44 protein-coding genes and 3 pseudogenes (1 of these 47 only partly in view) are annotated in these 57,671 nt (G+C 65.2%); 24 read left to right on the top strand and 23 right to left on the bottom strand.

Going from position 1 to position 57,671, the window contains the following annotated elements:
* Positions 1–557 precede the first annotated feature (557 nt).
* The 5 genes from ACZ6DT_RS33815 to ACZ6DT_RS33795 all read right to left on the bottom strand — a co-directional run bounded on the left by ACZ6DT_RS33815 (position 558) and on the right by ACZ6DT_RS33795 (position 6,480).
* Positions 558–1,973, bottom strand: a complete 1,416-nt coding sequence (locus ACZ6DT_RS33815; protein WP_465602929.1) for a DUF6297 family protein — start codon at positions 1,971–1,973, stop codon at positions 558–560.
* The gene (locus ACZ6DT_RS33810; RefSeq protein WP_465602927.1) at positions 1,974–2,606 is read right to left on the bottom strand and encodes an ABC transporter ATP-binding protein; all 633 of its coding nucleotides are present in this window, start codon (positions 2,604–2,606) and stop codon (positions 1,974–1,976) included. It lies immediately after the preceding gene.
* A gap of 600 nt (positions 2,607–3,206) precedes the next feature.
* Positions 3,207–4,382, bottom strand: a complete 1,176-nt coding sequence (locus ACZ6DT_RS33805) for an MFS transporter (protein WP_465602925.1) — start codon at positions 4,380–4,382, stop codon at positions 3,207–3,209.
* 887 nt (positions 4,383–5,269) lie between these two features.
* Positions 5,270–5,692, bottom strand: a complete 423-nt coding sequence (locus tag ACZ6DT_RS33800; protein ID WP_465602923.1) for a hypothetical protein — start codon at positions 5,690–5,692, stop codon at positions 5,270–5,272.
* A gap of 143 nt (positions 5,693–5,835) precedes the next feature.
* Positions 5,836–6,480 carry a LysE family translocator gene (locus ACZ6DT_RS33795; protein ID WP_465602921.1) on the bottom strand — a complete coding sequence of 215 codons (645 nt, stop codon included), beginning with the start codon at positions 6,478–6,480 and terminating at the stop codon, positions 5,836–5,838.
* A 568-nt stretch (positions 6,481–7,048) separates the two neighbouring features.
* Between ACZ6DT_RS33795 and ACZ6DT_RS33790 the strand changes: the two genes are divergently transcribed.
* The 5 genes from ACZ6DT_RS33790 (at position 7,049) to ACZ6DT_RS33770 (ending at position 15,804) form a co-directional block, all read left to right on the top strand.
* The gene (locus ACZ6DT_RS33790) at positions 7,049–7,639 is read left to right on the top strand and encodes a hypothetical protein (protein WP_465602919.1); all 591 of its coding nucleotides are present in this window, start codon (positions 7,049–7,051) and stop codon (positions 7,637–7,639) included.
* Positions 7,640–8,099: 460 nt separating this feature from the next.
* A complete protein-coding gene (locus ACZ6DT_RS33785) occupies positions 8,100–8,267 on the top strand; it encodes a hypothetical protein (protein WP_465602917.1) in 168 nt (55 codons plus the stop codon).
* Between the two features lie 104 nt (positions 8,268–8,371).
* Positions 8,372–11,302, top strand: a complete 2,931-nt coding sequence (locus ACZ6DT_RS33780) for a BTAD domain-containing putative transcriptional regulator (RefSeq protein ID WP_465602915.1) — start codon at positions 8,372–8,374, stop codon at positions 11,300–11,302.
* A 668-nt stretch (positions 11,303–11,970) separates the two neighbouring features.
* Positions 11,971–12,729, top strand: coding sequence for a hypothetical protein (locus ACZ6DT_RS33775; protein WP_465602913.1), 759 nt, complete (start codon positions 11,971–11,973; stop codon positions 12,727–12,729).
* A 1,704-nt stretch (positions 12,730–14,433) separates the two neighbouring features.
* Positions 14,434–15,804 carry a S8 family peptidase gene (locus ACZ6DT_RS33770; protein ID WP_465602911.1) on the top strand — a complete coding sequence of 457 codons (1,371 nt, stop codon included), beginning with the start codon at positions 14,434–14,436 and terminating at the stop codon, positions 15,802–15,804.
* A 236-nt stretch (positions 15,805–16,040) separates the two neighbouring features.
* Here the strand turns inward: ACZ6DT_RS33770 and ACZ6DT_RS33765 are convergent, their stop codons facing one another.
* Both ACZ6DT_RS33765 and ACZ6DT_RS33760 read right to left on the bottom strand, forming a co-directional pair.
* A complete protein-coding gene (locus ACZ6DT_RS33765) occupies positions 16,041–16,874 on the bottom strand; it encodes an MBL fold metallo-hydrolase (RefSeq protein WP_465602909.1) in 834 nt (277 codons plus the stop codon).
* Between the two features lie 116 nt (positions 16,875–16,990).
* Entirely contained in the window at positions 16,991–17,665 is a 675-nt protein-coding gene (locus ACZ6DT_RS33760) for a TetR/AcrR family transcriptional regulator (RefSeq protein ID WP_465602907.1), read from the bottom strand.
* 657 nt (positions 17,666–18,322) lie between these two features.
* On the opposite strand from ACZ6DT_RS33760, the gene ACZ6DT_RS33755 reads away from it, so the two are divergent.
* Positions 18,323–18,937: a GNAT family N-acetyltransferase gene (locus ACZ6DT_RS33755; RefSeq protein WP_465602905.1), complete on the top strand. Its 615-nt coding sequence runs from the start codon at positions 18,323–18,325 to the stop codon at positions 18,935–18,937.
* Positions 18,938–20,418: 1,481 nt separating this feature from the next.
* On the opposite strand, the gene ACZ6DT_RS33750 is transcribed toward ACZ6DT_RS33755, so the two are convergent.
* The 3 genes from ACZ6DT_RS33750 to ACZ6DT_RS33740 form a co-directional block, all read right to left on the bottom strand.
* Positions 20,419–21,303, bottom strand: coding sequence for a LysR family transcriptional regulator (locus ACZ6DT_RS33750; RefSeq protein ID WP_465602903.1), 885 nt, complete (start codon positions 21,301–21,303; stop codon positions 20,419–20,421).
* Between the two features lie 195 nt (positions 21,304–21,498).
* On the bottom strand, positions 21,499–22,167 hold the full coding sequence (locus ACZ6DT_RS33745) for a hypothetical protein (RefSeq protein WP_465602901.1): 669 nt from the start codon (positions 22,165–22,167) through the stop codon (positions 21,499–21,501).
* Between the two features lie 88 nt (positions 22,168–22,255).
* Positions 22,256–23,188 (bottom strand): AfsR/SARP family transcriptional regulator, encoded by a 933-nt coding sequence (locus ACZ6DT_RS33740; protein WP_465602900.1) that lies wholly within the window; start codon positions 23,186–23,188, stop codon positions 22,256–22,258.
* Positions 23,189–23,792: 604 nt separating this feature from the next.
* On the opposite strand from ACZ6DT_RS33740, the gene ACZ6DT_RS33735 reads away from it, so the two are divergent.
* The 10 genes and pseudogenes from ACZ6DT_RS33735 (at position 23,793) to ACZ6DT_RS33690 (ending at position 34,502) form a co-directional block, all read left to right on the top strand.
* The gene (locus ACZ6DT_RS33735; protein ID WP_465602898.1) at positions 23,793–24,302 is read left to right on the top strand and encodes a nuclear transport factor 2 family protein; all 510 of its coding nucleotides are present in this window, start codon (positions 23,793–23,795) and stop codon (positions 24,300–24,302) included.
* A gap of 251 nt (positions 24,303–24,553) precedes the next feature.
* Positions 24,554–24,733 (top strand): annotated as a pseudogene (locus ACZ6DT_RS33730) (SDR family oxidoreductase); the annotation flags it as partial.
* 878 nt (positions 24,734–25,611) lie between these two features.
* Positions 25,612–25,917, top strand: a complete 306-nt coding sequence (locus ACZ6DT_RS33725) for a hypothetical protein (RefSeq protein WP_465602896.1) — start codon at positions 25,612–25,614, stop codon at positions 25,915–25,917.
* Positions 25,918–26,782: 865 nt separating this feature from the next.
* On the top strand, positions 26,783–27,172 hold the full coding sequence (locus tag ACZ6DT_RS33720) for a DUF3224 domain-containing protein (protein ID WP_465602894.1): 390 nt from the start codon (positions 26,783–26,785) through the stop codon (positions 27,170–27,172).
* 122 nt (positions 27,173–27,294) lie between these two features.
* The gene (locus ACZ6DT_RS33715) at positions 27,295–28,524 is read left to right on the top strand and encodes an MFS transporter (protein WP_465602892.1); all 1,230 of its coding nucleotides are present in this window, start codon (positions 27,295–27,297) and stop codon (positions 28,522–28,524) included.
* 116 nt (positions 28,525–28,640) lie between these two features.
* Entirely contained in the window at positions 28,641–29,564 is a 924-nt protein-coding gene (locus ACZ6DT_RS33710; protein ID WP_465602890.1) for a LysR family transcriptional regulator, read from the top strand.
* Between the two features lie 1,297 nt (positions 29,565–30,861).
* The gene (locus ACZ6DT_RS33705) at positions 30,862–31,773 is read left to right on the top strand and encodes a LysR family transcriptional regulator (RefSeq protein WP_465602888.1); all 912 of its coding nucleotides are present in this window, start codon (positions 30,862–30,864) and stop codon (positions 31,771–31,773) included.
* A 69-nt stretch (positions 31,774–31,842) separates the two neighbouring features.
* Entirely contained in the window at positions 31,843–32,820 is a 978-nt protein-coding gene (locus ACZ6DT_RS33700; RefSeq protein WP_465602887.1) for a quinone oxidoreductase family protein, read from the top strand.
* Positions 32,821–33,290: 470 nt separating this feature from the next.
* Positions 33,291–33,419, top strand: coding sequence for a hypothetical protein (locus ACZ6DT_RS33695; protein WP_465602885.1), 129 nt, complete (start codon positions 33,291–33,293; stop codon positions 33,417–33,419).
* 153 nt (positions 33,420–33,572) lie between these two features.
* The gene (locus tag ACZ6DT_RS33690; protein ID WP_465602884.1) at positions 33,573–34,502 is read left to right on the top strand and encodes a LysR family transcriptional regulator; all 930 of its coding nucleotides are present in this window, start codon (positions 33,573–33,575) and stop codon (positions 34,500–34,502) included.
* On the opposite strand, the gene ACZ6DT_RS33685 is transcribed toward ACZ6DT_RS33690, so the two are convergent.
* From ACZ6DT_RS33685 to ACZ6DT_RS33650, 8 genes and pseudogenes are all read right to left on the bottom strand, one after another.
* On the bottom strand, positions 34,495–35,313 hold the full coding sequence (locus tag ACZ6DT_RS33685) for a carbohydrate ABC transporter permease (protein WP_465602882.1): 819 nt from the start codon (positions 35,311–35,313) through the stop codon (positions 34,495–34,497). The genes ACZ6DT_RS33690 and ACZ6DT_RS33685 overlap by 8 nt on opposite strands.
* A 9-nt stretch (positions 35,314–35,322) precedes the next feature.
* A complete protein-coding gene (locus ACZ6DT_RS33680; RefSeq protein ID WP_465602880.1) occupies positions 35,323–36,273 on the bottom strand; it encodes a carbohydrate ABC transporter permease in 951 nt (316 codons plus the stop codon).
* Entirely contained in the window at positions 36,270–37,109 is an 840-nt protein-coding gene (locus ACZ6DT_RS33675; RefSeq protein WP_465602879.1) for a metallophosphoesterase family protein, read from the bottom strand. The genes ACZ6DT_RS33680 and ACZ6DT_RS33675 overlap by 4 nt, the downstream gene beginning before the upstream one ends.
* Entirely contained in the window at positions 37,106–38,488 is a 1,383-nt protein-coding gene (locus tag ACZ6DT_RS33670) for an ABC transporter substrate-binding protein (protein ID WP_465602877.1), read from the bottom strand. Before ACZ6DT_RS33670 ends, ACZ6DT_RS33675 begins: the two co-directional genes overlap by 4 nt.
* Positions 38,489–38,515: 27 nt before the next feature.
* Entirely contained in the window at positions 38,516–39,622 is a 1,107-nt protein-coding gene (locus ACZ6DT_RS33665) for an ABC transporter ATP-binding protein (protein WP_465602875.1), read from the bottom strand.
* A gap of 107 nt (positions 39,623–39,729) precedes the next feature.
* Positions 39,730–40,385, bottom strand: a pseudogene (locus ACZ6DT_RS33660) (nSTAND1 domain-containing NTPase).
* A 91-nt stretch (positions 40,386–40,476) separates the two neighbouring features.
* Positions 40,477–40,677 carry a hypothetical protein gene (locus ACZ6DT_RS33655; protein ID WP_465602873.1) on the bottom strand — a complete coding sequence of 67 codons (201 nt, stop codon included), beginning with the start codon at positions 40,675–40,677 and terminating at the stop codon, positions 40,477–40,479.
* 139 nt (positions 40,678–40,816) lie between these two features.
* Positions 40,817–41,371, bottom strand: coding sequence for a TetR/AcrR family transcriptional regulator (locus tag ACZ6DT_RS33650; RefSeq protein ID WP_465602871.1), 555 nt, complete (start codon positions 41,369–41,371; stop codon positions 40,817–40,819).
* A gap of 98 nt (positions 41,372–41,469) precedes the next feature.
* Here ACZ6DT_RS33650 and ACZ6DT_RS33645 point away from each other — a divergent pair, with 98 nt between their 5' ends.
* Positions 41,470–42,372, top strand: a complete 903-nt coding sequence (locus tag ACZ6DT_RS33645) for an NmrA/HSCARG family protein (RefSeq protein WP_465602870.1) — start codon at positions 41,470–41,472, stop codon at positions 42,370–42,372.
* Positions 42,373–42,591: 219 nt separating this feature from the next.
* On the opposite strand, the gene ACZ6DT_RS33640 is transcribed toward ACZ6DT_RS33645, so the two are convergent.
* Together ACZ6DT_RS33640 and ACZ6DT_RS33635 are read right to left on the bottom strand one after the other, a co-directional pair.
* A complete protein-coding gene (locus ACZ6DT_RS33640; RefSeq protein ID WP_465602868.1) occupies positions 42,592–43,779 on the bottom strand; it encodes an MFS transporter in 1,188 nt (395 codons plus the stop codon).
* A 54-nt stretch (positions 43,780–43,833) separates the two neighbouring features.
* The gene (locus ACZ6DT_RS33635; protein ID WP_465602866.1) at positions 43,834–44,292 is read right to left on the bottom strand and encodes an RrF2 family transcriptional regulator; all 459 of its coding nucleotides are present in this window, start codon (positions 44,290–44,292) and stop codon (positions 43,834–43,836) included.
* Positions 44,293–44,561: 269 nt separating this feature from the next.
* On the opposite strand from ACZ6DT_RS33635, the gene ACZ6DT_RS33630 reads away from it, so the two are divergent.
* Entirely contained in the window at positions 44,562–44,945 is a 384-nt protein-coding gene (locus ACZ6DT_RS33630) for a hypothetical protein (protein WP_465602865.1), read from the top strand.
* An 89-nt stretch (positions 44,946–45,034) separates the two neighbouring features.
* Here the strand turns inward: ACZ6DT_RS33630 and ACZ6DT_RS33625 are convergent, their stop codons facing one another.
* Positions 45,035–45,307 carry a hypothetical protein gene (locus ACZ6DT_RS33625; RefSeq protein WP_465602863.1) on the bottom strand — a complete coding sequence of 91 codons (273 nt, stop codon included), beginning with the start codon at positions 45,305–45,307 and terminating at the stop codon, positions 45,035–45,037.
* A gap of 938 nt (positions 45,308–46,245) precedes the next feature.
* Here ACZ6DT_RS33625 and ACZ6DT_RS33620 point away from each other — a divergent pair.
* The 3 genes and pseudogenes from ACZ6DT_RS33620 to ACZ6DT_RS33610 form a co-directional block, all read left to right on the top strand.
* Positions 46,246–46,494, top strand: a pseudogene (locus ACZ6DT_RS33620) (integrase core domain-containing protein); the annotation flags it as partial.
* A gap of 94 nt (positions 46,495–46,588) precedes the next feature.
* A complete protein-coding gene (locus tag ACZ6DT_RS33615; protein WP_465602861.1) occupies positions 46,589–47,107 on the top strand; it encodes a hypothetical protein in 519 nt (172 codons plus the stop codon).
* A gap of 430 nt (positions 47,108–47,537) precedes the next feature.
* A complete protein-coding gene (locus tag ACZ6DT_RS33610) occupies positions 47,538–47,819 on the top strand; it encodes a hypothetical protein (protein ID WP_465602859.1) in 282 nt (93 codons plus the stop codon).
* A 290-nt stretch (positions 47,820–48,109) separates the two neighbouring features.
* Here the strand turns inward: ACZ6DT_RS33610 and ACZ6DT_RS33605 are convergent, their stop codons facing one another.
* Complete coding sequence (locus ACZ6DT_RS33605) at positions 48,110–48,361, bottom strand: DUF4345 family protein (RefSeq protein WP_465602858.1); 252 nt, start codon at positions 48,359–48,361, stop codon at positions 48,110–48,112.
* Between the two features lie 9 nt (positions 48,362–48,370).
* On the opposite strand from ACZ6DT_RS33605, the gene ACZ6DT_RS33600 reads away from it, so the two are divergent.
* From ACZ6DT_RS33600 to ACZ6DT_RS33590, 3 genes are read left to right on the top strand one after another with little or no spacing between them, the layout of a single operon-like run.
* A complete protein-coding gene (locus tag ACZ6DT_RS33600; protein WP_465602856.1) occupies positions 48,371–49,786 on the top strand; it encodes an alpha/beta hydrolase in 1,416 nt (471 codons plus the stop codon).
* 11 nt (positions 49,787–49,797) lie between these two features.
* Positions 49,798–50,886: a sensor histidine kinase gene (locus ACZ6DT_RS33595; protein WP_465461979.1), complete on the top strand. Its 1,089-nt coding sequence runs from the start codon at positions 49,798–49,800 to the stop codon at positions 50,884–50,886.
* The gene (locus ACZ6DT_RS33590; RefSeq protein ID WP_465602854.1) at positions 50,883–51,590 is read left to right on the top strand and encodes a response regulator transcription factor; all 708 of its coding nucleotides are present in this window, start codon (positions 50,883–50,885) and stop codon (positions 51,588–51,590) included. Before ACZ6DT_RS33595 ends, ACZ6DT_RS33590 begins: the two co-directional genes overlap by 4 nt.
* Before the next feature lie 623 nt (positions 51,591–52,213).
* Here ACZ6DT_RS33590 and ACZ6DT_RS33585 read toward each other — a convergent pair.
* A protein-coding gene (locus tag ACZ6DT_RS33585) for a LamG domain-containing protein (RefSeq protein ID WP_465602852.1) crosses the window boundary here: on the bottom strand, positions 52,214–57,671 show its 3' portion. It continues 1,151 nt past the right edge of the window; only the last 5,458 of its 6,609 coding nucleotides appear in the window; its start codon lies off the right edge, out of view — the gene reads right to left on this strand; the stop codon is at positions 52,214–52,216.

Raw genomic sequence — 57,671 nt, 5'->3', positions numbered from 1 at the left:
CACTGCATGGCCAGCCATGTGGCGTTGCAGCCGGAACCGCAGGCTGTCGCTTACGGCGGCCATTTGCTCGCCCCGCCGTCATTCAAGCGGGCTTGAACCGTCCTGAGTAGACACACCGGAGAGGACCATCGATGACCCAGTCCGAACCGACGCCCGTGTACACGCCGGTGGACGCCGAGATCTACGCGCGGGTGCAGCAGTTCTACGCCTTCCAGATGGGGTCTCATGGGCGACCGCGAGGCCGAGCGGTGGGCGGACACCTTCACCGAGGACGCGCTGTTCCAGGAGAGCCCAGCAAGCTGGAACCGCTGAACGGCAGGGCCGTGATCAAGGCGGCCGCCACGGTGAGCGCGGACAAGCACACGGCGAACGGCCTGCGGCTGCGGCATTGGCTCGGCATGCTGTCGGCGCCGTCGAGCCCGATGGGTCGGCTGCGCACCCGTTGCTATGCGCAGGCGATCTGGATTCCGGCGGGTGGCGCGCCAGATCTCTTCGCCACCGTGGTGTGCCGTGACGTATGGCGCGTTGATGTTCCGCACTCGTCGGCCGGTCAGGTTTCAACCGGCGAGGGCGGTTTGCGCCCACGCGAGGATCAGCAGCAGGGCGGGTCCTCGGCTGAGCTGGAGCGACAGCCAGATGGGCACGCCACCGGTGCCGAAGCCGACTTCCAGCATGGGGGTTGAGTACTCGATCGGGGGCCGTGTCGCCATCCGGTAAATGACGAGGACTGATCCGATCGCGGACAACGCGCAGACGAGAAAGGCCGTGCTCGGAAGGGCAGGCGCCGTCGCCGCGCACCACACGATGGCGCCGGTGGCGGGGAGCACCAGGTGCGCGAGGACCAACTGCCGGTCACTGCCCCCGAGCATCCGCCTGAGCGCAGGTGCCCTGGAGATGATCCGTAACCCGCCGGCGAGCCGGTCAGCGGCGAGGAAGGCCGTGATCACGTGCACCGCGGGGAGTGCGATCGGAGCCACGATCGCTTCCGCCAGGTACGGCACGGGCAGCAGCCCGGCCCACACCACTGGTCCAGACCATGTTCTCCTGACGCGCACGAAGTCGGCCATCACCAGCGCCGTCATACGCGTGCCGCGCAACTGCGCGGAACGCACGCGGGCCATCCGTCGAGCGCGCTCGATCAGGAGGACACCCCAAAGGACGGTCGGTTCCAGGAAGGTCGCCGCCATCGAAGTCGCCTGCGCGATATCCGCGCCGACGGAGAGCTGCGCCCTGCCGAGCTTCGCGAGGAACGCCTGGGCGGACCAGGTGATCACGCCCGCGACGACGACAGCCGCCACCGCCGCGATCACGCCCCCGTCTGCCATCAGGCCTGCCACCGCCGGGGACCCGGCCGGGCGAATGGCCAGCACCGCCACCAGTGCGGTGACGCAAAGGCCGAGCGCGAGGTTCAGTCCGGCCTGCACCCGTTGGATGCGGTCGGCGTTCGCTTGGACCACCACGGTCGCCGACGCGAGCGCGCTGCCCAGCGCACCGCCGGTCGCGAGCACGCCAGGCAGTATGTCTGCGGCTCCGCCACCTGCGATCATCGCGACCAGGGCAAGGAGGGCGCCGGCGGCCACGCCGAAAGCCACGATGAGCGCGAACCTGCCGACGAGAAGCATCCGTCGATCAATCGGGCTGCTCAGTAGCCACGACTGCGCAGGCCCCCGTACCAGCACCGGCCCGAAGCCCAGTGCCACCTTCGCGCACGCGATGGCGACCAGTAACACGCCGATCGACACCACCCAATGCCGCATCACCGTCGATGTCGCGCTGTCGTCCATCGCTGCGGCGCGGTCGAAGCCGAGTTGGGCCGCTCCCGCGACGAGCCCGATGATCATCGCCGCGTACATGGCGACGAGCATGAGATCGGCGACCCGTTCGCGGGTGGAGGCGCGCCTCAATCGGTAGGAGCGGATCAGCTGTCGGGCCTCGCGCGCCGACGGTGCGGTTGCCGCGTCTTGCTGGAGCACCTAAGTACCGACTTCCACGACGGTGTCCACCACGGCGTTGAGCAATGTCGCGTTGTGCGAGGCGATGAGAAGTCCCCGGCCACGCCGCTTCTCCTCGATGAGTTTCTCCGTCAGCCACTTGATGCCCTCGGCGTCGAGCCGTTGCTCCGGCTCGTCCAGGATCACCACCCGGCGTGGGCGGACGAAGCACGACGCGAGGCCGAGCCGATGCCGCTGCCCGGTGGACAGTGTCACGGGTAGCTGATCCTTCGCCGCCGCGAGCCCGACTTCGTCCACGACGGTCAACGCGGATTCTTCAGGCGATTCCGCCCCGTGCGCCCAGGCGCATAGCCGCAGGTGTTCAACCACGGACATGTCTGGAAAGAAATCGATGTCGTCGAGCAGGCACGCGATGTCCCGGCGCGTGGATGGGCTGGTTTCCTTCAAGGGGGAGCCGTCCAGCATCACTTCACCGGAATCGAGCTCCTCCACCCCCATGACGCACTTGAGCAGCGTCGACTTGCCGGAACCGTTGACCCCGACGACGCCGACCGCTTCTCCCGGCCCAACCCCGAAACTGACGTCGTCCAGGATGACGAGATCGCCGAACGCCTTGCGGGCGTTCGACACCACGATCACGTTCCTGTCGTTCACAGGAGTCCTGTCGTCCACCTCGATCAAACCTGTCTCGTAGAGGGTGTCCACCACAACGGTGACGGCACATCCGGTTCAGCGATCCTTGAACGCCGCAAAGGCCACACCGGCCGCACCCAGCATCAAGCCGCACCCACCCAGCCAGGCCCGTCGTCATCGTAGGTCTCTACAGCCGATGCGACGAGGTCGCGTCGCAACCGGTCATCCCCAGGGACCGCTCTGGCCGAGGCTACCAAACGACATGATCTCCGACAGCCCAGCCGCTCCGTTTGCTTGCGGCCGACCCGATCTGGAGACACGCCGAGTCGCGAGTGCTTAAGCATGGTCTCGCTTTCGATGGGGCTGTGGTGACGGAGGAACTCGCCACCTATGTCACCGAGAGGGGCGACGGATTCCGGGAGATGCTTGCTATGGCCACTGGTCCGATCGGGATCGCCTCGAACGCTGATGAGGGCATCACCGCCGGTATGGGAAGTACGGCGCCATCTTCATCGGCGACATCGACGGCCTGTCGTCATCTGCACACAAAGAACAACCGGATATGCTCCAGCGCAGATGTTTGAACATATCGACCGATATCCTGTCGCGGGCTTGACCGAGTCAACGGGGCAGCGGGCCGAAGGGCGACCCTCGGTCCTCGTACAGCTGGGCCGCCGAGTGGGGAGTGGCAGCTTTTCGGCGGGTGAGAAGATTGAGGAGGAAACCCAGACCAGTTACTGCCGCCGCTGCAAGGCCTAAGAGATCGGGCGTCAGCTGGTATTGGCTCAAGCCGCCCAGCGCACCGCCGAGAGCGACACCGACATAGATCGCCGAGTTGTTCAAGCCGAGCAGGATGGCCGACGAACTCGGCGCCTGGGCGACGAGCCGGCTCTGCTGCGGCACGACGGGCAGGGATACGAAAACTCCCCACACCAAGGCCCAGCCGAGCGCCAGCGGTAGATTGCTTGTCAGCAGCGGGCTCACGCCGAGCAAGACTGCGGCCGCGCCTAATCCAGCGGAGACGACCTGCTGGGGTGGATACCGGTCCGCGAGGCGTCCGGCCAGCAGGTTCCCCACCATGTTGCCCACTCCCCACGACAGCAGGAGTGCCGTGAGCGCACCGGCCGAACCATCGGTGGCCGCCGTCATGGCCGGGCCGATATAGGTGTAGAGCACATGCGTACCCGACAGAGTAAGGATGGTGACGGCAAGTGTGCCGAGGATCCGAGGTTTCGCGAGAGGTGCCAACCGCGCGCGGAGCGGGTCAGAGGGCAGATTGATGGGCGGCAGTGCGACGATGACGCCGACTCCGGCGATAAGGCCGAGGCCGGCTACCGCCCACAAGGTGATGCGCCATTCGGTCGCGCCGATGAGGGTGCCTGCTGGTAGGCCGAAAGCGATGGCCAGGGTGAGGCCGCCCATGACGGTGGCGAGTGCTTTTCCGCGATGCTGTTCGGGCGCGATGGACGCTGCGGCGCTGAAGGCGGCGGCACCGATGAGACCCGCGCCCATCGCGGTCAGAACCCGGGCACTCAGCACAATCGTATAGTCGGGGCCGACTGCGGTGAGCACGTTGCCCAGGATGAAGATCGTCAGCGCCAGCACCAGCACTCGGCGGCGATCCATTCCGCTGGTGACCGCCCCGAGAACTGGCGCGGATATGGCGAGCGCCAGAGCGAACACGGTGACTAGTTGGCCCGCCGCTGTGACGCTGACTTCGAGATCCGCGGCGATCTGGGGTAGTAGCCCGGCAATGACAAAGCCATCGGTGCCGACGGCGAACATGGCTATCGCCAACGGCAAGAGCCTTACGAACAGTCCGTTCCTGGGGGCCATATCCGTGGGTCTTCTTTCGTTCGGCGGTCGATGAGATCAAGGCTGCCCCGGGCCGCTGTCCGGACGCTTTCGTCGCGCTTTCCAGCGAGGTGACCCTCTCACCAGGGAGGATGAGTGCGATTGAGTGCGCTCGGGCCACCAGCGGCATGACAGGCGGGCGATCCATCTGCCAGATTGCCCGGCGCCGCCTACGGTCTCTCTTTGCGGGGCTGCTGGTGCCTGCCGCGACGTCTCTCGGGCGCTCCACGGTTGAGTGCCCAGCTAGGGTTGTCGCCTGGCTGTCCTGGCCGACGCTGTCGCCGCCTTCAGGTTCCAACTATTCCGGGCCCACGTAGCCGAAGGCTTACTTGTGTACAGGCCTTCGCCAGTTGCGCCCTAGCCAACCGATAACGCTACGTCTCAACCAACAACGCTGGATACCGTCGAGTACCTCGCCGCTCGACAATGCGGGTTTACCCAAGGTCACCAGCCCCGATACACCTCACTTGTAAACGCTCACGCTCCGCTGACACCGCGGAGGGGGTCTGGCGAATCTGGTGGATCACGGGTTCACTGCGAAACGTGCCGTCAGGCCGATCAGGAGGCATGCCGATCGAAGACCTGGCGTGCACCGCGGGCACGTCGAGACGCTCGAGGACCGGGCGTTTCAAACAGAACTGCTATGCCGACGATCAAGTACGAGCTTGGACCAGCGACGATACCTCATGCTGCATCGGTCTCCCGTCAAAATGCATTGCCCGACCCATTGTGCTTTTCAAGCGACGAAGGCAACGTGCCCTCGCGCAGTGTCGGTTCTGCCACCCGGCTTCGTCTGGTGCAGGCTCGGGGGCAACGTGGGTAAGACCGCATCACTTTTTCGTCTCGCGTACGACCGCGGCAGTGGCCACCGAAAGGCCAGCCCGAAAGGACCTGTCATGAATAGCGAACACCTCGATCCAGCTGTCGTCAGAGCAACCGGTGGCCGACTCGCCGACCAGTGGGCCGCTCTCTGGAGCGGTGAATATGGCCTCGCTCAGGAAATTCTCGCACCTGGCTTTCGGGTGCACTTCGCCGCTGAGATTCCCGGAGCGGACGCGCTGCGCGGACCCGATGACGTACTCACCTTCGTTCGATCCTGGCGCAGAGCACGTCCTGGGCTTGTCTTCACAGTGGAGGACACGCCAATCGTTGACCTCGCTACCGGGCAGGTGAGCGCTCGGTGGCGTGCCGTACATGACGCTGATCGTGTCGGTAAGAGCGGAATCGACCAGCTGGACATCGATGGTGACCAAATCACAAGGATTTGGTCGGCGGCGGGGACACGTCTGTTCGAGAGTGTCGATGCTCCGTCTCGTCTCGTCTGAGGCAGGAAAACGACGGCGGCATTCGGGCCTCCCAATTGGGAACTGGCTGCATGCTCCCCCGGGGACGCAGTTCAACCTTGACGGTCGCTCAAGGCAAGAGAAGCGCCAAGGCCGATCATCGTCAGACCGCTCGTGCCGCCGAGCAGTTCCAGGCGCCTGGGCGAGCGGACGAACCAGGTCCGGGCTTGGCCGGCGATGAACGCCCAGGTGCTGTCGCAGATGAGTGCGATGATCGGCAGGCAGATACCAAGCAACAGCATCTGCGCGGATGTGGCCCCGGCCTGAGTGTCGACGAACTGCGGCAGAATCGCGGCCAGGAACACAATCGACTTCGGATTGGCAAATCCGAGCACAAAGCCGTCGCGCAGCACGGAGAGGGTATGTCCCGGGGTGGCACGAATTCCCGACGCGAAAACCTCGGTCAGCTTGCGGCGCTTCCGCAGCGCCTGAACGCCCAGGTAAATCAGATAGAGCGCGCCGGCTAGCTTGATAACAGTAAAAGCCACGGCCGAACTACTCACGATCGCTCCGAGACCGAAGGCTACTGCCACCACCTGGGTATAAACCCCCGCTGCGTTACCGGCGACGGTGAGGAGCGCGTCACGCCGGCCGACGGTGAGAGCTCGGCTGATTGTAAACAATACGCTCGGTCCGGGTATGATGACCATAAGAAAGGTCAGTGCGGCGAAAGTTGCAAGTTGTCCAGCGGATATCATTTGTCGATACTACTGTAATTTTGCTGTAGGCGTATCGATTTCGTGTAAATATGACTTCACTGAATCTTGACTCGGTGGCGCGCGCGACGTGTGGTGACGAAAAAGTACTGGGCGCTATCAACCAGAGAGTTCGATAACTGGTCGGACATCAGTTGGCAACTTTTTGCATCGCTGCGCTCTTGATTGTCGACTCCGTCTTGGGCAGGGTGTGCGGGTGACTGCCTGAAGTGAGGCCGCAGTGGCCTGGATAGACATTGTTCATTCAGGATGCTGTGGTTGATCGAGTCGCCGGTATGGGGAACATCGAAGGTGAACTGCGTTTGCGGTGCACCTGGCCGAAGTGTCCCGTGGGGGAGGTGCGATGCGGAACAGGGATTGGTAGTCGCTAATCGACGAGTATGGTCCCCTCAAGGAACGGATCCGGTTGGTCCGCGGCATTGTGGGAGCGTCCTGCAATAGTGGCTGCATGCCATCCGCATGGCGAGGGAACATGGGTATGCCGCCCGGTGTTGGGAGCGATTTCTGTCAGATCTCGGACGTTTGGAGAGGTGTCGTGTACCATCGCCAAATGGCGAGACGTCGTGTCGGGTTCGTCTTCGCCGTTATTGCTTCCGTAATCGCGCTGCTTATCTTCGTCGTTTTCGCGGTGTTCCGTATTGTCGACGTTTCTGTACCGGTTGGGAGTGCGCCCGCGAATATCTCGGTCATTCCCGAGTGTCGACTTTCAGTCGAACAGGTCGATCGTCTCGGTGTCACGAATCCGACCACGTCCTATACGCTGCGCGGCGAAGATGTCCGCCTAACTGCTTGTGACTACGATACACTCAAAGGGGCGAATGGGGTGAGTTACCGCGCTCTGTCCATAAGAGTGCGAGAATATGTCCATATGGCGGCTGCGGACCAAAATTACACAGTAGAGACCGGAATACTCGCTGGGTCTCAGCCCTTTGCGCTAGCGGGGGCGTCAGGGGTGCAGGGCTTATGGCAGCGCTCTGACCTCGCGACCGCCATCGTTGTCGTCCGGGCCGGAAGCAGGGTGATTCGCGTTCAATATGACGGTTATAACAAGGGGTTTTTCGGTCGTGTTCCCGCTGACCATCAGGAAATGGCGTCAGCTGCTCGGGATGTGACTCATAGTATGGTGACCATGCCTCTGTAGTGCGTGCTGATTACTGGAATTGCCCTTCAAGGTGCGAGGGCTGAGCATAAACCGCCGAAAGTGGATCCTTTTCTTATTCTCCGGTGATTGGCATAACTAAAATGCCCACCACGCCGACGAGGAGCTTACCCTACCCCTTCTGTCGAGGTGGATCACCAATTCATTTCAAGCCCAGCAGGGCCTCCGTCGAGCTGGGAGCTTGGGCGATCCGCTGGATCTGCGGGAGCGCCATTGGCAAGGACATAATCACGGCTCCACGTAGGTGTCCTGACGAAAATAAGGCGAGCTGCTCGAAAAACAGGAGGCTCGTACTCCGCATTGCTGCGGCTACGGCCAGCTCGGCGTGCACGACTCGTTTAGGCAAAAACCGGCTCGCAAGTTCTCCGATGACGGTGAGTCCACTGCCGCCGACGGAGGTCGCCGGCTCTTGTATGAGTGCGCGTCCCGGGTCGACCCCGCTGTGATCGCGCCCACTACCGGCGCTGGCCAGCGCGAACAGGACGATCAGCTGACCGACAGCTGTGATCCCGACATCGAGGTCAGCCGCGATCTGCGGCAGGAGTCCGGCGATGACGTGCCGTCGGTGCCCGCGGCGAAGATGTCAGTGCCGCTGGGAACCGCTGCTTGAGCCCATACTGTGGGCGATCGCGTCGAGAAGGCACCTCACCTGCTGTCTGGAGGCTTCCAACGAACTCTCCAGCGCGCGCCACCGTCGCTCAGTACTGTGGGCGAGTGCGATTCAGTGTGCTGGGACCGTTGACGGTGTGGCAGGAGGACGGGGTCCCCGTCACGCCCCAGGGTGCTGACCTACGGTCGCTACTGGCCGTACTGTTGGCAAACGAGGGCGTCGCGGTTCCCGTCGAGCGCTTGTTCGCCGACCTCTGGCCGGATTCGCTGCCCGCGCATCCGACGAATGCCCTACAAGTCAGGGTTTCCCGACTTCGTCGCCTTCTGGGGTCCTCAATGATCGAGCTGACCAGCGCTGGGTACCGCCTGGACACGCCTGCCGACACGATCGACGCCATTCGCTTCCAACAGCTGCTCAGCGAGGCTCGAAGTACCCATGACCCGCTCCCGCGGAGGCAGCTGCTTTCTGAAGGGCTCGCTCTCTGGCGAGGTGATGCCCTGATGGAATTCGCCGATGAGGCGTTCGCGCAGCCGACAGCGGAGCGCTTGGCACAGCTAAGGCTGTTTGCCGTCGAGGAACTCGTCGAGACTAGGCTCGTTCTCGGTGAGCACAGCGGGCTGGTTGCCGAGTTGACAGGTTGGGTACACCGGTATCCCCATCGTGAACGACTCCGGTCGGCGCATGTCCGTGCCCTATACCGCGACGGACGTCCAGGAGATGCACTGGCGAGCTACGATGCCTTTCGCCGTGGTTTGGCCGAGGAGCACGGTCTTGATCCCAGTCCGGAGTTGATCGCCCTCCAGCACGCGATCTTGACCAGGGACCCCACCCTGGACACGCCGCCCTCTCTCCGTCGGACGAATTTGCCAGCGCAGCTCACCGCGTTGATCGGCCGAGACCAGATGGTCACTGACGTCGCCGATGTGGTCTGCAACGCGCGACTGGTAACCCTCACCGGGCCCGGAGGCGTGGGAAAGACACGCTTGGGTTTCGCTGTCGCGGACCTCCTGGCTGACGCGTTTTCGGATGGAACGTGGCTGGTAGAGCTGGCCGGAACTCGGTCCGGCGACGAAATCGCCGAAGCGGTGATGAGGGTGTTCGGACTCCGTGAGAACACCATGCTCGGGGGACTGCCTCCGGCGGCGCCAACTGTGCACCTCGAACGGCTTTCCGCGTTCTTGCGGGACCGGTCGGTGCTGCTGCTACTCGACAATTGCGAGCATGCGACCGAACCTGTCGCGGGGCTGGTGCGGACCCTTCTTGCCGCGGCGCCCGGTCTGAAGGTGCTGGCGACAGGCCGGGAACCCCTGGGCATACCCGGCGAGATCCTTCAGCCGGTGACTTCACTGGATCTGCCAGAAGTCGGCGCCGAAGCCGACAAAGTGCGGCAGTCCAGCGCGGTCCGCCTATTCTCGACCCGTGCTGTCGAAGCTCGCTCCACCTTCACGGTGGACTCCTCGAACGCCGGCGAGGTAGCCGATCTCGTCCGGTCACTGGACGGTCTTCCGCTTGCCTTGGAGCTGGCCGCGGCCAAGATGAGGGCGTTAGGGCTACCTGAGCTCGTAGCGCGGCTGGACGACCGGTTCCATTTGCTGTCCGGCGGCAATCACGGCGCTCCCGCCCGGCAGCGCACGCTGCCCGCCTTGCTCGACTGGAGCTGGGAGCTGCTGACTGAGCCGGAGCGAATCGTCCTGCGGCGACTCGCCGTCCTGGACGGCGGAAGCCTGGAAGCGGTGGAGGAGATTTGCTCTGATGAGACCATTGATCGTCGTGATGTGGCGGCGATCTTGGCGAGGTTGGTCGACCGCTCGATGGTCGTCGTCAGCGAAAGCCGCCGATACGGATTGCTGGTGACGGTCGCCGCCTATGCACGTACGCGCCTGGCGGAAGCCAAGGAGACGGACACGTTCCGTGGCAAGCATGCTCGGTACTATGTGGGCTTGGCCGAAGAGCTCGCACCTGGGTTGTTCGGCCCGCGGCAGCGCTCGAACCTCGAACGCCTTGATGTCGAGGCCGGCAACTTCCATTCGGCTTTGGAGACCACTGCCGACGACAGCGCGGCGGACATCGCGCTGCGACTGGTGGACGCTCTTACGTGGTACCTGCTGCTACGTGGCCGGGTTCAGCAGGCTGCTCGCTGGGCCAGGCGGGCACTAGCCGCTCCCAGCGCCGCATCGCGGATGGGGTACGCGCGGGTGAAGTGCTGGGAGGCAGGCCTCACGGTTCTACTCGACACTGAACCTGACCGGGCAAGTCACACCGCAGCTGCCCTAGCGGCATTCGACGACGCTGGTGATTTGCGCGGACTGTCGATGGCGCAATGGTTCCTTGGCTACGTCCTGCTGCATGCGGGCGACGTTGAAGTCAGCGAGGACCTGACGAAGAAGTCATCCGCCGGGTTTCGATCACTCGGAGATGTTTGGGGCATGGCCGTGTGTGCGAGCCTGCGCGCTCACCACGCCATCCTCCGAGGTGACAGGGCCTCAGCGGCCGTCGCCGCTGAGGAGGCACTCGCAGGATTTCGCGGTCTGGGCGACCGTGGTGGTGAGCTCCTCACCATCTACCCTCGCGCTGTACTAGCTGAGTACGGTGGCGACCATGTCGCTGCAGAACGGTTACACCGCGACGGCCTCGCGTTGGCCGACCAGCTCGGTATGTGGGCCGAAGCCGCGGACCGGCATTCTGGCCTCGGCAAGCTAGCGCTGACCCGGCGGGACTATGACGCCGCCCGAAAGCATTTTGAGGCGGCGAGGAAACTCGCCGCGGACCACAGTTTCAAGCCCGCGGAAGCTATCGCGATGACCGGACTGGGGCAAGTCTGTCTCCGCACGGGGGACCTAGCCGTAGCTGAGAAGCTTCTTCTTGAGGTCGAAGTGTGGTTTCGGCGAGGCGGCCATGCACAACAGCACTACACTGTTCTCGCGGAGTTGGACCTGATCGCTCGGCTACGGGACGAACGACAAGGGGTGGCTCCCCGGCCGGATATCCATGACACGTCGGTCGGGGTTGTACACGAGCGCTTATGCGGAGAATAGGGAACCGGGATCGTTGGCCTGGCGCCCGGCGACCAGACCGGCTCACTGGCAGGTCGAGATATGGCGAGAGTCGGTTTCCACTGCCTTCGTTCATCTGGAGAGCTTGCAGACTCGTGGGCCTGAAGCGGACTCAAGCGATACTTAGTTGGTGAATAGCAGTCGATACTCGCAAAAGCTCCGTGCTGACATCAGTTGAATCGTCTCTACGACGGTGACGCAGACCGTCGGCACGACCGGTCTCGGTTGGCCAAGTGTCTGTAGATCCGCAGGAAGCGGTCCGCCACCTCCTGATCTTCGGGGCGGAACCTAGTGGTCATGCGGTGAACGCGGTATTCGATAGCCTGTTGTATATCGTATTAGGTCAGCAGGAACTCCGTGAATGTTCTGTCGAAAATTCGTATCTAGACTGATCCGTGTTCGTGCAACCAACGAGCATATACGGAAGCCGTGCTCAAGGTTTTAGCGGCACGCGTGCAAAACTTGTCATGTGCATGTCGGGTCTCATAGTAAATCATCGTTCATCGATGGTAATTGTGACGGCGAGTCGGAACGGCTGGTCTCAAGATCGCCGCGATGCTTGCATCGCAGAAGTTCTGCCGAGTAACTTCCTGTTGCGGAGCGCACTGGTTCGTTCTCTCATCTTGTCAAGCCAATCAAGGATGGTGGCCATGTCTCTGGCGACTCGACGCGGCTCGCGCTGGCTGGCTGTCGTTGTGATGCTTGCCCTTGGCGTTGTATCGTTGAGTTCTGCATCTGCCGCACCTACCGGACCCAGTGCTGATGCGTCGGCGCCGAACCCTGTGGACGTCGCTTCCGCTGGCCTGATTGCGTCACACTATGTTCGCAACACGGTTTCGCGCATCGCGAAGCTCCGCTCGAACCTGGCTACCGGCGAAGGGCGATACGACAGCACGATTGACGCGGGGAACAAAACCCTGACGGCCTCGATTACACTGCCAAAGACCGCGAACGCATATTTCGTGACATTTGGGTTCCTGCCAGTGACCAGCACTGTGGAGCTGCTCCCGCAAGGGGATCAGGGTGGTGCACTGTTGAAAGACCCGGGGGATGCCGGCGAGGTAGCTTCGCGTCCATTTCCAGACGGCAAGAAGTACTTCTCGGTGATCGTAGACCTGACGCTGCGGCTCACAATCCGACTTAGCGAGACCAAGGTTGACGGCAAAGTCCTCGATGTCGGACCGAACTGCAAGACGCAAAGCCCGATGATCATCAAGATCAAAGGCCTGGTCGGATTGCAGGACACGGCGCCACCTACCACTCTTAAAAGTGGTTTCGACATTCCGCCGTTCTCCGATTGCGGAGTGCGGGAAGATCTGGACAAACTCATCACCGGCATGATCTCCGGACCGGGGAACGAGATGAGTACCGCCATTGCTGTCCGCTGCATCTCGACCTGTACCGGATAAGAGGGTCCCCCTTGATAGTCGCGTCTTCAGGTATCGGCGGGGATCAAACCCGGTTCGACGACTGACTCTCGCCTTGATGCAGGTCGTGTCTGCATCAGCGGAGGTAGCGGCCTGGGATTGGCGTAGCGTACGCGGCGAGTCCAGGGTCACGGCGCGAAGTCGCCGTTCACACCTCACCGCAGAGCGGCGCTCATTCAATGCGGGGCAGACTTGGGCAAGCTGCTGGCACAATCCCTCAGTGGATCGCAGTTGCGATGACTCGCCGAGGGTAGCATGTCATCGCGTTCACTGAACCCTGAATATTTTCTTCACTTAGGCTCCGTAAATATACAAAACTGCATTGATCGCCCGAAAGATTGCATGGATTCCTGTTCCTTCATCTCCTTTCAAGGCGCAGGGTCCGCGGCCGCTGCGCTGAAAATTTCATCGAATGTGCAGAAGTAAAAGTCGACCCAAGGGCCTCTTCCGGCACGGTCGGACCCTGGGAATCTGCTTGACGTTCATGGTGTCGATCACCCCCGGCGCCTTCAGGGGTACGCCCTTCGTGGCTCTTCTCGCGGACCGAGGTGGCCGACGCCTGGTCGTTCGGGAGCGTTCGTGCGCCGATACCGAGACGGAAGAAGTCCACGGCATCGACGAAAGACGGATCCGGTCACTTTGACGTGTTACACGATCGATAAACGGAGCGTTATCGTTCTAAAGCTTTAAGCATCATCGCGCGCTTGATCGAGCTCCGAATTTGGAGAAAGATGAAAGAGTGGTCAACTCGGTGGGCCGCGCAGGCCCGTCTGAACAGGATGGTTCGGACGGAATTCCGCGATCTTCGAGGTTGCCGAGCAGTAAAGGTCCATTCGGTAAAAGAATATGAATGTAGCGGAGTTCCGGTGAAGCCATCGTCGGGGAGGTGTCATGCGTAGCAGGGACTGGTGATCACAAGATATGATAGAAGCTAATATCACCCGGCACAGAGACGCGGCGTCAAAGCGACGCCGCGTCTCTGTGCCCCGGTGATTACTCGGCTGACGTTCCGGCGATAGCGTTGTTTCCCGCCTGGCACGAATTCATGGCAGACTACGCTAGGGAAAGATCGACTCCGGCCGTGTGCCGATTGGGAATGTTCCTCTTGCTTGCCGAAGAGTTGGATTTGGCGAGTCGGCTGCGCGACTCTTTTCGAGCCAGCCTGTGCTGAGGTGGCATCCAAATGCTCGAGTGGCGACTGGGGTGGATTTGATCGCTCGCACCAGTCGATCGACAATGGTCGGCCCGGCAGGTCATGCTGCCCGATGCCCGTGTGATGCAGGGGATGTGCAGCCTTCAGCGTTGGTCGGAGAGTCCACGCGAGGCATGACCGATCAGGTGGTGGCCGGAACGGTCGGCCCCGAAGTGGCCCATGGTGCATAGCCACAGCGGTGCCGAGCGAGGTGTAGAAGCAGTCGCGGCAGGCGTCAAGAAGCTCCATCTTCTGTCTTGTTTCGATGCCGCCGCCTTGGGTTGGTTCGCAATGGGTGGCGCGTCCAATGTTTTTCATTGAGCTCTTCTAAAAATATAGTGGAGGTTTGTATTTGTATGCCCAGCTCACGTTCACGCAGGAAGGTTCGATTCACGGCCGCTGTCGGAACGATTATCGCCGGTCTGGCCTTGACCGCGGTACCTTCCGTCGATGCATCGGAGGCCGCCCCTGTCGCGGGGGAAGGTGCGCACTTCGTGGTAGTGGCGCCCAAACCCTATGTCGCGCTTCATCTCGCCGAAGAGGCCGTGCTGGCCAACCAAGGCACGGTCGTGCGAATGTTGCCGGAGATCGGGGTGATCTTCGCCCGATCCCAGAACAAGGACTTCGCCGCCGACGTGCGGAAGCGAACTGGTGTCGCAGGTGTGGGCGCGACCAGGAACCTCGTTGGGCTGGGTGCGACCGGGCGGGTCGCAACACCGATGGCGGCGCCTATAGTCCGTCCGGAGAGTGCGTCTTCTCCACGGGTGACCGGGAGCACCACTGCCGACCCCTTGGCTGCAAATCAGTGGAACATGAAGCTGATCGGTGCAGAGAAGGCCAATGAGATCAACACGGGCAGCAGAAATGTGCTCGTTGGAATCTTGGACAGTGGTATTGACTCCACTCACCCGGACCTGGCCGCCAATGTGGACAAGGGTGCATCGGTGAGCTGTATGGAGGGGATTCCGGACACAGCTGAGGCTTCTTGGCAGGATGAGATCGGCCATGGCACTCATGTGGCCGGGATCGTGGCGGCGGCAAAGAACGGTATCGGTGTCACCGGCGTCGCCCCGAATGTCCGTGTCGCTGCCATCAAGGTAGGGGGAGCGGAAGGATACATCTATCCCGAGGCGGCCATCTGCGGCTATATCTGGGCCGCTAAGCATGGCGTGCAGGTCGCGAACACCTCGTTGTCGATCGACCCGTGGTACTTCTGGTGTTCCGGCAACCCTGACCAGAAGGCGGTTGCCGAAGCCATTCGCCGGGCGATCTCGTTCAGCACGGGGGCCGGGAACATGGTCGCGGTGAGCGCTTTGGGCAACGAAAACTGGGATCTCGGCCACGATGTGGTCGACAAGTTGAGTCCGAACAACGGTGGACCGACTCAGACTCGTACTGCGGACTCGTCCTGCAAGCTCCTTCCGGCCGAAGACACTGAAGTAGTAGGGGTCTCGTCGGTCGGCGCTTTCAAGAGCCGCTATCACCGGTCGAATCACGGCCTCGGGGTCGCGGACTTCGCGGCTCCTGGAGGAGACGCTCAATTCCAGACCCCGGCGACTCCGGACGCGAACGGACGGGTCTTATCGACTCTTCCCGGTGGCCGGTACGGCTACTTCCAGGGAACATCGATGGCCTCGCCCCACGTGGCGGGGGTCCTGGCTCTGCTGAAGAGCCGCAATCCCGGCATGAGAGCAAATGAGCTGGTGGCGGCCCTGGCCGCAGGCTCCCAGGTGTTGCCCTGTCCTGCTGGCGGAGTACATGACCCTGACGGGAAGGGCACGCACCGTGCGGTCTGCGAGGGCGGCAGTACCGGTGCGGGTTTCTTCGGCAGAGGCCTTATCAACGCGCGCAAGGCCGTTAGCTGACGGAAGGGTTGACCGGCTAGCTGACAGGGTCAACAAGGATGGGGTGCTGGGTGGCTTACCCAGCACCCCATCTCCGTGAACATCAGGTGGATCGAGGACGGGCTGCTCGCCGGGGAACCAGATTTCGGCAACAGTTGTAAGTGCCCGCCTTGGTCGGCTTCTGTGGCGAGCAACTCGACGGTTTCGTTGACATACATGACTTTGTGGGAAGACTCACTCGATCACGCGCATCGGCGTCAGGCGGCTCGCAGATGCTGGCCGTCCATCCAACGGTAGGTGGTGAGGATGTTGAGCCGGTGCAGTGAGCGCAGTACGGCGATGATCTGCTCGGGGGCGCCTGCAGGAGTGGTGATGCCCCACATCGGGAGTTCCTCGTACAAAGCCTCGACAGGACGGCCTGCCTCCCGGCCGCGGTGCACGGCGGTGGTCAGGTTCTCCAGATAGCCGAGGAGGATGGAGATACTCGGCTCTGCCTCGCCGATGAAGGCGTGCCCGGGCACCAGGGTTTCGGTGCTGAGGGTGGCTCGCATGGCGCGCACGGTGCGCAGGTAGGCGACGGGATCGCCGATCAGCATCATTGGCGGCATGCCCGGCGAAATGAAGTTCCCGGTCCAGGTGACTTTCGCGTCCGGGACGTGCACGAGGGTGTCCCCGGGGCCGTTCGCGGAGCCGAAGTGCCACAACTGCACTATCCGACCGCCGAGGTCGATCTCGCAGTACCGGTCGAACGTCACGTCCGGTAGCCGCCAGGAGACCACGTCGTCGAGGCTCTTTTCGGCGCCGTACATGCTTTCGGAGCGGATGTTCTTCTCCGCCGCGAGATCGGACATCGCGGCCTTGTTCATCCGTGACGAGATGACTCGGACGTCAGCGCCGAAGGCGGTGTTCCCGAAGGTGTGATCTCCGTGGTAGGTGGTGTTGACCAGGTAGCGAATCGGTGTGTCGGTGAGGTCGGCGGCGATGTCCTGGATGTGCCGTCCGATGCGGGGAGTAACTCCGGAATCGATGATCAACGCGGCTTTTTTGCCGATGATGAGACCGTTGTTGTCCTTGGGAGCTTCGTTGGCCATTAGAGCGTGTACACCCTCACCCAGTTCCACTGGGCGCAGTTCTAGACCGACCGGGCTCAGGTTCGGCGCGACGAAGTCTGCCGGGCGTTCGGTCATTTCGGATGCGACGGGAGTCATCAGGAAGTCCTTTCGGTAGACATGATGGAGGTCAGGAAGAAGTCCAGGTGGTCCTCGACCGCTTGGCGCGCAGTGGCGAGATCGGCGTCGGTCACGTCGCCGCGGAGGTACAGGATGCGCGGCACCTGCAGCGGCGCGAACAGTTCCCACACCAGCTGACGGGGTGGCAGATCGGTACGTACCAGGCCGCGTTCCTGCCACCGCCGGAACGGCACCTGCAACTGATCGCGGGTCAGCTCGATCGCGGCGCTCAGGTCGGCCGGGCCGCCGGTGGTCTCGGCTCCGTCGCGCAGCATCACGTCGAGGAACTGCCGTGCTCGCGGGCTGGACCACTCCGCCCACACCTGCTCGACCAGACCGCGAATCGCCACCTGTGGCTCAGCCGCAGCTACCTCGTCGAGATCGAGTACTGGAGTCCCGGCACTGGCCGGCCCGGCCTGGTTGAACAACGCCTCATACAGTGCCTGCTTTCCAGCGAAATGGCCGTAGAGGGCGGTATCGCTGATGCCAGCCGCCGCACTGATCTGGCGGACCGTAGTGGCCGCGAAGCCCTGTCGCGCGAACAAACCCAGTGCGACGTCCAGTAAGCGGTCCCGTGTCAAAGCACCGTCACTCTTCGGCGGTCGGCCGGGTCGGCGGGCGGCGGGGGGTGCCGGGTTGCGATCGTTCGCCATATGCTTAATTAAACGAGCGCTCATTTAATTTGTCAACCTTTCTCGGCCACGTCATCCCGTCATCGCCAACGTTCCCCGGTATTTCGCCGATGCTTCGTGCTGGCTGTGCGGCGCGAGCCCCGAGCCTCGGGAAAGCGCCGTACGCGCGGGTGGCAGCTGAGGCGTCGCCGCACAGTGGAGGAGCGGCCTGGTGGGTGGCCTTGACAAGACAGCCAAGCTGGTGATGGGGGAGTCGGACGACCACAAGCGACTGACTCAGAATGAGGTGTCGATCGGCGCGGACGAATCCCAACCGCCGAGACCTGGCGCTCCCTCGGCGACCACCTCCAGCGATCAGCAGAACCGGCCACAAATGTAGGGTCTCGGCGCACGTAACACGTCGATGTTGGATCACCTGGGGTTTCCTGGTTGTCTCACCTCGATGCCACCCAAGATCAGTCTCGAACTCGTGCCGTTGCCGTTGGCTTGTTCCTCAGCCCTGTTGGTGGTGAGCCGCCGACTTGGTGGCCTCTAATCGGGCAAAGCCGTGAGATGACTTCCGATCGTCCGTGCGACTGGTCGTGATCGAACGTTCCAGGGCCTTCCACAGCCGAGCGCACCCTCGGAGCAAACGTCGCGCAGACTAAATCGGGTTGCCCTCGCTGCGAAGATCAGCGCATGGCTCAACCCATGTTGCGAACCCGGCGGCTCACGCTTGTGCCCCTGGCCGACGAACACTTCGAGCTGGAAATCGAGCTGGATTCCGATCCTGAGGTGATGCGCTATCTCACCGGCCGAGCCGCCTCGCGCGCCGAGGTCGAGCGCTCGCATCGCCGTCGGCAAGCAGCTTCGCGCGAAGTGCCTGGCCTCGGGTTCTGGGTCGGCTTTGCCGAGGACGGGTTCGTCGGCTTGTGGTTGCTGCAACCGCCCCATGGGCCGGATCAGCCCAAAGTCACCGGCGAGGCGGATCTCGGCTACCGGCTTTTGCGCCACCGGTGGCGCCACGGATATGCCACCGAGGGCGCCCGTGAGCTCATCCGCTATGGCTTTACCGACCTCGGGCTCAAGCGGATCTTCGCGCAAACCCTGGCCGTCAACACCGCGTCGCGAGCCACCATGACCGCCGCCGGACTCGCGTTCGTCCGAACATTCATTTCCGCCGGACACAACGATGACCCAGTCCTGGGCGCCGAGCAAGGTGAGGTCGAATACGAGATCACCCGGACCACCTGGACTCAGCACCGAGATGCCCGCCGATCTGGCGGCCCGGCGACCAACCAGCAAGATCATTGAGAATCCGCCAACGCTGCTGGAACCTGCATTCTGAAGAGTCGTGGCGATCTTGCCACGACGATCTTGTTTGACCTGCAGGTTCATGGTTGTCATCAAGGGATGAAACCCGGCGCTGAACCTCAGAGATTCAGCACTTCGCCGCCGGCGTGACATCGTGCATGGGAGTCGATCGATCCTGGCTTGGGGCCTGTGCGCAGACGGAGCGGCGCGTGGCCGGATGCAGAGTTTCTGGCCGAGTTCCCGTTCTGTGCGGGATACTCGCGGGTAGAGGTTCTGGCGCGCCAGGCCGAGCGCGTCGGATGCTTCGACAAGGGTTTGATACTTCACCGCGGTGAGGTCATCTTCGCCGGTCGGCGCCCGGCCGGAACGGTGCACGGCTATGACGGCGCCGGTATCGTCGCCCGCACGGCGGCGGACGGTACCGGGCCCGTCCGTGGGCGCCAACGAGGCGGCGTGTGGATCCGGTGGGCCGTTACGCGGTCCACCTGGCGGCCTTGAGTGACGCGTACGTCATCGCCTCGATCGTGTCCACCTCTCGCGCCATCGGCTTGACCGAACTCGGCGCCCAGGAGGTCATGGTCGAGCTGGAGGGTGTTGATCAGCCGGTCGACCTCACATCGACAACGGGGCGGACCGCGACTGGCCGCCGCCTGGGAGTTGCTTGCGCCTGGCGGGTGTGTGCAGGACATCGACCGGGCGTCCGATGAGCCCGCGGTGTTTGAACCGTACTCACTGTCTTTCATCGGTCCGGCAACGATGAGCACGTTCGGAGGCATCCGCGAGGTCGGGCCCGCCCTGACCACCCTGCTGAGTCTCCTGGCGGCAGGAAAGCTGTCCCCAGGGTCGCCTGGCGTGGCTCATGGGAACGCATCACCAAGCCCGCCAAAGCACTGCTTGACGTGGAACCGGCAACCGACCGACATTGTCACCGCCTGCTGATTCCCTGCTGCGGCATGGCTGTCGGTGGGCGAGGGATGTCCGGACCGAACGTGTCGATGTAGGTACAGGTGACACGGACGAGGGGAAACCACGACTTTGGCGGAATGGCTGGGATCGACAGCTCCTCAGAGCTGCGAATGACACCAGCGGGCAGAGCGTGTAACCGTCGACGAACTCCACCTCCAATCCCACTGACGGTGCTCCCAGCCCACAACCACCCGCGATCACCTGACGACGGTCGTTGGTGGCGCAACATCCACTAAGCGGCATGACAGGACAGACCGGCGGTCAATCTGCTCTCCTGCCTGTCGGTCCCGCAAACCGCCTTACCCGCCCGCTCCAGGCTGGTACGCAATTCAGGTCCATGCCTCTGAGCGAACGAGCCGTCGGGACTGCTCTCGACGGACGAACAGGCGCGCCCTTACTCAAAGGACCCGGATGCTTACGAGAGGATTCTCCTCGGAACTGAAGGTCGCGTGGAAGGGCACCGCTTGCTGTGATGTGGCAGCCGGGACAGGCAATGCGACCTGATCTCAACGGCGTTACCGGGACATCTCTCTAACCACCGCGGCGAAGACGGCGACCAGAGGATTGGTGCCCGACACGGGATAGGCGAACGCGATGCGCAGGGGGTCGATGTCGGTGATCGGTAGCCAGACGAGGTCCGGCCGGGCGTAGTAGGTCGCCATCGACGACGGTCCGATGCAGATCGCCAAACCACTCGCGACTTGTTCGAGCATCTCTTCGACATTGTCGTTCTGCGGTCCCCACACCGGTTCAGAGCCATCTGGACGAGGGTTCACCGCCCACCAGTCCACCCAAGGCTTCGGAGCTTTGCTCGTCCACATGACCGGTTCGGTCCGCAGGTCCATGATGGTCACGCTGCTCCGCACCGCCAGCCGATGACCGGTGGCGAGCCCCACCATCCGCTGCTCCTGCGCGACGACTTCGGTATGCAGACCATCGGTGTCGGCGGGCAGCCAGATGAAGGCCGCGTCGACGAGGCCGTCTCGGACCGCTGCTACCTCGCCGCCCCAGTCGAACCGCTTGGGTTCGATGACGACATCCGGAAGACGCTGGGCGAACCGCGCACGCGCCCTGTTCGTGAGCGGGCCCGCCCCGGACGCTTCGAACCCGATGCGCAGCACACGTCCTTCCAACGCGGCTACTCCGCGCACCGTTCGTTGCGCGGCTTGCCAATCGGAGACGAGCGCCGTGGCCAGCGGCACCAGCGCCTCGCTGGCCGCGGTGAGGAGTACTTCCCGGCTTGACCTGGTGAACAACGTGACGCCGAGGTCGGACTCGAGTTGCCGGATCTGCCTGCTCAGCGACGGCTGGGTTACGTATAGTCGCTCGGCGGCTTTGGTGAAGTTGAGTTCCTCGGCGACCGCTGCGAAATACCGGAGCACACGGGTGTCGATGTCCATCTCGTGCCTCCCTTCATCGGTGACCTATACGTCCAGCGTATGGCGAGAAGCCTTGGGATGGGTGTCTTTCCCGTGTCTGCTGGCCAGGGAGCACGCCGCGGGTTCGTTCGCGTCAGGGTGGCCGCACTGGTGACGCTCGCAGCCTCGGTCGGTTCGACTGTCACACCGGCGTCCGTAGTCGCCTGATTCCGGCGGCTACCGCCCTACCTCCAGACGCAGGTCGCAAATCAGCACGATGTGGAATTTCTTCAGCCTGGACCTCTCGCGATCCTGACGCGGCGAGCGTCTATAGCTTGAACGGTATTGCCGATTGTCCTTTCGCATTGTCATCTTCTTGCGCGACCATATGGCGTCGGCAAGACTTGCCGAGTGACTCCGCGCGTTTACATTGCGCGAGTGCGTAGTCAAGACGGGGGGTGTCAGATGCGGAACCGTGAGTACTGAGCTTCGATAGAAGTTGGGCGGACGCGCGGGTGATGGACGGGACGGACTCCTGCCATCACCCGCGTGTTCGGCCGACGGGCGGGCTGCATAACGACGATTCGGCAGACCGGTCAAGTCGGCCACTACAGGAGGATGCTGCTTTTCACGGCTGCGGACCCAAGGCTGTAGTGCGCGTTTGGTAGCCAGCGCCCACGCCGCCCCCATGAGCACTGCAGTGATCGGCAGCCCCATCGAGACGTCCATGGCGGCGATGAAGCCGACGGAGAACACGATCCGCCTCGCGATCGCGAGCTGCTCGGCCACGATGCGAAACACTTCAGTCAGTATCGGAAGCGCGGACCCGTTCTGCAGGCCGCTGAAGTCCGGTTGCCGCGCTGCAGGGTTGTTCAACAGCCGAAGATGGCGCGCTTGAGTGGACAACCGCAGAGCGTGGCGAAGTGGTGAGCGGCTCAGTGATACCGGGCGTGTCGCCCTGGGTAAATGCCGATCAGTCGCTTGAAGTACCGAGTCAGATGTGCTTGTTTGTAGGAGCCAACGGCGCTCGCGACCTCGGCCGGTCATGCTCGGGCCAACAGTTCTCGACAGGTGAGGTCCACACGTCGTCCGGCCGCGTACTGATGTGGTGCAACGAAGACGACTCGGGGCAGCCGCGCATGGGTGACTGTCGTCGGTCTCGGCTCGCTGGGTGGCCGCTGCGGCAGAAGCCTTCATCGAGGCCGGACACCTCACGACGGCCTAAGGCGTGAAGGACGCTGATGAGCTGTACCCAGAAGCGCTCACGAAAGGGAGCTTCAGCGGTCAGCCAGCGAAGCCTGCTCACGAGGTCGCCGTAATCGCCGAGACGCAACCTGGCGTCGACGTAATCTTCTTCGGCCTGCAAGCGTGATTCCGTGAGTCGACGGAATTCGGCCGACGGTGAGTTGTCGAATGCGACGCCTTCGCAGGGATCACCGCGCCACAATGCGAGCGCCGCATTCAGCTGCCGCGCGCGCTCGGTGTCGTCACGACTGTTTGCCGCAGCGACGACCATCTCCTCGAATCGGAGGAGGTCGAGTTGGGTTGGCGCGATCGTCAGCTGGTATCCACTGGGCACAGTGTTGAGCAACTCCCGAGACGGGCCGAGCAGCGCGCGTAGCCGAGTCACGTACAGCTGCACAGCCCGACGTGGACACTCCGGCGGATTGTCGCCCCAGAGCCGGCTGGTCAACTGAGCTATCGTCACAGGCCTGTTGGGCATCAGAAGAATTGATGAAAACAACACTCGCAATTTGGGACTGCTGATCCTGACGGGTCGGCCCCCAAGTTTCACGGTCAAGGTGCCGAGGACGGCGAATTCGACGTCATAGCCCAGATTGTCGCGCGAATGACACGAGCTGTCTTCAACCCCCGGCATGAGACAAGCTTCCCCCTTGTCTTCCGACTTTCCGAGAAGTTCCGCCATCACCGAAGTCGCACAGATCTGTGGCGGACTCAGTTGAGTCTCATCGGCCGACGAAGGTTACGCAAGATGAAATCGATGATTCTTCGAGGAGAACCGATGCAGAGTAATACATGGCGCATCGGAGTGAGACGCGCCAGTGTTGTGCGTGACGTGTTACGCTCCGGTGTTCTGGTATCCGCGGCCTCCGCTGGGACGGGAACGACCGCGGAGACCAGAACTGCGCGGCTACGGCGAATTCTGTCGGAGGCGACACCACACCTATGCCTCCCGGCTGGGGGAATCCGAGGGGGAGGTGTGGCGCGGCCCTGGCCGCGGCTACCGACAGAATGAAGTCGACGCCGAACAGAGCTGGACGGCGCGGAACCAAGTATTGACTGCGGCGACTTCACGTCAGCTTCGGTTCGCGCTCGGTAGTGACTCACGACGTTCCAGTCGCACGCGGTCATCCGCGAGGAGCCGAGCCCGCACCTGGTCTTCCTGCGATGCCCCAAACGTATGGAGGCGAGTATTGGACTCTCGGGAGCGCTGGTGTTTGCCTTGGGGAAATGCCACTCCGAAAGGAACGACTGTGGAAAACCGAAGCACGCCTCTCGACAGGGCGTCAGTGCTGCGCGCGGGCGGTATAGGGGTCGCCGCGCTCTTGGCTGGATCGCTGGCCGGCGGGACGGCCTCCGCCGCGCCGGAACGGGGGCGCGAACACCCGAACGTGAGCCTGATCCGCCGGTACTACCAAGCCTACGGTACTGGTGATCTCGACGTGCTGAGGCAGTTTATCGCGGCCGACATCCGATGGACGATTCCAGGGCATCACCCGCTCGCGGGAGTGAAGACGGGACCGGACGAGGTGATCGCCTTCTTCGAGCAGCTCGGACGGTCCGGTTTTCGGGCCGAAATCCTGTATCTGGCCGCAGACGGCGATTGGGTGGTCGACCTCCATCGCGGGTGGAGCACCACTCCGGCCGGTCTGGACATCACGTGGGCGCTGGCCTACCGCATCCGTGATCGGAAGATTGCCGAGGCCATCAACTTCGCCGGGGACCAGCACGCGGCGGACCAGTACTTCTGGCGGCACTACCCGCTCGCGCGGATCCCCGATCGACTGGAACAGGACTGAGCCATGAGTGACGGATTCACTTCACGCCGTCGTGTACTCGCCGCGGGCACGCTGGGGCTCGCCGCCGGCGCCCTTGGCCCGGTCGGCGCCGTGTCCGCGGCCTATCGCGGAGCCGGTTCGACGTTAAGGTCGTGTGGATCACCGAAGCTACGCCGGGTATCGGCGCCGCCACGGCAAGCGCGATGTCGGTGGAGGGCGCGAAGGTGTACTTCTGCGGCCGTCGCGAATAGCTCGGCCGGGAGGTCGCGCACGGTATTCGCGTCAGCGGCGGTGACACGACGTTTCATCGAGCGGACGTCCGCAACGAAGCCGAAGTGCGCGCGCTCGTCGAGGGCTGTGTTCGCCGGTACGGTCGGTTGGAGATCGCCGTGAACAACGTGGGGACCGAAAGCCGGAAGGCGGTTCGGCTCGCCGAACACGATCCTGGCTGATCTGGAGAACGTCTGGCGTACCAACACCGCCGGGGTCTTCCTGGGAATGAAACACGAAATCCCGCGCGTTCATGGTGGTTTCAAGCAGATGGCAGATGGCATGACATCGTGGCCGGTGTCGAGCTTCGCCTGCAGGTAGGCGCGCGTGAAATCTACGACGCTGCCGTCGAGCAGATCCTCTGCCGGAGTGGTGAAAGCCTTGTCTGAAACAGTGAGTGAGACCCCAGCGGCCGGAGATACTCATGTATGTCACGGTGATGACGCTGGCGGACTGGCCGGTCGGCACGGATCATCATAATACGGATTCGTGAGCCGCAGCTGGTTGACCGCCTGTCGTTCATTGCTCTTAACGCAAACGTAACACTTCGCTTGTCGGCCGTGTGAAGCGCTGAGCAGGTAATGGAGTGAATGCCCGCGTACCTGGATCGAAGCCGAGGCAGGGGCTTGTACTCGGTGTGGCTTGACGAGATCGGATATTCCGATCAGATCATGACCGCGGCGAGACGTGATAGATGTGCGCCCGGTTATGGATCCGCATGGAAGAGGCATGGCTGAATCTGGGGTACTTCCAGGTCCTGGTGACGCACAGGGTGTTGAATCGGTGCATCGACAGCGTTCGCTGTTCGTGAAGTGTCCGGATGAATCGGTTGGTATACGACGAGCTGATCCGGACGACGCGCTCAGTGCCAGCTCGGTCTCTGACTGTGTCGTGAGCCTAGGTGTGAATGTCTGGTGAAAGTGTCCATATGCGATCGGCTGATGACCTCCACGCTTGTTCGATGGACGCGTGATCCGAACGCCGTTGCCGTCATGAGCAGACGGCCTGCCTGTCACTCCCCACGTACCACCCGAGATCCGCAACGCGGAAGGACGGCGAAATGAACCGGATCGGCGGCAAGCTGCCGCTGGACGGTCTCTCACTCTTGCACAAGCAACTACAGGAACTCGTGGTAGTGCTCACCGTCGCGTCCGGTCCGGCCGACGTGCGGACGTTGCTGCGACGGCTCGCCGGCACGGCGATCAGCCTGGAGCGACTGCTGGCGACCGAGGATCCGATGATCCTCGACTGCCTGCGGGCAGCCTTCGTGCACGCGGCCTGGGACCGGACCGACGAACTGCGTGGTGACCTCCTCGATGCGTCCCGCCATCTGTTCGTCCTGCTCAAGTGCAGGGAGGGCTCCTGATGGTGCACGAGAAACGCGGGATGAGGCCATGATCCTGTACGGGGATTCAGCGCAACGGCGAGAGGGGACACCGGCAAGGCCTGGCCGTCGGCGGCTTTCGAAGGATGCCTGCTGGTCGCCAGGATCATCAAGCGCGGACATCGTGTCAGGAGGGTGTCCGCCGGCCGGGCGCAGCTCTCAGCCAGGTGCTCGCAGTTGTCCAGGACCAACAGGACGTTTCGATCACTTGGCCAGTCGATCAACACCTCGACCGCCGGGCGGGTCGAGCGATCTGTGAGTCCGAGCGCTTCGGCGACTATGCTCGCCAGCAATTCCGGGTCGTTGAGGTCAGTCACCCCACGAAGTGCACACCGTCGGTGAATCCTGTTCGCGCTGAAGTCGCGAAATGCGCCCGCTAGGCGGGACCTCCCGGTCCGGTCGACGTCACCAGCGGGCCATCCCGGAAGGCTGCCGTCAGCTTAGGAAGGTCGGCGTTCCTGCCGATGAAGATCGTCGGCTTTGCCGGAATTCGCCTCGTTACGCCGAAGGCCTTTGCCCGATTCATCCTGATTCATCCTTGCCGTCCAGTTCCCCGCTCGTGGGGCGAGCCCATCCCAGTCTGTGGCGGAATGGTCGTGTTCCGACCGCGTTCGACCGCACGCAACTCGTGACCGGGGCCGAAGTCCCATGTATGGGTGACCGATTCGTTTCGCTGGGTGGGCAGGGAGCCCGCCGGATAACCATCAGGATATCGATCATAACCCTAATCGCATTGCGCCGGTCTTGTCTGTCGAGAAGACTTGACGGCAAAGTAACGCCGTTCCCCCGATGGTGGATCGCGCACTGCCTCAGTGGTGCCCCGCGCTCACGGAAATGATGAGAGTTCATGAAAGAAGTGACCGGCCGGTTCGACCTGGACAGCTGGGACGAGAACGTATACGACGAGCGAGACGGTGTTCGCCTTCTGCGCGTACGGAACACCAAGACCTTCCAAGGAGGAATTCGAGGCGTCAGTGAAGCGAACCTGCTTCAAGTACTGGCTCACAATGGCTCGGTCTCGTATGTGGGAATGGAGCGGGTGTGGGCCGAAATCGATGATCGAGAGGGTGACTTCGTACTACGCCACTCCGCGTACGGGAATGCCGGCGGTGGATTCGCGATCATCGAGGTGGTCGCGGACTCGGCCGGTGGCGACCTGAAAGGGCTCAAGGCGAGTATGGACATCAAGCGTTCGCCTGAGGGTGAGCACACCTACGTGTTCAACTATGAGCTGTGACGACTGCTGTTCGTTACGCCGTGACAAATTCTGGGTCCCGGTCGTGTCAGTCTGGTGACAGCTTTCCGGATACGAGACAGGGTTGCGATGTATGGCATGCTTACCTCGTGTGAGAGCCCGCGTTGACGGACTACGGTGAAGCCCGCGGCTGGCGGGTCGCGCTGGCGGTCGAGGACTTCCGGGCACTGTGGATCGCCGAGATCGTGGCTTCAGCGGGTGAACAGCTCGCGAGGGTGGCGATGGCCGTGCTCGTACTGGCACGTACGGGTTCGGGGTCGCTTGCCGGGCTGACCTACGCATTGACGTTCCTGCCCGCGGTGGCGGGCCCACTCATCGCGGGCGTCGCCGATCGCTACTCGCGGCGTGCCGTGCTGGTGATAGGAGATCTGGCGCGTGCGGCGCTGGCCGGTCTCATGGCCGTCCCCGGGCTGCCGTTGCCACTATCGCTCGGATTGCTGCTGGGTCTGCAGCTGATGGCGATACCGGCGAAGGCGGCCCGGGGAGCCATGTTGCCCGACATCCTTCCGGGAGACCTTCTGGTCACGGGCCAGTCGGTGAGGCTTGTGACGCAGCAGATCTCCCAGATCGCGGGTTTCGTTCTGGGAGGTGCATTGAGCGGCATCGCGCCCGAGGCGGCCTTGGCGACGTACGCGATCTGCTGCGTGGCTTCCGCGGCCGTCATCGCCCGGTACGTGGGCCCTTGGTCACCTCCGGAGGCGACCCGCCGCGGCTACTGGGGGTCGAGCTGGGACGTAGTCCGTGTCATCTGGGGACATGCCGGGCTACGGGTGCTCGCCTTGCTCGCCTCCCTTCTCGGGGTGACTGTGGTGCCGGAGGGTCTCGCAGCCGCCTACGTCGCCGAGATGGGCGGCGAGTCCTGGCAGGCGGGTCTGTTGATGGCCGCGGATCCCGCCGGGATGGCTCTCGGCGCCTATCTACTGGGCAGCCGACTCATCTCTGCCGAAAGGCGGCTCGCGTCGATGGGACCGCTCGCCGCCGCGGGAGGCCTTCCGCTTCTGGTGTGCCTCGCCCGTCCGGGGCTGGTCGTGTCAGCCGTGATGTTCATGTTGGCCGGAGCGTGCACGGCGTATCTGGTCGTTGTCGGCGCGACGTTCAGCCGGCTCGTCCCGGTCACTTCAAGGGGGCAATGCATGGGGCTCTTCAACTCGCTGCTGGCCGGCTCGACCGGGGTCGCCGTTCTCGCCGCGAGCGCTTTGACGTCGTGGGTGGGTCCGGCCGTGAGCATCGCCGTGGCCGGCGCGTTCATCGTGACGGCCGGTTCGGTGGCAACCGTGCTCTGGCGCCGAGTGCCCCTGTCAACGGTGACGGAGTCGAAGTCCACAGTCGGCTGATGCTGAAGCTGGATGCTATTCGTGACGGCCGAAGTCTGGGGAGTGCAAATGTCACCGACGTGCGCAGTCAATTGAGTTGCGCAGATGTCTGGTGATCATTGGAGTAGCCTGTGGTCATGACAGGTGATGTCGGGGATCGATCGGCTCCCACCGTGCACCAATTACGAATGTTCCTCGTACTCGCCGAAGAGCTGCATTTCGGCCGGACGGCGGCACGGTTGTACATGAGCCAGCCCGCGCTGAGTCGTCAGCTGAGCGCGCTGGAACGCCGGCTCGGTGTCGAGCTGGTCTCCCGTACGAGCCGATCGACCTCGATCACAGCGGCCGGTCTGGCCATCCTGCCGGACGCTCGCATGGTGGTCCACGCGATGCGCAGACTGCAGCGTTTGGCAGGCGAGCATACTCGCGGTCTGGCGGGCCGGGTGGTGATCGGCACGGTCGGCGCGGAGGCGACGATGGCGCACACCGTGGCGATCCTCGATGAGGTGCGCAGACGTCACCCCGCCCTCGAACTTGACGTCCGACTGCTAGGCCTGGGGGAGCAGTACCTGAGTCTGAGCACCGGCGAAGCGGATCTGGTGTTCTGCCGCCCGCCCGCTGCGGAGGACATCCGGACGCTGCACCTCAACAGCGAGCCTCGAGTCATTTGTGTGGCGGCGGACGATCCGCTGGCTGACGAGGGAAGTGTGCGGCTCGCCGATCTGGACGACCGGGTCGTGGCGTCGTTTCCACCTGAATGCCCCAAGGTCTGGCGCGACTTCTGGGCGGCGGACCCGCGTCCGAGTGGGGTGCCCGTCCGATATGGACCCGTCGTCTCCGACGTCGAGTCCCTGTTCGCACTGGTCGCCCGGGGCGGAACGATCGGGTTTCAACCCTCGGCGGCTCGGAATTTCTTTCCGCGGCCAGGAATCAAGTATCTCGACGTTGTCGACTTGAGTCCGTGCACTTCCGCACTGGCCTGGCATGTCTCGGCAGAGAACCGTCCGGTCGTCATTGCTGTTCGCCAGGCCGCGCTCGCCGTCTGGCGAGCGAACGAGTGACCTTGAGTTTTGGTTTCTCAGCGGCGAGGACGGACCCGCGACTGCTGCTTCTCCAACGTGATGATACCCGAAACATCATCGGTCGGCCGGCCTCTTGCATCGTTTGTCATCTCGAAACTCGAGGCCTTTGCCGGCTGTGGGAGGTAGGTTGTGAATTACGCGTTCGGTGCACCGGAATCCGGCCCGCGTCGCTGAGAACTGATGATCACTGGGGGTAGTCAACGTGGCGAACACAAGAGTGAAGGTTATTCATATTTTGTGCGTCGATGGCCGGTTTCGGTCGGACACTGGCTGTCTGGAGTACTTCGAAACGGTGACTGGTCATCTCCCTGAATAGTGCCGTTTTCGAGCGGCGGCCCCGGCGACTTTCCCTTCATGGTCTCCGGGGTCGCATCTTTACCGACCGAATTTCGATGGTCGCGGATACCTTGTGTGTCCCACGGCGGCGCATATTTGCCAGGAACGAAAGTCGCTCAAAGTCGTCAGAGGAAGCGGTGCACCGCAGCCGGGGAAGTGGCAGGACACTGGCTTCGTCTCCGTTGTTATTCTCGCCGCAGTGCACGGTTCTGTTCGTACTCTACGTGACGTCGCGGATCGTGTAGTTGGCCAGCCTGATCGGCGCCGAGGCAGTGGATCTTCCACTTGCTGCTGAAGGCACGATCACGGCGTCCTGCTGGAGGGGCCGGAATTACGATTCCGACGGTACCGTCGGATTTTGACCGGTGGTGACGTGAGGATGACTTCGTGTTATTTCGTAACTATCAAGGGCGTCGGCAATCACGTGACGCTACCGCCGCGGCGCGGCAGGACTAGTTCGCGAAGGGCCCGACCATGTGCATGGTTCAGCCCTTGGGTGGGTTGCGGGACCTGACAAGCCAGGCGGTAGCGGAGCTGAGCGGATACACCGCGGTCGTCATCGCTATTCAGGATGGAAGAAGGTTCATCTTCGTGTAGTACGAAGGGTCCGAAAAGGGCATTTTGGGAGAGGTCGAGAGTTTTCGAGAAGGTGCCGATGATGGCACCGTAAGTCGCCTACAGATTTGTGTTCGTTAAATTTGCGATAGCGCTATCGGCGAAAATAGTCACCTGTTGGCAGATTTCGCGAAGTGCAAGTGAAGTATTTGGTGAGCGCTGGCGATATTCAGTGCCAATATTTTTCTGATGTCAAGGTGTGATCATGCGGCTTGGTCGTCGACTTTTGGCGGAGCTCCTCGTCGCTGGACGAATCTTGATCAGTTGATTTCTGGTTTCTGCTCCGGCTTCGGCAGGTGCGGGCTCACTGGGGGATGAGGCGGAGATGGACCATTGGACTGCGCCAACGGTGCACCAGCTACGTATTTTTCTTGTGCTGGCCGAAGAGCTGCACTTCGGTCGAGCGGCTACGAGGATGTTCATGAGCCAGCCGGCGTTGAGCCGGCAGTTCAACGCCTTGGAACAACGTCTCGGAATCGAACTCATTACCCGTACCAATCGCACGGTGGAGTTGACGGCGGCGGGTAAGGCGCTCCTCGCAGAGGCGCAGTCGATCGTCACTGCGACGCAGGTTCTTCACCGTGTCGCGACCGAATACACCCGGGCGGCGACGGGGAAAGTGGTCGTGGGCACGATCGGAGCCGAGGCTGCGATGGAGCACACTCGCCGGGTGCTGGCCGAAGCAGCGGAACAGCACTCCGATCTACAGATCGAAGTTCGGCTGCTGAACGTAATCGAGCATTTCCAAAGTCTCTACACCGGCGAGGTGGACGTTGTCTTCTGCCGACCGCCAGTACCGGAGCAGATTCAGACGCATCATCTGGCGACCGAACCTCGTATTGTGTGCCTGCCGGCGGATGATCCACTCGCAAGCAGAAGCGAGGTGTCGCTCGCGGAGCTGCGAGATCACGTGGTGATCGACTATCCTGCCGAATGCCCGTCGGCATGGAGGAACTTTTGGACCGTGAACCCACGCCCGGATGGCTCTCCGGTCAAGTACGGGCCGGTCGTACGGGATGTCGAGTCGCTGTTGGCCACGGTGGCGCAGGGCAAGGCCATCGCGTTCCTGCCGGCGTCGGTGAGACGATTCTTTCCGCGGCCGGGCATCGTGTTCCTCGACGTCGCGGGCATCCCTCCTAGTACCTCGGCGCTCGCCTGGCACGTCAATGGCAGTCAACGCCCCACGGTCATGGCTATCCGTCAAGCAGCAGAAAAGATGTATCCGACCAGCTTCTGAGCAGGTCGGGTCAGTCGACCGTGACCAAGGCCTCACCGTCTGCCGGACCGTTCGAGGAGGGACGCGAAGATGAAGGCGATCCGGTTTTACGAGCTGGGCGGGCCGGAGGTGCTCAAGCTCGAAGAGGTGCCCGACCCGACGCCGGGTGCGGGCGAGGTGCTGGTACGGGTGTCGGCAGCCGGCATCAGCTATGCCGAAGTGCAGATGCGGTCCGGCGCGATGGGAGCGCACCCGTGGTTCCCCGCGCCGCCGCTGCCGTTCGCGCCAGGATTCGAGGTAGCGGGCACGGTCGCCGCTGTCGGCGAGGGAGTGGACGAGTCGCTGATCGGCACGCGCGTCGTCGGTGGGGTCGCGAGCGGTGGGTACGCCGAACTCGCGGTGCTCGCGGCCGCGGCGGTGTTGCCGATCCCGGAGGAGCTAGACGACCACGAGGCGCTGGCGCTGTTAGGGCAGGGCACAACCGCGCTCGGCGTGGTCGAGACGGGCACGCCCCAAGCCGACGAGGTCGTCCTGGTGCTGGCGGCGGCCGGCGGGGTGGGCAGCCTGCTGGTGCAGCTGGCCAAGCGGTCCGGCGCGACGGTCGTGGCCGCAGCCCGCGGTGCGCGCAAGCTCACCCTGACCGAGCAGCTCGGTGCGGACCTGGCAGTGGACTACACCGAGGACGGCTGGGCGGAGAAGGTTCAGGCGGCGGTCGGCCAGGTACACGTGCTGTTCGACCCGGTCGGCGGGGCGGTCAGCCAGGCCGCGTTCGGGCTGCTGGCTATCGGCGTCGGTCGCGCGGTGGTATTCGGGTCGGCCAGTGCCGAACTGCCCGCCTTCACGCCGGTCGACTTCCTCGCGCGCGGCCTGCAGGTGTCCGGCTTCGGGCCGCGGGTATTCGTTGACCCGGCGTACGGCGCCCGGTTGCGCGCGGAGGCGTTCCGACTGGGTGCCGAGGGCGCGCTGAAGCCGGTCGTGGGCGAGGTGTTGCCGCTATCGGAGGCCCCCGCCGCACACGAGCTGTTCGAGAAGCGCGGCACCACCGGCAAGATCGTGCTGGTGCCGTGAACGGCGCGGGGTCACCACCCTGCCCCGCTAGTGACCCCGCGGCGCCGCCTACGGCGTACGGTCCCCGCCGGCCGACTTCGGCGATTCGAAGTCGATGTCGTCCTCACTGCGCGAGACGGTTCCTGCCGCAGCGGGAGGCGCCGACGTCACCTGGGTCGTCGATGGCGAGGGTCCCATCGGTGGACGTCCAACTCGCCGTCAACCGGGCCACCCCGCGAGGCACGGTTTCTACCTTCGGTAGTCGCCGAACGGCTTGGGAGTGGGTGGGACGACGTCTATCTCGAACGTCGACCTGGGTCCGGTCGATGGCTTCGCGCAGGACATCGACACGGTTCCTTCTCCGGCGTGCGCGGGCTGTCCAGCGGTGCGCATCAACCCGCACTGGCGCGCATCGAGCCGCAGGTGAACGTCGATCGGGGCGTCGACTCGCCGGTCTCGCTGGCTTTTGTCGCTCGCTGGATCGTCACCCGTTGGGAGGTTTCCTCCAGGTCCCGGGCGCGGGTACCTACCGGTTCACCGGAGTGCACGATGACGGCGGCGTGATCTGGAACGACTGCGCGAAGGTCTATGACATCGGTGTCCCCAGCGATATGCACTGAACTCAGTCCGCCAGCGTCACCCTGACCGCTGGACAGCGTGTGTCTCTGATGTGGCCGCCGGTCATCGGATCGCCTGCCGTTCGGCAGGTGCGGTTCACCGGGTGTTCGCCGCGGTCGGCGAGCCTGACGGCGGTATCCCGGGCGGAGGACGCTATGGAATTCCGGCATCTCGAATCTTTCCTGGCGATCGCGGACGAGCTGCATTTCGGGCGGGCCGCGGCGCGGTTGCACCTCGCTCAGCCGTCCCTGAGTCAGCAGCTGCAACGGCTGGAGCGCGCCGTGGGTGTCGAGCTGGTGGCGCGGACGTCACATGAGGTGCGGCTGACCGCGGCAGGTCACGTGTTCCGCGAGCACGCGAAGCTGATCATTGCGCGGTTGGAGGAGGCTGCGCACAGTGCCCGGGAGGCGGCCGCGGGCCGGGCGGGCACGGTCAACGTCGGTTACAACTTCCCTGCGGGCCAGCACATTCTCCCCACGGTCCTGGCGCGAATGACCACCGAGTACCCCGATGTGACGGTCGCCTTGTGGGAGAAACGGACCGGCCCTCAGCTCGCGGCGCTCGCGGCGGGTCGGCTGGACGTGGCGCTCGTCTACGGACACCCGGTATCGTCGCGGTTCCGGTTTCGGCGGCTGCTCCGGGTGCCCATGGTGGCCGTGGTCGGGCATGGGCACGAGTGGGCTGGCCGGCAGGAGGTGCCGTTCGCCGAGCTGGCGCATCAGCCGTGCGTCCTGTTCGCCCGGGAGCAGTGCCCGGCGATGTACGACGCGATCCTGGGCGCCGCCGAGCAGAGCGGGATCGCACTGAACGTCGCGCTTGTGGTCGACGACCCGGGTGCGACCGCGATCGTCGTGTCGGTCCGTGCGCTCGTCGGGTTCGCCTCGGCGACCCGGGGCACGTCCGTCGGGTCGGTTCCGGGCGGTGTCCGGCCGGTGCCGGTGCGCCTGTCCGACCCGGTGCCTATGGTCGACCTTTACGCGGTCTGGCGCGCGGCCGAGCCGAACCCCCTGGGCGAGACCTTCGTACGGTGCCTCGACGAAGTTCCTTCGCTTCCGGATATCGAAACGGCGGCGCGGGTTACTTGAGGCCCGAGCGGACGAAAGCGTTCACGATGTGCCGTTGCAGTACCAGGTACAGCGCGAACACCGGCAGGCACGCCAGTCCGGCGAGCGCCATCAACGGTCCCCAATCGTCGCCCTCTGTGCCCATGAAGCTCCGCAGTCCCAACTGAAGTACGGCGTTGTTGCGCTGCAAGACCATCGCGGGCCAGAAGTACTCGTTCCAGGCGTTGACGAACAGCAGGATGCCCAGCGCGGCCAGCGCCGGGCGCAGGTTCGGTACCACCACGGTCCACAGTGTCGTCCACGACGAGCGGCCGTCCATTGTGGATGCTTCGAGCAGCTCCTTCGGGAATCCGGCCAGATGCTGGCGCAGCAGGAGAACCCCCAGTGCCGAGCAGAGCGTCGGGATGACCACCCCGGCGAGGGTGTTGAGCAGGCCGAGCTGCGAGAGCAGCACGTAGTTGGGCAGCATCGTGACCTGGAAAGGAACCAGCCAGGTGCCCACGAAGGCCAGGTAGAGCAACCGGGAGAAGCGGAATCGCCAGGCCGCGAACGCGTAGGCCGCCAGAAGGCCGGTGAGCAGCTGGCCGGCCGCTGTGAGCAGTGCGACGAGCGGCGTGTTTCCCAGGAGTCCCAGTACGTCGACCTTGCGGGCCGCGTCGGTGTAACTCTCCAGTGAGAGTGGCCACGGTAGTGGCGATAGTGAATAGACGTCCCCGGGGCGCCGCAACGAGGTCGCGTACAGCCAGTAGATCGGAAAGATGCAGAGGAGGCCCAGCAGGGCGAGCACCACGTGCCCGCGCACCTGGCGCCACCGGGAATCGACGGTATCCATCACCGGCTCCTAGTCGTCATGCAAGGTCAGGCGTTCGGCCAGCCACACCAGCCCGGCCGCGACGAGGCCGAACCCGACGAACAGCAACATCCCCGCCGCTGCACCGAGTCCGGCGTCGTAGCTGTGGAATCCGTAGTCCCACAACAGGTAATAGACGTTCGTCGTGGCGTCGGCGGGGCCACCTTGGGTGAGGGTGTCGATGAGGGGGAATGTCCATTGTGCCGAGAGCAGCACTGTCATCAGTGCGAGGAAGACCAGCGTGGGGGACAGGAGCGGCAGCGTGATCCACCGGGTGACCTGTCCTCGCGACGCACCGTCGAGCTGGGCGGCATCCGCGTAATCGGGATTGATGCCGGCGAGACCGGCCGACACGACCAGCACCGCGAAACCGAGCACATGCCATCCGGTGATCCCGATGATCGACAGTTGCGCAGGCCCGGTCTCATGCAGCCAGTTGACGTCGATGCCGAGGATCCGGTCTACCGCACCACCGCCCGGGTCGAGCAGCCAGCGCCAGACCGCCGCGCTCGCCACCGGCGCGACGAGCATCGGCGCGAAGACCAGAGCCTGGTAGACGACGCGGGCCCGGCCACGTACCTGGCGCGTCAGCAATCCTGCGAGCACCGGGATGCCGATCGAGAACGGAAGCAACCCGACGATCACCACCACCGTGCGGGTCACCGACTGGCCGAGCTCCGGCAACTTCAGCAGCCGTTCGTAGTTGGCCCAGCCCACCGGGGTGATCGGGGTCGTGGGCAGAAGGTTCCAGGAGTGGAACGACAGCTGCGCGGTCTGCGCCAGTGGCCGGTAAGTCCACACCACCAGCAGCACGAGCGCGGGGGCGAGGTAAAGGTACGGCGGGGCGGCGCGAGCGATCCGGCGGGCCAGCGACGGCCGGGGGGAACTAGGGACCGGCAGCGCGGCGACCGGAACGGGTATTTCCGCGAACAAGCGGCTCACCCGACCTGTGAGGTGTGCTCGGCGACGAAACGCACTCGCGCAGCCTCGTCCTCGTCGTACACCGTCACGGCTGCACCGAGTTCGACCGCTGTCGCGACGAAGGCCCCGTCGATCAGGTCGATCCGGCTCAGGCCGCTCGCCGCGGAACCGACCAGCCGCGCGCGGGGCGGTAGCGCTTCGACGCGGTAGGCGAGGGCGGGCGAGACCCAGACCGGAATCCCGGCCAGCGCGCCACATCCGGTGTGGTGCGCGTGTCCGGTGACCACCAGCCGGACATCGCTGCCCGCCAGGCTCTCGGCGAGCCGCCCGGCATCCCGCAGGCGTAGAAGATGCACGGTCGGTACCGGCGAGGGCAACGGCGGATGGTGCACGACGAGGACGGTGCCGCGCGGCGCGGGTTCGCCCAGCTCGGCACGCAACCACTTCAGCTGGTCCTCGTCCAGATGCCCGTCGTGCCTGCCTGGCCGGGTGCTGTCGAGTACGACGATCCGTACCCCGCCGATTTCGTACGCGGCGTGGCAAGGTCCGGAACCTGGTTGGCCGAGCAGCTCACTGCGAAAGGCGGCACGATCGTCGTGGTTGCCCATCGCGTAGACGACCGGGACACCGAGCCGTTCCACCGCGGCGCGCAGCCGGCGGTAGGCCGCCGGGGAGCCGTCGTCGGTGAGGTCTCCGGTGAGCAGGAGCCCGTGTACCTCGGCGCCTGACCGTGTCACCGTGTCCAAAGCGGACTCGAGCACCGTGCTCGTGGCGACGTGGCCGTGCAACCGCTCGCCCGGGTCCGCGAGGATGTGCGGGTCGCTGAGCTGAATCAGGGTCAGGTCCGGCCGGCTCACTTGCCACCGCCCGGCAGCAGCGGAGTGGCCTGTGCTTTCGCCGCGTCGAACGACGCTTGCGGGTCGGCACCCTGGTACACGGCCTCCTCGACTGCCTCCATCATCCCGTCCCTGATCTGCAGGTAGCTGGTGCCAGGGAAGGAGACCCAGGGCTCCATGTTCTTCAGCTGCGCTAGATTCGGTTTCACCAGCGGGTTCTGCTGGACCCAGTCTCGGAGACCGGCGGGGTCGTCGGCGAGCCCGGACCGCAGCGGCAGGTAGCCGATCTTCGTCGCGATCGTGCCGTATGCCTGCTCGCTGGTGAGGAACTTGATCAATTCCCAGCCGGCGCGCTGCTTGGCCGGGTCGGTGGCGAAGACGAACAGCGAGGCGCCGGAGTTGGTCGGCACGACGGGCTTCCCGGTGAACGCGGGCATCGGCGCCGATCGCAGGTCCCATTTACCTTTGGCGCCCTTGACGAACGTCGCCTGCACCGCACTGGTCTCGAGGATCATGCCGATGTCGCCACGTGCGAAGGCCTCATAGCCCTGCTTCTGTGCGAGTTTCGGGCTGGCGCCGGTGTTGACGAGGTTCTGTGCCATTCTCACGACATCGACCGCCGGCCGGTCGGCGTAGCTGAGCGACTTGCGGTCCGCGGCGAGGACCTGTCCACCGTTCGAGCGGACAAGGCTTTGGAAACACCAGTCCTTGGCTTCCTTGGTCAGGCAATCCAGATAGACGCCACCCTTCCCGGTGGCCTTCTTGATCGCGTCGGCCGCGATCCGCACCTCGTCCCAGGTGGACGGCGGCTTGGCCGAGTCGAGGCCGGCCTGTTGGAACAAGGAGGCGTTGTAGTAGAGCACCGGTGTGGAGAACACGAACGGCACACCGTAGGTCTTGCCGTCCCAGTCGCCGAGCGCGCGGGCGGTCGGCGCGTACGCGTGGGTCGTGCCGGTGAAGTTGGCCTGCACGGCCTCCTTTCCGACGAGATCGTCGAGCGGTTTGGCGCCGAGCTGGTGCACGGTGAAGTCGAGGTCGCTGAAGCCGAGCTGCGCCACGTCCGGAGGGTGTCCGGCCGCGGTCTGGCTTTGGACGCTCGACACGGTGTCGGTGGCCGGGTTCGGGCTGTTGCCCTGTGGCTTCTGCGCGGTCACTTTGATGTGCGGGTGCGCCTGCTGGAACTTCGCGATCAGCTCGTTGAACGTGTCCGTCCAGGCGCCCGCCTGGCCGAAGTTGTAGCTCTCGAACACGACCGACACCTGCTGCCCGGGCTGAAGCTCCGGCACTCTCGTCACCGGGGCGGCCTGGGTGGACGCGGTGTCGCCGAGGCCGCAGCCGGCCGCGCCGAGTGCCAGGGCCACGCTCAGCGCGACGCCGACCTGGAAACGGTTCTTCTGCATGGGAAGCTGCTCCTTGGGTCAGGTGGGTCAGACGGGGGTGGCCTCGAGACGAGCGGGACGGGGCTGCCAGACGAGGCGTCGGCCGGAGTGGCGGTCGAACAGATGTAAACGCTCCGGAGCGACGGTCAGGCCGACGTGGTCGCCGGCGGCGAAGTCGAGGGGGCGCGGCCCACGGAGGCAGATCTTCGCGTCACCGGCCGTGCAGTGGACGACCTCTTCGCTGCCGAGGTTTTCCACGAACCGCACGACAGCGCGCAGCGCGGCGGTGTCCGTGGTGCGGGCAAGGTGTTCGGGTCGGATCCCGAGCACGACCTCCCGCCTGGGCACAGCGCCGCTGACACCGAGTGGAACGTCGATTTCCGGTGCCACCACGCGGAGTTCGCCGCCACTGCCGACCACCTCGGCATCGAGCAGGTTCATCGCGGGCGAGCCGAGGAAACCGGCGACGAATACCGACGCCGGTTCGTCGTACACCTGCTCCGGCGTGCCCAGTTGTTCCAGACGTCCTTCGTTGAGCAGGGCGATCCGGGTGGCCATCGTCATCGCCTCCACCTGATCGTGGGTGACGTAGACGAAAGTCGAGCCGAGCGTGCGGTGCAGCTGGGTGAGTTCGGATCGGGTCGCCGTCCGGAGTTTGGCGTCCAGATTGGACAGTGGCTCGTCCATCAGGAAGGCCCCGGGGTCGCGCACGAGTGCTCGGCCGAGCGCGACTCGTTGCCGTTGGCCCCCGGAGAGTTCCTTCGGGCGGCGGTCGAGCAGCGTGCCGAGGTCGAGGAGCTCGGCGACCTCCTCGACCTTGCGCCGGATGTCGGCTCGCGGCCGGCGACGGGCCCGCAGCGGGAATCCGATGTTGCGCTCGACCGAAAGGTGCGGGTAGAGCGCGTAACTCTGGAACACCATGGCCAGGTCGCGTTCGCGGGGCGGAGTGTTGGTGATCTCCGCGTCGCCGAGCAGGATCCTGCCGCCGTCGAGCGGGGCAAGCCCGGCGACGGCGCGCAGCAGGGTGGACTTCCCGCAGCCACTCGGCCCGAGTAGTACGAGGAAGTCACCGTCGGCGACGTCGAGACTCACCGCGTCGACGGCGGTGACCGGGCCGAACCGTTTGGTCGCCGCCTCGATCTGGATCCGGCTCACGCGTTTTCAGCCTCCTCGGCACAGGGGATCGGGACACGGGAATACCAGCAGTCCGCGATGGCGTCGAGGTGAACGAGAACCGAACGACAGAACCGAAAATGTGCAGGTCAGGGCCTTGTGCAGGGAGTATTGGCGCTACCGGCGCGACGATTGGAAAAACGAATCGACGAGGCGATCGAACCTGCCGTCAACGGGGCAGCGCCTGCCCGGACGCTTGTCGACCAGGTCATTGCCGGTGCCCGGACAATGACGACAGCGGTGTCGTGGTCATCGCCCAGTTCGCGCAGTGATACCCGCCGCCGGGCGTCCGCGGTGCCTTCGCCCAGAGCGGTCAACCGCAGGAACAGGTTCCGCGCCGACGTGCGCCGGTCCGGGTCCAGACCGGTATGGACCTCTTCGGCGGTACGGGAAACCGCCTGTCGGATGCCGCCCGTGCGGTCGTAGCCTGCCAAGGTCAGTGTCATCCCGCTGCGGTGCCGCCACGTCTCGAGTAGTGCGTGTGACAACAGCGGTAGGACGCCCGCGTGTACCGAGGCTTCGCGACCAGCCTGGTCACCAGGGCCGTCTCTACCGTGTAGTTCGCCGTGGTGGCCGGGCGGGTGATGGCATCCCGTAGTTCGTCGGCGCTCATCGCGCCAATCGGGACCTGGGCGTCGCGTAGCGCCGATATCAGCTGCGGATACTGTCCACAATGGCCGAAGAAGTCAGCGCGGACCCCGAGCACTACCCGCGTCCGGCTGGTTTCGATACCGGCAGCGGTCACCAGTGCGTCGACGAACCACTCGCGAGGCTGCTGCCGCGGTGGTGGCGATGGCCACTCCGAGTCCTCTGGATAGTCGCACGGTGCTCCTCCTTCATAATCCTGCCGAGCGCAGGACTATGCGGATTTCGTGGTGCTCAGCGTCGCCGATGCCCGTCGGGAATCCGCCGAATACACGTTGGATCTCCTGCTCAGGGCTGATTCCAGAGGTCGTGGAGGGGGCCGGCATACTCGCGATGAGCGGCGCCCGCGGCAGCGCGACCTTGACGAACGTGACGATCACGAACTCGTCCACGGGCGACATCGTCCGGGAACCGGGTTCGCAGTTCGTGATCCACGGCGGACCGGTTCCGGCGGTGGTCTCGCCGGGTCGCCGCGGTACGAGGTAGGGGAGGCCGTCCAGGGGTCGGAGTGGGAGACCGCTCCGGCCCCTTTCACGTGCGCGGGCTCAAGCCCGTCACGGCCAGCCGGAAGAGCCGGTCCGCCTGTGCGGCCGGATCCGGGTGGTGCTCGGTGGCCAGGACGATGCCGACGATCAGCGTGATCAGATCCGCGACGGTGACCTCGGTCGCCACCCCGCCGTCCCGGGCGGCCCGCCGCACGAGTGGATCCCCGGCTTCCTCGATGGCGGCGGAGCAGGAGTTCTCGTGGGTCGGGCCGTCATAGGCGAGCGCGGCCGCCAAACCTCGGGCGGAGACGCAGTAGGTGACGACCTCGTCGAGCCAATCCAGTAGCGCCTTCCGGCTGTCGTCCTCGCCGGTCAGTTCGACGGCGCGGGCGCACAGCGCGGCGATCCGTTTCGCGGAGACCGCATCCAGTAGAGCACGGCGGGTGGGGAAGTGGCGGCGCACGGTCGCCGAGCCGACATTGGCGGTCCGCGCGATCTGTTCCAAGGAGGCGCTGGAGCCGTGGACCGCCACCTCCTCCTCGGCCACGGTGAGGATGCGCGCGTAATTGCGCCGTGCGTCGGCGCGTCGGCCGTCGGACATGTCTTCACCTCGGTGTTTGTGTAAGTGGCGGGCCCCGCCATATGGTAGCGGATGATAAGTGGCGGCCCCCGCCACTTAGATCTCCCGAAGGAGCGGACATGTCCTCAGCACCCGTTTTGGTCACCGGCGCCACCGGCAGGCAGGGTGGCGCGACCGCCCGGGCCCTGCTCGCGGGCGGCGTTCCCGTCCGCGCGCTGGTGCGTGACCCGGCCAGGGCGAAGGCGGTCGAAGCGCTCGGTGCCGAACTCGTCGTCGGCGATCTTCACGACGTCGATTCCGTGATCCGGGCGGCCAAGGGCGCTCGTGCCGTCTTCTCGGTGCAGATGCCCGGCGTGAGCGCGGAAGGGTTCGACTTCGCCGGGGAAGTGACTCAAGGCGTCAACCTCATCGAAGCCGCGGAGGCGGCCGGAGTGCCGCAGTTCGTGCACACCTCGGTTTCGGGAGCCGGTCAGCACGTCGACGCGGACGGGTGGGCCGAGGGACGCTGGAGTTCGATGAAGCCCACGCTGGGCGCCAAGGCGGCGATCCAGGACCGCCTCCGCGAGACGGGCATTCCACAGTGGACCTTGCTCAAGCCCGGTTTCTTCATGGAGAACTTCCTGCCCGACATGAAGTTCCTGTTCCCGCGCGGGTTCGACGGCGGCCTCGTGAGCGTGATCAAGCCGTCGACGTCCCTTTCGCTGGTGGCTGTGGACGACATCGGCACCGCGGCCGCCGCGGCCATCGCCGAACCGGAGCGGTTCTCCGGCGTCGAACTCGAGCTCGCGAGCGACTTCCTGACCATGACCGAGATCGCCGAGGTTCTTTCCGGCGTGCTGGGCACCCCGCTGGCGGCACCGGACATGACCGTGGAGCAGGCGGTCGCGGCCGGAATGCCACCGATGGGCGCCTCGCACGAGTGGCTGAATGTGGCCGGTCAGCCGGGGCGGCCACGATATGCGCGGGAGCTCGGCATTCCGCTTACCGACTTCGCCACCTGGGCGCGGAAGTACCTCGCGTAGCGCGTGATCGCGCTTCAGTGCTCCGCTTAGCGGAGCCGTCATGCGAAGGGGGAGACCCACCATGAGCACCACGCCTTCTCCACTCTCCTCGGCGTAGCCGGCCTGAGGTGGGTTCGGCCGGGTCAAGGCGCAGAACGATCTCGTCAGCTGACTGTGGCGTTGCCGTATCCACGGTGGCGGAGCTCGGCAGCTGCAGGTCAGGCATCTTCCCGGCGGTGGCTATCCGGTAGACCTCGCCGCACTGATCGCTTCCTTGCTCGCGACCGCGCGCTTCGTCAGCGCGCGATTCCATGCGAGTGCGCCCACCGCGATGCCTGCTGCGACAAGGCACATCAGGATGCTGCCGTGGGTGAACAGGAGGCCGCCGGCGGCGTTGCCGATGGCGATGCCGGCGTACAGTGCCGAGGCGTTCGCGCCGATCGTCACCGTCCCGTGCTGTGGAGCCGCGGCGAGGAGTCGGTGCTGCTGTGGGGGCGTCTGCATCCAGCTGGCGGCACCCCACGCTGCGGCCAGCGCAACCACAGCGATGGCGGGCGGGTGGAAGGCCAAGGTGGCGAAGGATGTCGCCATCAGCGTGTATGCACCCATGAGGGTCCGATCGGGTCCGAACTTGTCGGTCAGCGTCCCGCTTGCCAGCGACCCCGCGACGGCGCCGATCCCGTAGGCGGCCAGGACGGCGACAAGCCACCCGCTGTTGCCCGTGGACAGGAGCTGGGCGGCGTAGGCGTACGGGACATAGGCGGCAGCCATCCCCAGGACGGTCAGAGCGAGGATTACCAGGACGCGTGGGTGACCTAGTGGCGCGAGACGGTCCCGGATGCTCTGTCGGGCTCCGGGAGCGGGGTCGGGTGCGGTCGCCACGATGAGCACAGCGGCGAGGGCGGCCAGTCCCCCAACGGCGAACAGGGCTGTCCGCCAGCTCGTCACCGTCGCGACGGCACTGCCGACGGGCACTCCGACTGCCGTCGCGATCGTCAACCCGGATATGACCAGCGCCAACGCACGTCCCCGACGCTGCTCGCCGGAGACTCGGGTAGCGAGCACCCCAGCCGACGGCGTGACCGCCGACGCGGCCGCCGCTGCCAGCACCCGCCCCGCCAAGAACGTCGTGAACCCGTCGCTGACCGCGCACAGCACGTTCGCCACAGCCAGGACCGCCAAGGCAGCGCCGATGACCCGACGGGGTCGGACAGTGCTGGTCAATGCGGCCAAGAGCGGCGCGCCCAGCGCGTAGGCGACGGCGAACACGGTCACCGACAGCCCCGCCGCACTCATGCTCACGGCCATGTCGCGTGCCAGCGCGGGAAGGAACCCGGCGACGACCCAGGCGTCAGTTCCCACCGCGATCGTCGCGACGAGCAAGGGCAGCAGCCGAAACCACCAACCCTCGTAATTACGGATATTCATTGTCCACAATCCTTCCATGGGTGCGCCCGCGTGCGCAGTGAGCAGGGCGGCCGATCAGGAAAAAGCGTTCAGGGTGCGGTCGCGCACTGTTGACCCGGCCTGCTGGGCGAGGTCGGCGATATTCTCCGCCGCCAACGCGGCCCGGTAGGCCAACTCGGCGCGGCTCATGGCGTGCGAGATCGCGCACTCACCCGAGCGGGGCCCAAGCTGGCCGGAACGTCCGGCGCGACGGATTTCCTCGCACCGGAAGGCCGGGTCGCTGCCCTCGATCGCGGCAACGACGTTCATGAGGGAGATCGAGGCGCCGGAGCGGGCAAGAGTGAACCCGCCGGACTGGCCACGAACGGCCTCGGCGATCCCGTCGCTCACCAGCATGCGCAGGGTCTTCTGCAGATACGCCGGTGGCAGGTCAAAGAATTCGGCGAGCTGCGCCGACGTCACGGGCCGGCCGTCCAGCCAGTGCATGACCAGGCAGCAGTGAAGCGCTGCCTCGACCCCCTTGCCCATCCTCATAGTGGACATCCTATATCCATTGACGTTCGAGGTGTCGATCAATATCCCCGATCACTGCATCTGGCCCGGCTACGCGGCCGGGCCGCCGGGGAACAGCGCATGGGGTTCGAGGTCCAGCCGGGTGGCAGGCACCGCGTCGCGACCTGTGCGACATCACCGACCTAGCCGATCACACCGGGCTCCTGTCCGCGGCACTCCCGCACATCCTCACCCGCGCGGCCCACGACGCCGCCGCGTGGTCTGCCGGGCGAGGCGCTGCGCCCGCCCTGTTGCTTAGCCTGCCGGGCAGCACCGTCCACGACGAACCGTTCCTGGACAGTCTCACCACCATCGCCGCCGGCACCGGAACGCAGCCGGGACGGCTCCAGCTTGCCGTTCCCGCCCACGCCTTCACCGGCCAACCCCCGGTCACCATCCACGATCTGAAACCGCGTGCTTGTTACAACGTCCATGGCTTGCTCGGGGAGAAGGCCAACTACCTGGCGAACCGGACCAGGTCGTCGATGCTCAACCTGTTCTCCGAACCCGACTGCGGCGGCGGCCTGTTCATCGACGCCATCTTCCCGCCGGACAATTCCGGGAACCGGACGGAGTCCCACAAGAACTACTTCAGCTTCGGCGTGTCCCCGCTGTCGGGCGGCGGAAGGGTTTGATCGCGCGACCGGCACCGCCGGTCGGCAGGGGAGGCACCGAGCGCGGTGCAGCCCGTCGGCGTGTGAGTGCCGAGAACGCACCCTTTTGGTCAGGGACGGGCGTCGAGTTCCTCGGCGAGGATGGTCTCGATCCTGGAGTCCGCGTGGCGCAGAAGTCGGCGAACATGACGGATCACCATCATGATCCCGCCGGCGGCCACGACCGCCATCGATCCGACGGCGGGATCGATCGGCACGAGCACGACCGCGAGTACCAGTATCGTGATCACGATCGCCCACGGGCGGGACCTGCGCGCGTGCCGGGGGCGGTAGCGGAACGCGTGGAAGGCTCGAAGAACCGGGGAATAGACGTGGCTGCTCACTGGGGGCGTCACCTCAAAGGAATCACTTTCAGTGGAACGCGGGGCCCCTACGCACCACGCTGCGTCACTTCAGAACGCCCAAGTAGGTCGACCTGCGGCGCAATTCGTTTACACATCTTCGCGACGTACACCCGATCGGCCTATCTGGCTCACCCCCAAAGCACACCTGCAACGTCTCGGGTGCCGATTCGGGCACGATCGCGGAGGGTTCCCTGTACCGTGCCATAATTCAAGCGCCGCGAGGTCGGCCGGCCACGGCCCTCGTGGCCGGATCGCGCGATCTTGTCGGCACTGACGCGGCTGCTGCCCCGTCAACTGCGCCGGCACCGCATCGTGACACCGGGCACGCTACTGGCATGGCAGCGCCGTCTGATCGTAGGAAAGTGGACCTACCCGAACCGGCGGGAGGCCCCATCGATCGATGCCGAACTGCGCGAGCTGGTCGTCCGACTTGCGCGGGAGAACCCGCGTTGGGGGCACCGCCGTGTCCAGGAAGAGCTGGTCCGGCTCGGACACCGCATCGGTGCAGGCACGATCCGTCGTATCCTCGCCACCACTCTCATCGGTCCCGCTCCTCGCTATCGGCGTGCGGCGGCTCTACGTCCTGTTCTTGATGGAGATCCGCACCCGGAGAGTCCACCTGCTGATGAGCCTTGGCGAGAGAACCTCCAGATTCCGGTTCCTTATCCGCGACAGGCGTACGAAGTTCGCCGCGTCCGTTCGATGCGGTGTTCACCTCCGAGGGCACCGATGCGGTGAAGATCCCGCCACAGACACCATGAGGGAACTGTTACGTGGAAAGGTTCGTGCGCAGTGTGCGAGCAGAATGCACCGACAGAATGCTGATCTACAACGAACGCCACGCCATCGCGGTGCTCGAGGGGTCTGTCCTGAGTTCCCTTACCTTTCCTGATTCTCTTGTATCGCAGGGATTATCGGCGTCCATCGGATCGGTCGGCGATGCCTACGACAACGCACTGGCGGAGTCGATCATCGGGCTGTTCAAGACCGAACTGGTCAACCGGCACGGCCCGTTCACAAACCTGTCCGAGGTCGAGTACGCAGTGATGGAGTGGGTCGACTGGTACAACACCCGCTCGCATTCCCGGCTGGAGTACCTCAACCTGACCGAGTATGAGAGCGCCTACTGCGCTCAGCAACCACCACGCCGACCGGCGCTGGTCTGACACCGAAGCCGGTCCCATACCCGTGACGGTTCACCGGCTCAGGGAGATGCATCCGTAGTATGGGCCGACCCTACGTGGATCGAGGAGCGTGACCATGAGGCGGCAGCTGAGACGGCGGATGGTGAGCCTGGCGGTTGGCGAGATGGTCAGTGTCTTTGTGTTCTTCGTCGTTTTTTTCATGCTGGCAGGGGTGCCTCCGACGGCCGCGAACGTGTCGGGGTTCCTGCTCACCGCGGTGATGCTGTTTCAGGGCAGCGTCTACTGGATGGGTAAACGCTGCCGACTCGAAGGTCACCGTGTTGCCCTCACCATCGTCGTTCGAGTGCTGCGGGTGCTGGCGCCTGTAAACGTGGCGCTGATCGCGATCGGTGTCGTTCCGATCGTGGTGGAGGCGCAGTCGGGATCTCTTGGTCGTTTCTGGCTGGGCGCGGCGTTGTGGGTTCTGGCCGTCGCCGAGTACATCAACTATTTCCATGTGCAGCTGGCTTATGGACGTCGGGCGGATCGCGTCTGGATTCTTCGCAATCGACGGCTCAGGAGATCTCATCTGTCTCGTGACCTATCGCGGCTCCGGTCGGCCGAACCGGTGGGCCGCAGTGCGCTGCCACACTGAGGAATCTGTGTGGTCGGTGGCCACGACGACAGCAGTCAGCATCGGCTCGAATGAGACCACGCCCAGGACAACCTGGACACCGACCCGAATGGGCCCCGGCCGCCATGGCGGCTAGGCGATCGCGACACACCGACGATCGGACCGCTGAAGGTCTACCTCGCCCGGCTGCCGCGCCTGGATCCCGGTCGATCTCGGCGAGCAGGACGACACACGCGACATCACCGGCCTACCGGCCGGCTGGCCCGATCCGCCCGTCGCGGGAACCACGTTCCGATCGTGGGCCAAGCGGATGCGTCTCAGGTGGCCGAAGAAGCGAAGCGGCCGTGAGACTAGCTGCGGAGCGACACGTGGGTCGATGATCTTGGTATGAGCGAGGGCCTCCGGGTTCGGTGTGGATTGCGACATCTGCACTGGCTGCCTGGAGGCCCTCGTGACTCACGCTGAACTCACCAAACTATCCACACTCTCAGGGAATTGGCTATCCCCACCGCCGAACCAGACCATCGGGTTCATCTTCGCGGGCGAAACCTGGCCGTTGCACGGCCGCCTCGGCGAGCAGAACCTCGGCCTTGTCGTGGTGTCCGACAAGGGCAGTGGCCAGCGCCACGCCGGGGGAGGAGCGCACCCGTTCGGGCGCCTCACGGTCGCCAAGCCGACCGACAGCGTCGCCGGGGTGTTCGAGGTCATGCGCTCGCGTGGAGGTACTCGCTGAGGGTGGCGTGCAGCAGGCGGGACGCGGGCGGCAGCGCGCCATCGCGGGTGTGACCGGCCGTGTCATGACAACCGGGTAAGCCGCGGATGGACCAGGATCGGGTCGTTGGACGCGACCCAGGAAGGCTCTATCTGTGACTGAGGACACATCTGATCGTGATTCCGGTTCCGCGGCCGGCGAGGCGCTCGCGCGTGTGCTGCCGCCGGACATGAGCGATCATCGATAGCCGGATCCCGGATACCGGTCGTCGTGGCATTCGTGTGCCTGACGGCGACCGGGCTGGTCCCCTGTCACGCCACGGAGAACAGCAGCACGGCAGCGATCGCCAGCCCGAAGCCACCGTAGACAGCCCGGATCTCCGATCGGCTCTCCGGTACGTCGACGGCGATGCGGAACGGCTTGGCGAGCGCCGCGGGCGCGGCGAGGGCGTAGAGGCCCATGCCGAGGAAGAAGACCGCGGTGAGGATGACGGCTCCACCGGCGGAATCGCACTGCCGATGTCTGCCGAAAGACAGACGCGCCGCGCCGTGCTCAGCGAGCACCCTGGACGCATGAGAAAAACGATCAAGGGCCTGGCGAGCACGGTCTGTCTGCTCACCGTGCTCACCGCCGCGCCGGCCGTCGCAGGGGCCACCGGAAGCGGGTTGTCGTGGGCGGACTGCGGTGACGGGTTGCAGTGCGGCTCGATCACCGTGCCGGTGGACTGGGCCGCGCCGTCCGGCACGCGCGTCGAACTCGGCGTCGCGCGGCTGCCCGCACAGGACCAGGCCGCGAAGAAGGGCGTGCTGCTGGTCAACCTCGGTGGGCCCGCGCAGCAGATCTCGGTGCTGCGCATCGCGAAAAGCGCGTTCACCGACCTGACCCGATGGTTCGACGTCGTCGTCCCCGACCCGCGTGGGTTCGAGGAGAGCAGCGGGATCAAGTGCCCGTACCCCGCGCCGCTGCCGAAGAACTTGGAGTGGGCGTCCCCTGGCCAAGCCGCCTACGAACGGTACCGCACGGCGAACCGTGAATTCGGAACCGACTGCGGCCAGACGGCCGGGCCGTTGGCGGGCAACCTCGATTCCTGGCAGGCGGCCCACGACATGGACGCTCTGCGTGCCGCGCTGGGCCAGCCGAAACTGAACTACTACGGCAACTCCTACGGCACGGTCTACGCCCAGGCTTACGCGCGGCTCTTCCCCTGGCGCATCGGCCGGATGTACTTGGACAGCGTGCTGGACCACACCAACCGTTCCTGGGTCGACTGGCTGGTGCCGCGCGCGCAGACCATGGAGCGCAACATGGTCCGGTTCGCCGAGTGGTGCGCCGCGGAACCGACCTGTGCGCTGCACGGCCGTGACGTCCTCACCACTTGGGACGAAGTGCTCGCCCGCGCCGCGCGTGAGCCGATCCCCGCTCCCGGTGCGGGGACGACCGCCAACCTCTCCCTGATCGTTTCGCGCACCAATCCGGGGTTCGCGCAGGAGTGGCCACGCCTGGCCCGGTCCATAGCCGAAGCACACGCGGGCGACGCCACGCTGTTCGCCGCGCAACCGCCGGGCCACCCAGACCCCGACCTGTCCCGGATCAGCCTCTGCGCCGACTTCCCGTACCCCTCCGACTACCGGGTACTCAAGTCGTGGGAAGCGCGGCTGCGCGAGATCACGCCGCACATCGGGTGGGTCCAGACGTGGCCGATGGCCTACCACTGCGCCGGTCTGCCCGGGACCGGAACCTATCCGCCGTACCCGCTGCACGTCCGGGATCTCCCGCCGATTCTCGTGGCCAGTGGCGAGTACGACGCCACGACACCGCCACGGGACGCGCGGCGCGTGACGGCGCGGCTCGGCGACGCGTACTACCTCCCGGTGCAGGGTGGCCACGCCTTGTACCTCGGCGGGCACCCGTGCGTCCGGGCGCACGTGCACCGCTACCTGACCACCGGCGCACTGCCGCCCGACGGCACGGCGTGCGGCGCCGCGTAGACGATGGCGTCATGCGATACCTGCGGGAAGTCCTGCTGATCCTGAGCGTCACGGCGCTGCTGGTGCTGCTGACGTGCTGGGAGGCGCGAGGGCAACCACCGGTGGACCTTCTGGTCCTGCTCGGGTCGAGCCTCTGCGTCAGCCTGCCGTTGCTGCTGCGGCGCGTGTTGCCGTTGACGAGCGCGGTGCTGTCCGCGGTCGTGGGGCTCGGTGGTCTCGGCTTCCTGCCTTCCTGGCCGGGGATGCTGGTCACGATGGGCACTTTCTGCGCGGCCGTCTACCACCGCGACCGGGGTCCGGGGCTGGTGCTGGCGGTGTGCGCGTGCTGGGTACTGGTCAGTGCGGTCATCGCGGGAGACCCGGTGCAGATCTTCACGATCACCGACCTGTTCGTCATGGGTGTCGCGCCGGTGGCGACCGGCTACGCACTGCGCCTGCACCGGGAGCGCGCCGACCAGACGCTGCGGGTGCAGCGCGCGGAAGCAGACCGGGTGCTCGCCGAGGAACGGGCACAGCTCGCTCGCGACGTGCACGACAGCGTCGGCCACCATCTCACCGCGATCCGGCTGCAGGCCACGGCCACTCGCCGGGCCATGGACGGCGCGTCACCGGTCGCCGACCGGACGTTGGGCACCATCGCCGAGCTGTCGCTGTCCGCGTTGACCGAGGTGCGGAATCTGCTGACCGCGTTGCGGGACGTCCAGCCTGGTGCCGGGCTGGCGGCCCTGAACGAGCTGACCGAACGGCTTTCCGCCCCGGACCGTCGCATCACGGTGCGACGGTCCGGGGCATCGTCCCCACTGCCGCCCGCCGTCGACCACACTGCGTACCGGGTGGTACAAGAGGCCTTGACCAACGCCGCCAAGCACTCGGGGGCCGTCGAAATCGACGTCGAGCTGCACCGAGACCGGGACCGCCTCGTCGTCACCGTCTCCGACAACGGCCCGCACGTCGCCCGGCCGCACCTGGAAGGCCAGGGCATCCGGGGCATGAGGGAACGGGTGCGCGTGGCCGGCGGCAGCCTCACGATCGGCCCCGACCAGCCGCGTGGCGGATGGCGGGTACGGGCCGAACTACCCGCAGGAGGGACGACGCAATGACGATCCGTGTGCTCGTCGCCGACGACCAGGACGCGGTGCGGGAAGCACTGCGGATGGTCCTCGACGGCGAACCGGACATCGAAGTGGTCGGTGCGGCGGCCAACGGCGCCGACGCGGTCCACCTTGCGCTGACCCGCCGCCCCGACGTGGTCGTGATGGACCTGCGGATGCCGCGCGGCGACGGCATCGCCGCGATCACCCGCTTGGCCGCGGCCGAGTCTCCTGCGAAGGTCCTCGCGTTGACCACGTTCGACCTCGACGAGTACCTCTTCGGCGCATTGGCCGCCGGAGCCGCCGGCTTTCTGCTCAAGGACAGCGATCCCACCCTCCTGCTGGACGCCGTGCGCAACCTGTATGCGGGACGCGGCCTGATCGACCCGAAGGTGACTGGGCGGCTCATCGCCCGTTTCGCTCAGCTGTCGCCCCGGCCCGCGGCACGCCCGCATGACCAGCTCACCCCACGCGAACACGAGGTGCTGACGCACGTCGTCCGCGGCTTGAGCAACGGTGAGATCGCCGCCGCCCTGACCATCGAGGAGGGCACTGTGAAAACACATGTGGCACGCATCCTCACCAAGCTCGGCCTGCGCACCCGCGTGCACGCCGTGATCTACGCCTACGAGCACGGCCTCGCCCAGGGACAGCCAGCCCCCGCCCAGACGCATGCTGGAACAGCGATTCACGACGCTCGCCGCCGATGGTGAGCTTCGGACGGCCGTCCCCGGCCGGGCCGCGCGGCATTTCACCGCGCAGACCATCCTCCTCACGGGAAGCGATCCGGAACGATCCGGCGGCCGCGGGAGCCTGGATCAACGGTCGGTCGAGAACCATCACGCCTTTCGGCCGCCGCCACATTCGGCACGCTGACTTGACAGAAAAGCGCGCCCGCGGGATCACACCCGTCATCGCCCGCCGTGGCATTGAGTAGTGAGGAACGGAAACAAATTCGGGCTCGTGATGCGGGTCGTGTTCATCCGGTTGGGTTTGTTCGCGTTCTTTCGGGCGACAGGATATAAGAATCGCCGTTTGTGCCGAGTAACTGGGTGACGGCGGGCTTCCCCCGGGTGGGCCGATCGAGTCACAGTGCCGAAGGATTACCCCGAGATGTCCCCGAACCGGTCGCCGCTGATCGTCGCGGTGTTCGCCGCGATGGGCTGGCGCCTATGCCGGCCTCGACGGTGAATGCGCGGCGACTGACGTTCACCGGTCCTGCATCGAACTAGGCATGTGTCGCATGGCCATCGCCGGAACGCTGTAAGGGCAAGTCATACCGCGAGGAATAGCCCGCATCACCTTGCGCCAGGCGCAAGGAAGTGGGCCTTCAGGATCATGAGACCGGAGACCCATCTCGGGCCCCGACAGGCACCGATGCGCTCAGACTCTCCGAAGTCCGTGGCGCCGGAACGAGGTGCCCGTCGCGCCTGGTTTCTGGTCGCGGCAGCAAACCGGAGGCGTATCCGGCTTGGAAGTACGCCACCGTGTCGGTCAGGATCCGGTTCAACAGCGCCACTTTCGCGGGATCCGGCTTCGCGAGGCGGGTCGCGGCGAGGAACGCCGCCCACCACGGCACGAGATCGCCGAGTTTCGACGCCGTGTGGCCGTCCAGCGGCGCCAGAACGTTCGCCACCCCGTTCCCGATGTCGGCGGGAGAGGGGTGCTCGGCGGGCACCTCGTCTTCGACCAGTTCGATCAGCAGCGGGTTGTCGGCCAGGTCGATCACCTGTGCGGGCTCGTGGGCGACCGTCTGGTCCGGATTGGTGTCGAACTGCGGCGGTACCCGGCTGACGTAGGTGACCCGGTGCAGCAGCCGCCACGCGCCCTGCCCGGTCAGCTGGACGTTGCGCAGGGCCACCGCGTCCGGGTCGCTGCTGGAGGTCAGCCATTGCTTGTCGATCACCTGATCGTGGAACGTGTCGCCATTTTCCGCCGAAGGCGGCAGGTAGATCGACATGAACCGGTAGGCGTCGACCTTGCCGGGGCAGTAATCCGGGGTGTAGCCGGTCTCCGCGTGGTAGCCCTGCAGCATCGGATCGCCAGGGCAGGTCACCGCCAGTGAGAAGCCTCGCGACTCGTTCTCCGACTTGCCGACCTGGACTTTGACGTGTCCGCCGAACAACGCGTCGATCGCGCCGTACAGACCGTATTGGGCGGTGAAGGTGATCTCGCCGGTGAGGCCGGTCAGATGTGTGTAGTCGCTGAAACCCGTGTAGACGCGTTCGTGGGCGGCGGAGAACTGCTCAGTTTCGGTGTGCAGGCCGCCGGACGCCGTCCAGACGTACCGGTTGGCGATGCCGCGGGTCGGGATGTCCCTGTCGAAGTCGTAGAACTGCTCATCCTTGATCCCGCCCAGGTCGGCGCTGCCTTTCTCGCCGAGGCTCGCTGCCTTGAACTGGTTGTACCTGCTCCGCATGGCCGCGTCGGACTTCGCTATCTTCGCGGCCAGCCGGTAGGCCTCGTCCGGTTTGAAGTAGCTGCCTCTGCCGACGTCGGCGCGCGGGAAGTCGGGGTCGTTGACCAGGCCGACCTTCCCGTCCAGCGTCCCGTTCTTCACGTAACGCGGGTCGATCTGGAAGGTGATGATGTTGCGGTCCGGCGGAATGTCCAGATCGGGCAACACCATCTTGCCGACCATCGCCCCGGTGGAGTGCAGTCGCATCGCGTACAGATCGGCCGTCATCGACTCGACGATGGCGTACCCGAGGTTCAGCGGCTGGTAGCGGCGGCCGACCACCGGGTTGAGGTAGTCCGACCGGTCCGGCCGCGCCTGTTCCCACATTCCCCGCAGCCCCAAGGTGTCCGTCGTGGTGCGGGTCCACGCGGAGAGGTACGTTTCATCCCGCTGGCGGGCGGTTTCCAGGTTCGACTTGTGCCGGGCGCCGATCTTCCCGGTACCGGCGGTGAGCAGATGCGTCCAGGCCAGAACGGACGCGCTGTCCGCCCATTTCGCGGCGACCCCGGCTTTCGTGTCGATCTCCATTTTCACCGCGGTTTTGTAGTCCGACGACGTGAACTTGACCGACGTGCTCTCCTCGGATCGGACGGTGACCGTGGACGCGTCCTGATAGGAGTTGTAGCCGAACGGGCTGTCGTAGAGCGGGCGGGACAGGTTCTCGCTGGGCACCGGCGGCGCGCCCTCGATGTACCCGATCAGCGTGGGCCGGGTCTGGATCTGGCCCAGGTACACCAGATCCGTCTCACCCATGCCGTAGCCGGTGGACAACGTGAGCACGGTGTCTTCGAAGAAATAGGCCCGACGCATCACCGCGTAGGGCGTGCCGTCCCCGTGGGCCTCCATCTCCGGGTATTCGACGACCGCGGCCTTGCCGGAAAGCGGGCGCTGGAACCGGGTCCGCGGACCTTGGTAGACGTTGGTGAGCTGAGGGCCCTCGTTCGCGACAGGTGCGGTGGAGGCGACATAGCCGGGTGAGCCGACGAGATGCCCGTTCGCGCCTTGGCCGGTCAGGTCCGCGCTGGTCTTGTCCAGTGACCAGTAGCCGGCCAGGTCGTTCTCGTCGCCCTTCAGCTTCCGGAACAGGGTGGACGTGATCTGGGAGCGGGTGCGCGCGGAGCGCCAGATCCGTACCTCGGCCAGCGATCCGGTGAGGGTGTCCTGGAACTTTCCCGCGCTCTGTTGGTAGGCGCCGAAGGTGCATTGGTCGTACCCGAGATAGCCGTCGACTTCGCCCGCGGGCAGCACCGACCCGATCGGCAGGCCGTCGTGGTAGCACCGGTACCGGCCGACGTTTTGAAGCACACCCCACAGATCCGTGTCAGTGAGCAGGAAGTCGTTGTCGTTCACCGAATCCGCGGCGACATTGCCGGAACCTTCGGTGAACCACCACGCCGAAACCACGCCGTGGTCGGTGTCGGCGGCTTGATTGCGCCGCAGTACCGACCGCACCTGGGCCGCGGACAGGCCTACCGACCAGAATCGCAGCCCGCCCAAGGCGCCGGTGAAGCGCGCTTGCGCTTCCAAGGCCACCCGGCCCGCCTTCGACGGCGGAGTGCCGATGCCGAGTGTCAGTGGTGCCGAGGAATCGACGGACGTCACGGTTTTCGCGCCACTCAGTGTCGTCTGCGCCGTTCCGTTCTCGAAACCGTTGACGTAGATCGTGAGCGTGCACCGCAGGCCCGCCTTGACCTGAGCCGAAGTCAGCGTCACGGCGATGTGGACGGCCGGGCCGGTCAGGACGGATGCGCTACTCCGCACGGTCAGTCTGCTCCGGTCGCCACTCGCCGGGTCGGCGCATCCGGCCGTGCAGAACGGATTCCCGTCGGAGTCCAGCGCGAGCCGGAACGACTGGTCCGTTCCGGATTCTCCCCACTGCGCGAGGATCGTCTGCTGCAGACCGGTGGAGCCCGCCCCCTGCACCCAGCAGTCGATGCTGAACTGGCCGTCGAACGCGAGGTCGCCGGGGCCGGGGCAGACGCCGTAGGCCGGCGGAGCCGAGGCCGCGCCCGTGAGGTTCAGTTTCAGGGCACCGGCCGCCTGATAGCTGACAGCCACATGGTTCCACTCGCCGGGCCGCAGGCGCGCCCGGGCGCGCACTGGCGCCGTCCCGCCGACGCCGGCGACGATGCCGAGGAACGGGTCGTCATCGCTGGCGCTGACCGCTTGGGATCTGGCGAGCCTCAGTTGCGCGTCGAGCGCGGACCCGGTCGCGGTCGCGTGGTTGGCGAAGACCGACTTGGCGGTGGTGTGCCCCTCGGCCAAGGACCAGGCGCCCTCCAGCCCCGGTTCGCTTCCGGTCAGCGCGGCGGTGTTCGTCTGGCGCAGTTCCGCGGCCGTCCTGGCGAAGGACCAGAAACGCACATCCGACAGCGTGCCGAACATGCTGACGTGCGGGCCGATCGCCGCGCCGATCGCCAGCGACGGCGAGGTCGACTTCGACGGGGGTTGCAGCTTGACGTTCCGCACGGTGTCGACCAGCACGGCGCCGACGTAGATCTTCAGCGTCCAGGTCCCGTTCTGCCATGCCCCCGTCGCCGCGACATGCGACCAAACACCGGCGGGCAGGGGATTCCCGGCCGTGAGATAGCTCGACTTCGGCTCGTGGCTTTGCGGCCGGTAGCCCAGCGACAAGTGGCGCCCGACGTCGAGACCGAGATTGAGCAGCGGCTTGCTTTTGCTCTTCGCGTCGCAGACCTGCAGGACGCTGCCGAGCCGGTTCGCCTTGGGGCACGGCTTCTGGTCCGGTTTGATCCATGCCTCCCAGGTGAAGCCGGTGGGGCCGGGCGTGAAGGCCGGGTTCGACGGCACCGCGAGGTAGGAGCTTGTGGTGTTGTTCTTCTGGGTGAAGGCATCGAAGCGCACCGTGGGCAGGCCGGCGACGCCGAGATAGTAGGACGGCGTGAGTTCGCCCAGCCCCTTCATTGGCCCGTTGTCGTAGGTGATCACCGTGGCCGGGTCGCTGCCTTCCGGCCGGATCCAGGATTCCATGGTCCAAGCCGGTCGCGGCGCCAGCTGGGTGTTGGTGAGCGCGACGCTCATCGCCTGGCGGCCGTTCAGGGTGAGCGCTTTCGCCTGGTGCGCGGCCAGCCACTTGCCGTTGTCGCCGGTCACCGTACGGGTACTCGTGCCGTCCATCGCCCGCGGTGCCCTGCCGAACAGCGGGCTTTCCGTCGGGAGCGCGGTCATCGCGATCATCGCCCGGCCGACGGTGCCGTCCGGTGGCGCCGGGGTCAGCGAACGTTCTTGCCAGCTCGCCGCGTCGACCTGCCCCGCGGCGAGATCTCCCACGTCGGCCGGTTGGAGCACGTCGAACAGCACCGAGCCGCCGCGCAGATCCAGGGGAGTGGTGAAGGTCTGGTCGGCGACAGGCCCGGGTTTCGGATCGGCGGAGATGTAGCCGAACACCGCGTCGGCCGCGCTCCAGGCCCGTAGCCGGGCGACGAAACCCGCCTGGTCACGGGGAACGTTCTCGAGTTTCACGGCAGGCCGTCCGCCGGTGACGAGGGAAATGGTGCAGTGCGCTGGATCGCCGTCCGCCGGTGAGACCGTCAGCGACGGGTTCCCGGTCGTCTTGCCGAAGAGCAGGATGCTGCCACCGCCGGTGCTCAACGCGTAGACGGGTGTGTCGGCCGCGGCCCGGTGATAGGGGTAGGTCGCCGGATCCGCGTCACCGTTGAGGACCGGCGCCGCGTTGGCGGTGCCTGCCGGCACCGCCTGCCAGGTCTGCACCACGGTGACACCGGTGTCGGAGGTGTAGCGCATGATCAGATCGACGATCCCGTTCGCCGCGGCGGTGACCTCGACCCGGGAGAGCGGCATATCGGGACGGTGGGAGATCAGCACGAGCCTGCCCGCCGAGGCCAGGGGCAACCGTACCGACGGCTGGTGGCCCAGGAAGTCGTAGAACGGCCGTGCTCCGGACAGGACCGCTTTGTCGGCGGGGTCGTCGGAGAACGCACCGTTGAGGACCGAGACCATGGTCCGGACGTCTCGCGGGACACCGCCCCAGTTCTCGCGCGGCAGGCCGGCGGCGGTGCCGTAGTCGATCGTCACGTCGCAGAGGTCGGACGCGGTGACGCCGTCACGGACGCAGGGCGCCACGGTCGCCACGACGTCGTCGAACGTGCTGCCACTGCGCCGGGCGATCAGTGTGAACGTGCCGGTCTGGTCGTCGGCGTTCCAGGGCATCGTGAGCCGGGTCCTGGTCACCGTGGGGTCGTACTGGGCGACCGCGAAAGCTTCGGTGCCCGCCGGGCTGGACGGCTGGGGGAAGTAGCAGTGCACAAGCCCGTCGGCACTGTCGAGGACGGCGGGTGCGGCGGCCGGTCTCGGC

The organism is Amycolatopsis sp. NPDC041971 (assembly GCF_055588925.1).
This window is presented reverse-complemented; position numbering and strand designations above follow the sequence as displayed.

Excerpts from the sequence above, each read along its gene's own strand:
- ACZ6DT_RS33635 (WP_465602866.1), bottom strand. The coding sequence starts at position 44,292 with ATGAGGATGGGCAAGGGGGTCGAGGCAGCGCTTCACTGCTGCCTGGTC.
- ACZ6DT_RS33700 (WP_465602887.1), top strand. The coding sequence starts at position 31,843 with ATGAAGGCGATCCGGTTTTACGAGCTGGGCGGGCCGGAGGTGCTCAAG.
- ACZ6DT_RS33615 (WP_465602861.1), top strand. The coding sequence starts at position 46,589 with ATGAGGCGGCAGCTGAGACGGCGGATGGTGAGCCTGGCGGTTGGCGAG.
- ACZ6DT_RS33645 (WP_465602870.1), top strand. The coding sequence starts at position 41,470 with ATGTCCTCAGCACCCGTTTTGGTCACCGGCGCCACCGGCAGGCAGGGT.
- ACZ6DT_RS33750 (WP_465602903.1), bottom strand. The coding sequence starts at position 21,303 with ATGGACATCGACACCCGTGTGCTCCGGTATTTCGCAGCGGTCGCCGAG.
- ACZ6DT_RS33790 (WP_465602919.1), top strand. The coding sequence starts at position 7,049 with ATGGCGAGACGTCGTGTCGGGTTCGTCTTCGCCGTTATTGCTTCCGTA.
- ACZ6DT_RS33650 (WP_465602871.1), bottom strand. The coding sequence starts at position 41,371 with ATGTCCGACGGCCGACGCGCCGACGCACGGCGCAATTACGCGCGCATC.
- ACZ6DT_RS33670 (WP_465602877.1), bottom strand. The coding sequence starts at position 38,488 with ATGCAGAAGAACCGTTTCCAGGTCGGCGTCGCGCTGAGCGTGGCCCTG.
- ACZ6DT_RS33595 (WP_465461979.1), top strand. The coding sequence starts at position 49,798 with ATGCGATACCTGCGGGAAGTCCTGCTGATCCTGAGCGTCACGGCGCTG.
- ACZ6DT_RS33710 (WP_465602890.1), top strand. The coding sequence starts at position 28,641 with ATGACAGGTGATGTCGGGGATCGATCGGCTCCCACCGTGCACCAATTA.
- ACZ6DT_RS33755 (WP_465602905.1), top strand. The coding sequence starts at position 18,323 with ATGGCTCAACCCATGTTGCGAACCCGGCGGCTCACGCTTGTGCCCCTG.
- ACZ6DT_RS33685 (WP_465602882.1), bottom strand. The coding sequence starts at position 35,313 with ATGGATACCGTCGATTCCCGGTGGCGCCAGGTGCGCGGGCACGTGGTG.
- ACZ6DT_RS33690 (WP_465602884.1), top strand. The coding sequence starts at position 33,573 with ATGGAATTCCGGCATCTCGAATCTTTCCTGGCGATCGCGGACGAGCTG.
- ACZ6DT_RS33600 (WP_465602856.1), top strand. The coding sequence starts at position 48,371 with ATGAGAAAAACGATCAAGGGCCTGGCGAGCACGGTCTGTCTGCTCACC.
- ACZ6DT_RS33705 (WP_465602888.1), top strand. The coding sequence starts at position 30,862 with ATGGACCATTGGACTGCGCCAACGGTGCACCAGCTACGTATTTTTCTT.
- ACZ6DT_RS33760 (WP_465602907.1), bottom strand. The coding sequence starts at position 17,665 with ATGGCGAACGATCGCAACCCGGCACCCCCCGCCGCCCGCCGACCCGGC.
- ACZ6DT_RS33720 (WP_465602894.1), top strand. The coding sequence starts at position 26,783 with ATGAAAGAAGTGACCGGCCGGTTCGACCTGGACAGCTGGGACGAGAAC.
- ACZ6DT_RS33775 (WP_465602913.1), top strand. The coding sequence starts at position 11,971 with ATGTCTCTGGCGACTCGACGCGGCTCGCGCTGGCTGGCTGTCGTTGTG.
- ACZ6DT_RS33725 (WP_465602896.1), top strand. The coding sequence starts at position 25,612 with ATGAACCGGATCGGCGGCAAGCTGCCGCTGGACGGTCTCTCACTCTTG.
- ACZ6DT_RS33640 (WP_465602868.1), bottom strand. The coding sequence starts at position 43,779 with ATGAATATCCGTAATTACGAGGGTTGGTGGTTTCGGCTGCTGCCCTTG.
- ACZ6DT_RS33590 (WP_465602854.1), top strand. The coding sequence starts at position 50,883 with ATGACGATCCGTGTGCTCGTCGCCGACGACCAGGACGCGGTGCGGGAA.
- ACZ6DT_RS33740 (WP_465602900.1), bottom strand. The coding sequence starts at position 23,188 with ATGGCGGAACTTCTCGGAAAGTCGGAAGACAAGGGGGAAGCTTGTCTC.
- ACZ6DT_RS33795 (WP_465602921.1), bottom strand. The coding sequence starts at position 6,480 with ATGATATCCGCTGGACAACTTGCAACTTTCGCCGCACTGACCTTTCTT.
- ACZ6DT_RS33765 (WP_465602909.1), bottom strand. The coding sequence starts at position 16,874 with ATGGCCAACGAAGCTCCCAAGGACAACAACGGTCTCATCATCGGCAAA.